Below are 57,671 nucleotides of genomic sequence, written 5' to 3'. Positions count from 1 at the left end.
AGATCGAGTTGGCGCCAGCCATGAAGGCCAGGGCCTGCATCTGTTCGTTCATCTGCTCGCGGCCAGCCGACAGGCGCACATGGGACTTGGGCATCAGCAGGCGGGCCACCGCCAGCATGCGGATGAAATCGAACGGGTCGACATCTTCTTCCTCGGCCAGCGGCGTGCCAGCGACCTTGACCAGCATGTTGATCGGCACCGACTCTGGGTGCTCCGGCAGGTTGGCCAACTGGATCAGCAGGCCGGCGCGGTCGTCCAGCGACTCGCCCATGCCGAGGATGCCGCCAGAGCAGATCTTCATCCCGGCATCGCGCACATAGGCCAGGGTCTGCAGGCGCTCGCTGTAGGTGCGGGTGGTGATGATGCTGCCGTAGAACTCCGGCGAGGTGTCGAGGTTGTGGTTGTAGTAGTCGAGGCCGGCCTGGGCCAGGGCCTGGGTCTGGTCCTGGTCGAGCTTGCCGAGGGTCATGCAGGTTTCCAGCCCCATGGCCTTCACCCCTTTGACCATCTCCAGCACGTAGGGCATGTCCTTGGCCGACGGGTGCTTCCACGCCGCGCCCATGCAAAAGCGGGTCGAGCCGATGGCTTTGGCGCGGGCGGCTTCTTCCAGCACCTTCTGCACTTCCATCAGCTTTTGTTTTTCCAGCCCGGTGTTGTAGTGGCCGGACTGCGGACAATATTTGCAATCTTCTGGGCAGGCGCCGGTCTTGATCGACAGCAGGGTCGAAACCTGAACACGGTTCGGGTCGAAGTGCGCGCGGTGCACGGTCTGCGCCTGGAACAGCAGGTCATTGAACGGTTGCTGAAACAGCGCCTTGACCTCGGCCAAGGTCCAGTCGTGACGTGTTGTTGCAGTTGTGCTGGCGCTCATCGGCGTTTCCTTGTTTAGGCTGTAACTGGCGCCGGGACAGGAAAGCCCGCCAGCGCATCACGGATAGCTCGCATAGTCATGGAAGGCCTATGAACTGTCAACCTTGGATAAAAGTACTGATTTACAAGTGTGCAAATATTAACCATAGCTGTTTACTGTGCGATGAAACTGCCGAACAGCCCTACCCTTTATGCGTCGCATGCGAGCAGGAGCTGCCGTGGTTAAGTGAATACTGCCTGCGCTGTGCGCTGCCGCTACCCATGGCCGAGCTCACCTGCGCCCAGTGCAGCCGCCGCGCACCGGCCTTCGATCAGGTCGTCGCGCTTTGGCATTACGGCTTCCCCGCGGATACGCTGATCAGCCGTTTCAAGCACAACCGTCAATGGCCGCTGGGGCGTTTAATGGCCGAAATGTTGAGCCACGGCCTGCAGCATCGCTACGCGGAAGGCTTGGCCAGGCCTGACCTGCTGTTACCCGTACCACTGGCCAGGCGTCGACAGCGCGAGCGCGGTTTCAACCAGGCCGGCATGTTGGCGCGCTGGCTGTCGATGAGCCTGGCAATCAACTTCAATGAGCGTTTGCTGCAGCGCACACGCGACACACCCGCGCAGCAAAGCCTGGATGCCAAGGCGCGTCGGCGCAATCTGCAGCGGGCCTTTGCCCTGATTGAAGCGGGCGCATTCAAGGGCCTGCATGTGGCCGTGGTCGATGACGTGCTGACCACCGGGGCCACCGCACAGGCCATTGCCACGCTGCTGCGAGAAGCAGGTGCGCGACGGGTCGATGTGTATTGCCTGGCACGCACGGCAAAACCGGGGCAAGCTTGACGGGTCAGTCTCAGATAGGCGCCATCATGTCCCTGCCCGCTCTCCTCACCCAGCACATCGCCCGCCGCCCGCAACGCATTGCCTTGCTCCAGCACATCGCCGAGCAAGGCTCGATCACCCGCGCCGCCAAGGCTGCCGGCATCAGCTACAAAGCCGCCTGGGACGCCATCGATGAGCTCAACAACCTGGCCAGCCAGCCGCTGGTCGAGCGCAGCACCGGCGGGCGTGGCGGCGGTGGCGCACGCCTGTCGGCCGAAGGCGAGCGGGTGCTGCGCCTTTATCAACGCCTGCAGGCGCTGCAGGCACAGATCCTGGAAGCTGCCGAAGACTCCAGCGACCTCGACCTGCTCGGGCGTTTGATGTTGCGCACCAGTGCCCGCAACCAGCTGCAAGGCCAGGTCAGCGCATTGCGCAGGGAGGGGCGCCATGACCGCGTCAGCCTGGCACTGGGCGGCGGGCTGGAGATAGAAGCCTTGATCACTCGTGGCAGTACCGAGCGTTTGGAGCTGAGCTTGGGCCGCATGGTAGTGGCGTTGCTCAAGGCCGGATGGGTTCAACTGCTGGGGGCTGATGATCAGCCGGAGCCAGGCAGTAACTGCCTGACGGCTTGTATCGAGGAAGTTCTGGCTGAGGAAGGGGGCAGCAGTGAATTGCGCATGGCACTGGGCAATGGCCAGACGCTGTGTGCACTCGCCGAAACAGCGTGGCTGGCCCAGCAGGGCCTGAAGGCGGGTGACGAGGCCAGGGTGCAGTTTCACCCGTCCTTCGTCCTGCTGGGGGTGCCGGTCTAGGTCAGGTTACGTTGGTGAAGATGCCAGTCACCGGCGACACGTTGCCGGCATAAGGAACCGAGGTCCCGGCGGCCAGCGCGATCGTTGACCAGATGCGTTGCATGTCGACAAACCTGAGTTTTGCATCCGAGTACAATTCCCGATCCCACTGGCTCTTGATACTGAAATAGCGGCCATTTCCGCTGCCATTGCGCAGAAGGCCACTGGCGCCACCCATGAGTACCATGGGCATGTTCATCATATGCTCTGGCGCGCCGTCGGCCATCTCACTGGTGAAAACCACCAAGGTATGATCGAGCAAGCGGTCCCCAGGTACATCAGGGTCGCTGTAACGGGCCAGTTCATCCATGAACAATCTCGCCTGCCGCGTGTACCACTGCCTGGAGCCTCTCCAAACTTCCTCGCCAGCATAACGGTGAGCGCAGTCATGGGGGTTGGTGCTGGCGCTGACATCAAGAATGTTCAGCGACTCGGCAGAACGCCCAACCTGCACCGTCGCAACACGGGTCACACCGCACCCCAAGGCAGCGGCCACCACCTTGTGATGGCCGGCCTGAACTTCATTGCGGAACTGCGCCGAACTGATCGGGTGATCTTCCAGCGACAAGGGTTCACAAACTGAGGGTATCGCCCCTTCCAGATCCTAGGCGACCTGCTCTAACGCATCCAGATGAGTCACCAGCTTTTCTCGCTGGGCGCCTGCCACGCTCCCTCTGAGTTCTGCGATATCGGCGCGGATCGGGTCGAAAACATGGGCATTGCGAGTTTGACGATCGCGCACCTCGCGGGAAGTTGCGCCAAATACCGACTCGTAAAGACGCACGGGGTTCTGCTGAGGCGCCCTGATCTTGTCCCCCTCCCAAGACACATACCAAGGATTGTCGTCGATGCCCGCATGCGGGCCAGCAAACAGGCTGCGATGGATTGGCTGAGTGCCAGGCATCGCATCTCCCAGAATCTTGTCTATGGAACTACTTTTCCCCTCTCTATCACGCAATACGTAGTTCCAGCCTGCATGACCGCCTTGACCAGAGGCTACGATGATCCCCTGCAAGTACAGTGACTGGTCTCGATAGTCTGCCAACTCCTGGCTGACTGCGTTGAGTTCGAAGTCTGCGGTGTCATCACTTCTGGAACGCGGAAACCACAGCCCATCGCTATAAACGCCTGCGTACGAATCGACCGCGAGGCCGTCCGGAATGATGAAAAACACTACCTTCAGATGAGGTTGTTCCTTGGTCCCATGCAACAGGTACTGCGCAAGCCCACAGCCACTGAGCGGCGCATAAGCTCCCGCCGCCGCCAGTTGCATGAGGAAACGCCGACGGCTTTTCAGGATGTCCATGTCAATTCTCCTCTTGGCGCTTGAGGAACACAGGTGAGGTAGCCAGCTCACGAATCATCTGGATCAACGAACCGTTGGTCTTGAGCGATTCGGCGGCAGACTTCAACGTGCCGACCGACCCTGCAGAAACCTTGTTGCCGAACATGAAGCGGAAATAGCTGTCGGCCATGCAGGTCTGCGCCGTGACGTTGGTTGGCAGCAGACGGGCGATATCACGCACGTTGTGGACGCTTGCCCAGTTCTCCAGGCCCGTGTTGCTGATGAACGGCCCTGAGGCGTCAATCTTCAACTGCTCCGGGAATTGCGCATGGTTGTAAGCCGGCTCGGTTTCGCGGTAGCGCCCGGAAGCATCGTAGTTTTCCATGCTGGAACCGGTGTCGTTCATGTACTTGTGGCACTGCCAGCAACGGCCCTCCGAGGCTTGCTCACCGTTGACCAGGTCCCAACGTTCGCGGGTTGTGATCGCCCTTGGCGGATACTGCGGCTCTTGCGGGTCGGCATCGACCGGCGCACCGAACTCTCGGCACAGCAACTGCTCGCGGATCATGATGCCGCGCTTGACCAGTGATGTTGCCTGGTAGTCAGAGGTGGCCGCCTGGGTAGCACCCAGGTGCAACAGCCCACCCCGTCGCTCATCGACCGTGACCTTACGCATATCGCCTCCGGTCACCCCGGCAATGCCGTACTGTTCTGCCAACCTTTGATTGAGGTAGGTATACCCAGGGTTGAACAGTGCATTGAATGCCCCGCCGCTCTTGAGCACCTCACCCACCAGACGTGCCTGCTCCTGCCGCATGCTCTGGATGACCTCAGGCTCCAGCCCAGGCTTTTCCTGGATGTCGCGGCTGGTCTTGATGTAGTAGCTGATGAAGCGGTTGAACTGTGCGATGCCCTGCTCACTCATCAGCATCTGCTGAGCCAGCGCACCCATCTGCTCGGGCGTCTCGAGCTGACCTTGTTCGGCCATGCGCATGAGTTCTTCACTCGGCGTAGTACCCAGCATTGCGTACGAAAGCGCTGTCGCTCGTTCGTTGGCGGTCAACTGATAGGTACCGGATGTCCGGCCATCTGTTACGCCCAATTCGGAGCGGTACAGGAAGTGAGGTGACAACAGCAATGCTGCGACCAGCGAGGCATCATCATGGTCAGCCTTCACAGCCTCATACCGGCTCAACTCAGCCGGGCTCAGTGGCCGTCGGAAGACGCGATGGCCGAGGCTTTCGACGCTCTGTTGAGCCAGCCATTGCGGGTCGACCTTGCCTGCCACATTCCACGCCACGTCATACAGCGTCTTCAAGTCTTCGGCGTTGATCATCCCCAGATCTGCCTCCCCGACGTACTTGAATTCTTTATCAAACTTGTCGGCCGGCAACGTATCGGCCTGCACTTGCACGGCAAACAGGTCGTGCACGCTGTTCACATACTCGTCACGGGTCAGCAAGCGCAGTTGCCGCTTGCCGAATGCTTGCCCCGGGTCCAGATAGCCGGCCCACAGTTCGTCATAGAAGTAGTCGGCAATCTGCCCCGAGCAAGACGCATCGCAATGCCCACTCACGCTCATGCCAAGAATCTGCTGAACAAGGGCTTCCTTGCCCGCCAGGCTCCAGTTGATGGCCTTGTTGGCATCCTGGAAGTACTGCACGGTATGGCACTTCGCACACGCGGTCGCCACGACCTGTTTGCCGAGTTCGGCGACGTGCTGGTAGCGCATCTCAACCTTTACTGCATCCCGGCTTTCTTCATCGATGTTCACGACCTGTTGGGTCGGCTCTGGCAGTTCGCCCTGGTAGTACGGGAAGTTGAATTTGTGCTCGCCGACTGGCAGCAGCACGTCCTGGGAACTGCCCCATGGCACCTTGATGACCTGCGCCTCGCCGTCGCTGATCAGGGTGACTTCCCACTGTGCCGGTGCCTCGCCACTGAATGCAGGCTTGGCCGGTGCAACCACGGTGGCCTTGACGGGTTGGAACGGTGGCCGTTCGATGTAGGCGAGTTGCATTACCTGCGCGTCCGGCGAGTCGCTCAGCGTCACCTGTTGCTGCCGCTGGTTGGGTATCAGCTCACCGACGTTGTCCAGCGTGACCGTATACGTGCCGGCAGCCAGGCCCTTGATGCTCAGTGGCGACTCACCCCAGGCGACATCGAAACGCCGGCTGCGCCCATCGCTGCCCGTGAGCGTGCCACTGATCATCAGTGGCCGTACCTCGGGGCTCGGCGCCGCAGTGGGTTGCAGTTTGAGCAGGCTCTTGCCCACCACTTGTCCCATGTCGAAGGTGATGCGATAGATCACCCCGGCCAAGTCGTCAGACACCAGCAGCGAGTTGTCGCTCAATGGCAACATGTCGGCTGGGCGACCCAGGCACGAGTCGTCCAGGCAATACACATTGAAGTGCTCTGTCGAGCCTCCCCAGCCCGTTACCAGCGGGATCTGGTTGATAACCTCACGTCCGTCCTTGACCGTGAGCATACGCAGTTCCATGCCTGGGCTGGCCTTGATCCCCGTGCCATGCACGGCCACCAGCAGGCGCTGAAGATCGGCGGCATCGTTGTAGAACCCATTCCAGAACTCGATGCCGAGCGGCGCGGTGTTACTGCCCAGTTCATAGGCAGGCGCCTGATAATCTTCAGGCTTGAGCAGGTGCAATGGCTTGTCCGAAACGATCGCACCATCGGCCAATGGCGGCACGATGGAGCCTGGCTCCTGGTATTCCTCCTGGGTAAACCCAGGCACATCGCGGCCGTAGAAATACGGTACGCCGAAATGCTGCCCTTCCTGGCTGATCAGGTTGACCTCGTCGGAGTTCAGGTAGCCTTGCCGGTTGTTATCGGTGAACCAGATCTTGCCGTCTGGGTGCCAGGTGAAGCCGACAGCGTTGCGCACGCCCTTGGCCAGCACCCGGGAGGTGCCGTTTTCCATGTCATAGCGAAGGACTGTGCCGTAACGCCCATCTGGCGGAATGATGCAGGTATTGCAGGGGATACCGACGGCCGTATAGAGGCCCTTGTCCGATGGATCAATCGGGTTGAAGTGCAAAGGGTGCTTCTGGTGCCAGATGCGCTGACCAGGCCGCCCCAGCGGGAAATCGGCTTCGTCGGCGGGGAAGTTCATCACCACTTCAGGCTTAGCATCACGGTAGTGCTCATCGACATTGCGCACCCGATACAACTTGCCGGAGGTCGAGAAATACAGGTCGCCATCGCGGTACACCACGCCATGCGGCTCTTCCAGCCCTGAGGCCAGCAGATACACCCCTGTTGGCTTACCGGCCTCGTCCAGCGGGATGGCATAGATGAACCCTGCCGTGCGCGCTTCATAGGTGTAGACGGGGATGGCACTGGAGCCGACGTAAAGCACCCGGTTGCCCATCGCCATCTGCCGCGGTTGATACAGGCCGCTGGCAAACAGCTCCACCTTCACACCTGGCAGCGTCACTAGCCTGCTCAGGTCCAGTGGCTGGCGAAACTTGACCTCGAAGCTGATCTTCTCTGGCGTGTCAGGTTTGAATTCGACCTGGGTAGGCGTGGTCAGCGGCAGGTAACCCTGCGCTTCGTTCATGATCAGGTCGTACTTGCAGGCAGGAAGGTCAGGCAAAGTCAGCACTTCATCAGAACGCCCGGAGAACGGAATCGTCTCTTCTTTGCAGCGCAGCACGCCACTGACCTCAAGGTTGCGCCGCCCTGCCGGCCCGACCCCTTGCGTCGATGCCGTGAACGGTACCTTGCCCGTCACTGTGCTGAATGACAGCTCCAGTGTGTTGGTCTGGGGCTGAGCATTACAAGCACCGAGGTCGTTCCACGCATCGCGCCAGAGCTCGCTACCGTTGAATGCTTCACCCGGGGAGTAAGGTGGCTGATTACACCACTGCCAGGCACCGACAGTGCCTTCTCTGTCGTTTTTGCATTGGAAGGCCCTGCCAACATTGGTCACCAAACTGTCCTGGCTGTAGGGGGTTTCTCCAGCAGCGGGCTTTTTATAGGCAGGCGCCTGGCACTGTTCAGGCGTTGCCTGTCGTGTTTTCGAGCGCTCCCCCGAAGGTACAAGGATCAAGTATCCCAACAGGCTTATCAGCAGTGCAGCAAGACTGAACGCAGCAAGACGGCGCATGAATCGTCTCCTTGTCGAAGCCACCCCGCGCACATGCGCAGGTGACAACCGCCCCGGTGCTCAGTGGCCAATATGACCAACCGAATCCGGGATCTCTGAACCGTTCGTGCGCGACTGCCAATATGCGAGAGCGATGAGCAGGACGGTAAACCAGCACCCTTTATGTGGGTACTGGCAGAAATGCTAGGTACTCGGTAAGTGGGCGGCGCTTGATTGCTTGCGCCTGCGAACCGATTGAGGGAGGCTGGACGCTCAGAGCGTCATTACAATGCGGGCGCTATGCCCCATTCCCCCTGCGGAGCTTTCATGTCCCACCCCTTCGACACCCTCACCCCCGACCTGGTCCTGGACGCCGTTGAAAGCATTGGCTTTCTCAGCGACGCCCGGATCCTGGCCCTGAACAGCTACGAGAACCGCGTCTATCAGGTGGGCATCGAAGACTCGCAGCCGCTGATCGCCAAGTTCTACCGCCCAGGCCGCTGGAGCGATGAGGCCATCCTCGAAGAGCACCGCTTCACCGCTGAGCTTGCCGATTGTGAAGTGCCGGTGGTCGCGCCTTTGCAACATGACGGCCGCACGGTGTTCGAGCACCAGGGTTTTCGCTTCACCCTGTTCCCCCGCCGCGGCGGCCATGCCCCGGAGCCCGGCAACCTCGACCAGCTGTATCGCCTCGGCCAGTTGCTCGGCCGCCTGCACGCCGTAGCCGCGACACGCCCGTTTGAACACCGCGAAGCATTAGCTGTGGATAACTTCGGCCACGCGTCACTGCAAACCCTGCTTGAGGGCAACTTCGTACCGCGGGAATTGCTACCTGCTTTCGAGTCCGTCGCCCGCGACCTGCTGAAGCGGGTCGAGGACATCTACGCGCGCACCCCGCACAAAGTGATGCGCCTGCACGGCGACCTGCACCCAGGCAACCTGATGCATCGCGACGAGGTCTATCACGTTGTCGACCTCGACGACTGCCGCATGGGCCCAGCGGTGCAAGACCTGTGGATGATGCTCGCCGGCAGCCGCGAGGAACGCCTCGGCCAACTGGCAGAGCTGATCGACGGCTACAACGAGTTCCACGACTTCGACCCTCGCGAGTTGCCCCTGATCGAGCCCTTGCGAGCCTTGCGCCAATTGCACCACAGCGCCTGGCTGGCCCGCCGCTGGGACGACCCGGCCTTCCCGCGCAGCTTCCCCTGGTTTGGCCAGCCGCGCTACTGGGGCGACCAGATTCTCGCACTGCGCGAGCAGATGGCGGCCCTCGATGAACAACCGCTGAAATTGTTCTAGATGTGTGCTGACCTCTGTCTACAATAGGCGTCGCTTTATTTAGCTACCTAAGCAAGGATTCTGCATGCACGCCGCAAACCCGCAACGCGGGTACATCCTGGGCCTCAGCGCCTACATCATCTGGGGCCTGTTCCCCCTTTACTTCAAGGCAATCCAGAGCGTCCCCGCCGTGGAGATCATCGTCCACCGGGTGCTCTGGTCAGCGTTGTTCGGTTCGCTGCTGCTCCTGGTATGGAAGCACCCAGGCTGGTGGCGTGAACTGCGCGACAACCCGCGCAGGCTGGCCATCCTCGCCCTGAGCGGCGCGCTGATCGCGGGCAACTGGCTGACGTATGTGTGGTCGGTGAACAACGGCCGCATGCTCGAAGCCAGCCTGGGCTATTACATCAACCCGCTGATCAACGTGTTGCTGGGCATGCTCATCCTCGGCGAGCGCCTGCGCCGCCTGCAATGGCTGGCGGTGGCCATGGCGGCCGTGGGGGTGGCCCAGCAGGTGTGGCAAGTGGGCAGCCTGCCCTGGGTGTCGCTGGTGCTGGCGCTGAGCTTCGGCTTCTATGGGTTGATCCGCAAACAGGCGCCGGTGGCAGCGCTGCCAGGCCTGGTGGTGGAAACCTGGATGTTGGTGCCGCTGGCCCTAGGCTGGATGTTGCTGCACCCCGCTGCCCTGAGCGCGCAGGGCGCGTTCTACACCAGCAGCGAAGCGTTGTGGTTGATGGCGGCAGGGCCAGTGACCCTGGTGCCGCTGGTGTGCTTCAACGCCGCCGCACGCCACCTGCCGTATACCACCTTGGGCTTCCTGCAGTACCTGGCGCCGACGCTGGTATTGCTGCAGGCAGTGTTGCTGTTTGACGAGCATTTGTCGTCGAGCACGCTGGTGGCGTTCATGTTCATCTGGGCGGGTTTGGCGATCTATAGCGTCGATGCCTGGTTGAATTTGCGCAAACGCGCCTGATCAATAAATGATCAAAACTCTGCAAGGTACGCCAGCCGTGGCTTGCAGAGACATCTCCAGAGGTTATCCACACCCTCGTCCCCGTGCTTTGTGCACAAGCTGCTGATATTTGGGTGTTTTTTGATCAAAACCTTGCAAGGCGCATGTTACCTGGGCTGGAGAGGTACGCCCCCAGGTTATCCACAGGGCCGTACCTGTGAAATGGGGGATAACCCTGGGGTCCGCTTCGCGGCCCATTCGCAGCACAAGGCTGCTCCTACAGGTACCACGCAACCTCTGTAGGAGCAGCCTTGTGCTGCGAATGGGCCGCAAAGCGGACCCGGCAATCCCAAATCAATCCTCCGCCCGCAACTCCAACTCCACCATCAAATCATCCGCCAAACTCTCCAACCGCTGCCGCAGCTCATCCAGCGACAACGTCAACGGCAGCGCCAACAACGCATTGGCATGAAACAGCGGCTCGCTGCTCATCGGTGCAGGCCGCACTTCGGTGGTAAAGCGCTCCAGGTTCACCCCAAGCTCGGCCAGCAGCCGGGTGATATCACGCACGATCCCCGGCCGGTCATTGCCCACCAGCTCCATGGCGATCGGCTTCCAGGTGCACGAGGGCTCGATGCCGCTCTCGGCAATCAACACGCGAATGTCATACCGCGCCAAGCCCTGCAACGACGCCACCAGCTCTGTGTAATTTTCTGCCGGCACCGCCACCCGCAAGATGCCGGCAAACTGCCCGGCCATGCGTGACATGCGGCTTTCCAGCCAGTTGCCGCTGTGGTCGGCGATGCATTGGGCAATGCGTTCGACCTGCCCGGCCTTGTCAGGGGCAATCACAGTGAGTACAAGATGATCCACAAGCCCTTCCTCTGCGTCGAACCGCGCTGGGCGGCGATAAACCGGGGGATCGATTGAGTATAGGCAAGGCGCGGCAACCTGCCGCAGGGCAATCGACATAACGAATCGTGTACTGTTTCAAGATTTATCTGGAACAATCCACCTGTTTTTTGCGAACATACCCACTCCCAGCGTGACCATACGCGACCAACGGGTCGCACAACGACGCTTTTAGTCTGATTTTGCCCCGCCTACTGCTTCATGTAGTATCCCGTGGCGCGGACTACAAAACGTCGTTTGGATGTCTGCCAAGGCGCCTGTGAAAATACGCACACTGCCCGCCAGCCCGTCTGGCAGGCCGCACCCAGCCGCCCTAGGGTTCATTCACCCAGGGCACGCACTGGTGCCGTGTTTAGAGAAGCGCTACAGGCTTAATACAGAAGAGCGAAATAGCTGAGCAGAGTGAGGCAAGCAATGACTGGATACGTTCAAGTCGGTGGCCTTCAGGTCGCCAAGGTCCTGTACGACTTCGTGAACAACGAAGCCATCCCAGGGACCGGCATCGTCGCCGAGCAGTTCTGGGCAGGTGCAGAGAAGATCATCAATGACCTCGCTCCAAAGAACAAAGCCCTGCTCGCCAAGCGCGACGAGCTGCAAGCCAAGATCGACGCCTGGCACCAGGCACGCAAAGGCCAGGCCCATGACGCCGTAGCCTACAAAAGCTTCCTCCAGGAAATCGGCTATCTGCTGCCACAAGCCGACGATTTCCAGGCCACCACACAAAACGTGGACGAAGAAATCGCCCGCATGGCCGGCCCGCAGCTGGTCGTGCCGGTGATGAACGCCCGTTTCGCCCTGAACGCCGCCAACGCCCGCTGGGGCTCGCTCTACGACGCCCTGTATGGCACCGATGCCATCAGCGATGAAGGCGGCGCCGAGAAAGGCCAGGGTTACAACAAAGCGCGTGGCGACAAGGTCATCGCCTTCGCCCGCGCCTTCCTCGACGAAGCCGCGCCACTGGCTGCGGGCTCGCATGTCGACTCCACCGCCTACAGCATCCAGGGCGGCAAGCTGGTGGTCGCCCTCAAGGGTGGCAGCAACAGCGGCCTGCGTGACGACGCACAACTGATCGGCTTCGTCGGTGACGCCGCCGCACCGACCGCCGTGCTGCTCAAGCACAACGGCCTGCACTTCGAAATCCAGGTCGATGCCAGCACCCCGGTCGGCAGCACCGATGCCGCCGGCGTCAAAGACATCCTGATGGAATCGGCACTGACCACCATCATGGACTGCGAAGACTCGGTTGCGGCTGTAGACGCCGATGACAAGGTCATCGTCTACCGCAACTGGCTGGGCCTGATGAAAGGCGACCTGGCTGAAAGCGTGAACAAGGGTGGCAAGACCTTCACCCGTACCATGAACCCAGACCGCGAGTACGCCGCGCCTAACGGTGGCAGCGTCACCCTGCACGGTCGTTCGCTGTTGTTCGTACGCAACGTGGGTCACCTGATGACCAACCCGGCGGTCCTCGATGCCCAGGGCAACGAAATCCCGGAAGGTATTCAGGACGGGCTGTTCACCAACCTGATCGCCCTGCACAACCTCAACGGCAACACCAGCCGCAAGAACACCCGCACCGGCAGCGTGTACATCGTCAAGCCGAAGATGCACGGCCCTGAAGAAGTGGCCTTTGCCGCCGAAATCTTCAGCCAGGTCGAAGACCTGCTGGGCATGCCGCGCAACACCGTCAAGGTCGGCATCATGGACGAGGAGCGCCGCACCACGGTCAACCTCAAGTCCTGCATCAAGGCAGCCGCCGAGCGCGTAGCGTTCATCAACACCGGCTTCCTCGACCGCACCGGTGACGAAATCCACACCTCCATGGAGGCCGGCGCTGTCGTGCGCAAAGGCGCCATGAAGAACGAGAAGTGGATCGGCGCTTACGAGAACAACAACGTCGACGTCGGCCTGGCCACCGGCCTGCAAGGCCGTGCGCAGATCGGCAAAGGCATGTGGGCCATGCCCGACCTGATGGCCGCCATGCTCGAGCAGAAGATCGCTCACCCGCTGGCCGGCGCCAACACCGCCTGGGTACCTTCGCCGACTGCCGCGACCCTGCATGCCCTGCACTACCACAAGGTCGATGTGCAGGCACGTCAGCGCGAGCTAGCTACGCGCACCCCGGCGTCGGTCGACGACATCCTGGCTATCCCGCTGGCTGCCGACACCAACTGGTCGGACGAAGAGATCCGCAACGAGCTGGACAACAACGCCCAAGGCATCCTCGGTTACGTGGTGCGCTGGATCGATCAGGGCGTGGGTTGCTCGAAAGTGCCGGACATCAACAACGTCGGCCTGATGGAAGACCGCGCCACCCTGCGCATCTCGGCCCAGTTGCTGGCCAACTGGCTGCGCCATGGCGTGGTCAGCGAGGCGCAGGTGCTGGAAAGCCTCAAGCGCATGGCGGTGGTGGTTGACCAGCAGAACGCCAGCGACGCCCTGTACCGCCCGATGGCGCCGAACTTCGACGATAACGTCGCGTTCCAGGCCGCTGTAGAGCTGGTGATCGAAGGTGGCAAGCAGCCGAATGGTTATACCGAGCCGGTACTGCACCGCCGTCGTCGCGAGTTCAAGGCGCGTAACGGGCTGTAAATCGCAAGGGGCCGCTCCTACAGGGGGACGCATTCCCTTGTAGGAGCGGCCTTGCGTCGCGATTGGGCTGCAAAGCAGCCCCTCTCGGCATCACTCAATTTTCAACTCTTTCTTCACCAGCCCCAGCAGTTTCCCCAGATCCACCGGCTTCAACAGAAAGTCCACCACCCCCAGGTGCATCACATCCACCGCCTCTTTCACATCGGTGTCGCCCGACACCACGATGATCGACAACGCCGCCCGCTCCGTCTCGCGGACCTGCCGGATCAGCTCCAGGCCATCCTTGGGTTCCATGCGCAGGTCGGTGATCATCAAGGCGATCCTTGGCTCGTAATACAGCTTGAACATGGCCTCCTGGGCACCGTCAGCCGTCATGCAGTCGATGCCTCTGCTTTTCAGGTACAGGCACAAGGCCTCGCTATTCACCGGATTATCATCCACCACCAGCACCACCGGTCGGGGCGCAACAGGCGCACTCACCACGGCCAGTGCCTCGCGTTCGGCGTCACTCAGGAGGTCGTCATGCTCAACCATGGTCATCTCGTCAAAAAGTCGTGCTCACGGTAAGACCGCATCTTGCGATATTGATCACACGCCGCTCATAGACTTACGTCCAATGGGCACCACAGCGCAGCCAGCCGACCATGGGGACCGAGAACAACAAGGCCGGCACCTATATATAGATATATATAGTTCGGCGTAGCGATACGGTCAGCTTCATGAGTAAAAAGGACGCCTACAGCCAGGCGGGCAGGACGGCTGTGCTACAGAACATACAAGGCACGTTGCAGTTTCTGCAGCGCTTCCCCCCGTTCAACCAGATGGAGCACGGCCACCTGGCGTACCTGGTCGAGCAGTGCCAGCTGCGCTTCTATGCCAGCGGCGAAAGCATCGTCAAACCCGCCGATGGCCCGGTCGAGCACTTCTACATCGTCAAGCAGGGGCGCGTCGTCGGCGAGCGCCAGCACCTGGTCAAACCCGGGGTGGAAACCACCTTCGAGATCACCAGCGGCGAGTGCTTCCCCCTGGCCGCGCTGCTGGGCGAGCGTGCCACCCGCACCGAGCACCTGGCCGGTGAGGACACCTTCTGCCTGCAACTGAACAAGGCCGCGTTCATCCGCGTGTTCTCCTTGTCGGCAGCCTTTCGCGACTTCGCCCTGCGCGGGGTCAGCAGCCTGCTCGACCAGGTCAACCAGCAAGTGCGCCAACGCGCCGTGGAAACCCTCGGCACCCAGTACTCGTTGAATACTCCCCTGGGCGAACTGGCCATGCGTCACCCGGTGGTCTGCAGCCCCGACATGCCGCTGCGCGACGCCGTGCGGTTGATGCACGAGCAGCAGGTCGGCAGCATTGTCGTGGTCGACCCCGCACGCTACCCGATCGGCATCTTCACCCTGCGCGACCTGCGCCAGGTGGTGGCGGCCGCCGATGCCGACCTGGGTGCGCCGATCGAGCGGCACATGACCGCCAAACCGTTCTACCTCAGCCCGCAGGCCAGCGCCTTCGACGCCGCCATGGCCATGACCGAGCGGCACATCGCCCATGTTTGCCTGGTGGACAACCAACGCCTGTGCGGGGTGGTCTCCGAACGTGACCTGTTCTCCCTGCAACGAGTCGATCTGGTGCACCTGGCGCGTACCATTCGTCATGCACCGCGCCTGGAAACCCTGGTTTCCCTGCGCGGTGAAATCAGCCAACTGGTCGAGCGCATGCTCGCCCACGGCGCCTCGTCGACGCAGATCACCCAGATCATCACGCTGCTGAACGACCACACCGTCTGCCGGGTCATCGAACTGGCCCTGGCCGAGCGCGGCGACCCAGGCGTGCCCTTCAGCTGGCTATGTTTCGGCAGCGAAGGGCGGCGCGAGCAGACCCTGCACACCGACCAGGACAACGGCATCCTGTTCGACGCCCGCGACAGCGCCGAAGCCGACGCGGTCCGAGCCCGCCTGCTGCCACTGGCGCAGTACATCAACCAATGCCTGGCCCAGTGCGGTTTTACCCTGTGCAAAGGCAATGTCATGGCCGGCAACCCCGAGCTGTGCCTGTCACGGAGCGAATGGTCACAGCGCTTTGCCGGCTTTGTCCGCGAGGCCAGCCCGGAAAACCTGCTGGCTTCGAGCATCTATTTCGACCTGCGCGTGGTCTGGGGTGACGAGCAAGGCTGTGAGCAACTGCGCCAAAGCCTGCTGGCGCAGGTGGCCGACAACCGCCTCTTCCAGCGCATGATGGCCGACAACGCCCTGCGCCAGCGCCCACCCGTGGGCCGCCTGCGTGAATTCGTGCTGACCCGCCAAGGCAATGACAAAGCGGCCACCCTCGACCTCAAGGTGCAGGGCCTGACGCCCTTCGTCGATGGCGCGCGGTTGCTGGCCCTGGCCAATGGCATCGATGCCTGCAACACCCTCGAGCGCCTGCGCCAACTGGTGACGAAAGGCGTCATCGAGCGACTCGACGGCGCAGCGTATGAAGAGGCTTACCACTTCATCCAGCAAACCCGCATGCAGCAGCACCAGCGCCAGACCCGCGATAACCTGCCCTACTCCAACCGCGTCGACCCAGACAGCCTCAACCACCTGGACCGGCGCATCCTGCGGGAGTCGCTGCGCCAGGCGCAGCGCCTGCAAAGCAGCCTGGCCTTGCGGTACCAGCTATGAGCCTGTTCGCCTGGCTACGCCCCAGCCTGCCCGACCTGGACGGCGCCTCGCGCCAGCGCCTGGCGCAGTTGCCCAAGCCCGCGGCGCTGGGGGTGTGCACATTGCGTGAACAGCGCTGGGTGGTGCTGGACCTGGAAACCAGCGGCCTCAACCCCAACCGTGACCAGGTGTTGTCGATTGGCGCCGTGGCCATTGAAGACGGCGCTATCGACTTTGCCCAGCAGTTTGAACGCACCCTGTACCGCCCGACCCAGAAGACCAACGCCAGCGTGTTGATCCACGGGCTGGGGCCCAGTGCCCTGGCGGCCGGCTGCGACCCGGTCGAGGCCTTGCTCGACCTGCTCGACTTCATTGGCGATAGCCCGGTATTGGCGTTCCATGCGCCCTTCGACCAGCGCATGCTCGCGCGCGCGCTGAAAGAAAGCCTGGGCTATCGCCTCCAGTTGCCGTTTCTCGATGTTGCCGAACTGGCGCCGATGCTCAACCCCGACACGGTGCTGCGCGAAGCCGGGCTGGATGACTGGGTTGCGCGTTTTGGCCTGCAGGTGGAAGAGCGCCACCATGCCAGTGCCGATGCCCAGGTGACTGCTGAGCTGGCCTTGATCCTGTTCAGCCAGGCCCGCCGCCAGCAGTTGGACAGCCCGTTGCAGCTGGAGCAGCGGTTGCGGGGGTGGCGTCGGCGTAAGGTGCATGGTCACGGTTTGTAGGGCTTGAGGGTTGTTGCGCCTGTGAGATCGAGCGCCGCCCGCGCGGCGCTTCGCAGCACAAGGCTGCTCCTACATCTGTTTCGGGCCAATTATTCCTGGGGCATTCGCGCGCGGCCCCTTACCGCCCACCTCAATATCGAGTCGGACCAACTAGGCGGTCGCGCGCAAATATCACAGGCCTCACTGGCCCGAAACAGATGTAGGAGCAGCCTTGTGCTGCGAAGCGCCGCGCGGGCGGCGCTCGATCTCACAGGCGCCAAATCACCCAATCATTACACCCGGCGGCGCCCCCACCATAGTGGCAATCCGATAAGCGTCCATTGCGCCCCGCCCCCTGCCTCTGCAACAATCGCGAATAATTATCGTTAGTTAATGCATTCGTTCCGGGGGGACGCTGCTTGTCTTCTGCACACAGCCCACACGCCGAGCTGGTCGGTGCGCTTTACCGCGACCATCGCAGCTGGCTGCTCGCCTGGCTGCAACGCAGCATGGCCTGCCGTCAGCGTGCCGAAGACCTGAGCCAGGACACCTTCGTGCGCCTGCTCGGCCGTGATCGGCTGGAAACGCCCCGCGAGCCGCGCGCCTTTCTGGCCGCCGTGGCCAAGGGGCTGATGTTCGACCATTTCCGCCGCACCGCGCTGGAGCAGGCCTACCTGGCCGAGCTCGCCCTGCTGCCCGAAGCCGAACACCCCTCCCCGGAAACCCAACACCTGATTCTCGAAGACCTCAAAGCCATCGACCGCCTGCTGGGCAAGCTGTCGAGCAAAGCGCGGGCGGCCTTCCTGTACAACCGCCTGGACGGCATGGGCCATGCCGAAATCGCCGAGCGCCTTGGCGTTTCGGTCTCGCGGGTACGCCAGTACATCGCCCAAGGCCTGCGCCAGTGCTATGTGGCCCTGTACGGGGAGCCGACGTGAACGGCTCACCGGTATCGTCCCGCGTCCTGGAAGCGGCCATCGCCTGGAAGCTGAGCCTGGATGAAGGCAGTGGCACGCCTGATGAGCGCAACGCGTTCATGCGCTGGCACGCCGCCAGCGAAGAGCATGCCCGCGCCTGGCGCCAGTTGGGCAGCCTCGACCAGCGCGTGAGCGCCGCTGCCGGGCCTGCGCGCCAGGCACTGCTGCAGTCGCGGGCCGGGCTGCGGCGGCGCATCGGCAAGGTTGGCAGCGGCCTGGCCGGGATGTTGCTGCTGGGTTCGCTGCTGGCCTGGGTCGGCGCCCCCTCGCTGTCACCGAACTACTGGCTCGCCGACCAACGCACAGCCACCGGCGAGCTGCGCACCCTGCGCCTGGAAGACGGCACCCTGCTGAGCCTGAACACCCATACCGCGGTGGATATCGACTACCAAGGCGAGCAACGGGTGATCGTGCTGCACCAGGGCGAGATCTCGGTCGAGACGGGCCACCAAGACCCACGCCCGTTGCTGGTACGCACCGACGACGGTCGCCTGCGCCCGCTTGGCACACGCTTCCTGGTGCGCCGTGAGGCACAGGGCACACGCCTGGAAGTGCTGCAGGCCTCGGTCGCGGCCATGCCGCTGAACAGTGGCGACGAGCAGGTGTTGCGCGAAGGCCAGCAGGTACTCATGGATGCCAACGGGCTTGGCCAGGTCGGCACAGTCGCCGTCGGCGCCGATGCCTGGACCCGCGGCATGCTGGTGGTGGACAACGTGCGCCTGGCTGACTTGCTGGCCGCGCTTGGGCATTACCGCAGCGGCCATCTCGGGGTGGCTGACGAAGTCGCCGACCTGCGTGTCACCGGCAGCTTCCCGCTGACCGACACCGACCTGGCCCTGGCCTCGCTGGTGCCGGCACTGCCGGTGCAGATCGAGCGGCATACGCCGTGGTGGGTGACCGTCAAGGCCAAATAGTGATCTGTTGTTCTGGCGCGAATTCACTGTAGGAGCAGCCTTGTGCTGCGAAGAGGCCAGCGACAACACAGTGGATCTTCGCTGCTTTCACCGGCCTCTTCGCAGCACAAGGCTGCTCCTACAGTGGATGGTGTTTGAACGGGCATTGCCGGTTCTTGAAGTTTTTCACTTTTTTTTCGACAGCCCCTGTCACTTTTGAAATCTCGCTCGGCAAGGAAGCAGTTAGCACTTATCCGTCTAGGAGCCGCTGCATGTCCCGTACTGTCGATCGTATCCTGCGCCCCAGCCTGATGGCCCTGGCCATTGGCCTGGCCGCGCCGTTGGCCAGCCCTGCCCTGTTCGCCGCCGAGCAATCCGCCCAGCGCGCCTACGACCTGCCTAGCGCGCCCTTGGCCAGCACCCTCAACCAGATCGCCAGCCAATCGGGCATCGCCCTGGCCATCGACCCGGCCCTGGTCAGCGGCCGCACCTCGGCCCCGGTCAACGGCCAGTACGACGGCATCGGCGCCTTGCAGGCCGCCCTGCGCGGCACTGGCTTGCAGCTGCAGCAGAGCAGCGTTGGCAGCTACAGCCTGGTAGCCGTCCCGGACGGCACCCTGGCACTGCCGGAAACCACCGTGAACGCCGACAGCGTCAGCGAAAGCGCCTGGGGCCCGGTAGAGGGCTACCTCGCCCAGCGCACCGCCGCCGGCACCAAGACCGATACCGCGCTGGTCGAAGTCCCCCGCTCCATCTCTGTTGCCACGCGCCAGCAAATGGCCGACCGCGGCGTGCACAGCCTGGATGATGCCGTGCGCTACATGCCCGGCATCGTGTCTGCCAGCTTCGGCAGCGACACACGCTATGACTGGATGCGCGTGCGTGGCTTCGAGCCGACCCAATTCCTCGATGGCCTGCCGCTGCCCCGTGGCGTGTACGCCAACCCAAAAGCCGAAACCTGGAACCTCGACCGCCTCGCACTGCTGCGCGGCCCGGCGTCCTCGATCTACGGGCAAACCCCACCGGGCGGCCTGCTGGACATGGTCAGCCGTCGCCCACAAGCTGAAAGCGCCCACGAAATCGAACTGCAGTATGGCAGCGACAACCACCGCCAGATCAACTTCGCCAGCACCGGCAAAATCGATGACCAGGGCCAGTTTCTGTACAGCGTCAGTGGCGTGATCCGCGATGGCGGCACCCAGATCGACCATATCGACGACAAGCGCTACAACATCGCCCCGAGCCTGACCTGGAACATCGACGACGACACCTCGCTGACCTTGCTGACCCAGTTCACCCGCGACGATACCGGCGCCACCAGCCAGTTTAGGCCGATCCAGGGCACCAAGATCGACATGCCGTTCGGCAAGATCTCCCACCACAAAAACCTGGGGGATCCGGACTACGAGTTCTACGACCGCACCTACTACGCGCTGGGCTATGCCTTCGAGCATCGCATCAACGATGTCTGGCAGTTCCGCCAGAACCTGCGCTACACCAAGTCGGACCTGGCGTTCCAGACCATTACCCCCGGCAGCTATTACGCGCCCGGTGGCCCGGTGCAAGACGATGGTACCGTCAGCCGCATGTCCACCAACGTCGACGAAGACATCAGCCAATTCGCCGTGGACAACAACTTCCAGGCTGACTTCGCCAGCGGGGACATTACCCACACCCTGCTGATCGGCCTGGACCACCAGCGCGTCAACACCAACTACCTGTCGATCTACGGCTTCAACGTACCGAACAGCAACGTCAACAACCCGGTTTACGGGCTGCCGATCACCCGCCCGGATCGCTCCACGGCGTTCTATGACTACAACCAGAAAACCCGTCAGACGGGCCTGTATGTTCAGGACCAGATGGCACTGAACAACTGGCGCCTGACCCTGGGTGGCCGGGAAGACTGGGTGCATACCGGCACCAAGTACCTCAACCAGGGCGATGCCACCAACACCCAACGTGACAAGCAGTTCAGCGGCAACGCGGCGATCAGCTATGTGTTCGACTCGGGCTTTGTGCCGTACCTGTCGTATGCGGAGTCGTTCCAGCCGGTCAGCAATGCCGCCGTGTCTGCCACGGAGTCGTTCAAACCGACCGAAGGCAAGCAATGGGAGCTGGGTATCAAATACCAACCGCCAGGTTCCAACACGTTGCTGTCGGCCGCCGTGTATGACCTGACCCAGAAAAACGTCTCGGTCACCAACACCATCGGCAACGTGAGCGTCACCAGCCAGACTGGCGAAGTGAAAGTGCGCGGCCTGGAGCTGGAAGCGGTATCCGACGTCAGCGAAAACCTCAAGCTGACTGCTGCCTACACCTTGGCCAAGTCCGAAGTGCAAAAAGGCGACTACAAAGGCAACCGCCTGCAACTGATGCCCAACCAGCAAGCCTCGCTGTGGGCCGACTACACCTGGCACAGCGGCGTGCTTGACGGTTTTGGCATCGGCGGTGGCGCGCGCTACACCGGCAACACCTATGGCGACCAGGCCAACACCTACCTGGGCAAGGCCAATGCCTACACCGTGTTCGATGCCTCGGTGCACTACGACCTCGGCCGCCTGAACAACAGCCTCAAAGGCGCGTCGGTGGCGGTCAACGCGACCAACGTGTTCAACAAGGACTACCTCTCCACCTGTGACAGTTACTACTGCTACTACGGAGATGAGCGCAGCGTCGTCGCCAGCGCCACCTACAAGTGGTGATGACCTGACGCCCCACGCGCGCCGACCAAGCCGTCCTTCAGGGGGCGGCTTTGGTCTTTCTGGACGTCGAGAAACAAAATGAAATGAAAAGCTCAACCATCCGCCGCTGGTCCTTCATCCACACCTGGAGCAGCCTGGTCTGCACCCTGTTCCTGCTGTTGCTAGCCCTCACCGGCCTGCCGCTGATCTTCCACCACGAGCTGGAACACCTGCTCGGTGACGCTCCCGAACTGCGCGAGATGCCCGCCGGCACCCCGCACCTCGACCTGCAACAGCTGGTGCTCAAGGCCGAACAACACCGCCCCGGCGAGGTGATGCAGTACTTTGGCTATGACGAGGACGAACGCAACGGCGTGGTGGCAATCACAGCCGCGACCGCCGGCACCGAACCCAATGCGTCGCACACCTTCATGCTCGACGCCCGCACCGGCGAAGCCGTCGCCATGCCGGCTGCGAACGGCGGGTTCATGATGGTCATGCTGCGCCTGCACGTGGACCTGTTCGCCGGCCTGCCTGGCAAGTTGCTGCTGGCGTTCATGGGCGTGCTGTTCGTCGTGGCGATCGTCTCTGGCACCGTGCTCTACGCGCCGTTCATGCGCCGCCTGGATTTCGCCACGGTGCGCCACGACAAGTCCCGCCGCTTGCGTTGGCTCGACCTGCACAACCTGATCGGCGTGGTGACCCTGGCCTGGGCGCTGACGGTTGGCGTCACCGGTGTGATCAGTGCACTGTCCGACCTGGTCATCGCCGCCTGGCGCAACGACAGCCTGGCCGCCATGGTCGCCCCCTACCGTGATGCCCCGCCGCTCACCGAACGCGCTCCGGCCAGCCGCCTGTTGGCCATCGCTGAGCACGCGGCGCCCGGCATGCGCCCGGATTTCATCGCCTTCCCCGGCACGCGCTTTTCCAGCGAGCACCACTACGCCGTGTTCATGAAAGGCGCCACGCACCTGACCTCGCACCTGCTCACCCCGGTGCTGATCGATGCGCAGACCCTGCAGGTGACCGCCGTCGGCGAGCGGCCCTGGTACATGGACGCCATGGGCCTGTCGCAGCCGCTGCACTTCGGTGACTACGGCGGGCGCCCCATGCAGATCCTCTGGGCGGTGCTCGACGTGCTGACCCTCATCGTGCTCGGCAGCGGCCTGTACCTGTGGTGGGGCAAGCAGCGCAAACCACGGGAGGCCAAGGCATGAGCCACGCGTCGCGATCTACTACGAAGATTTTCGCCTGGCCGGCACTCATCGCCCTGCTCGGTGCCCTAGGCCTGTTCGCTGCGCTGCTGGGCGACGGCGCGTGGGATGGCTTGTCCTGGGTGGGCCTGGGCCTGCCGGCGTACTTGGCACTGCGCGGTTTCTGGCGGCGCTGAGGTAACGGGTTAACGCAGCCACCCGGCCAACGCGGTGCAGCATGGTCCTCTTTCACCAGGAGATAGGCCATGACACCGCTGCTGCGCCTCCAGTCGCTGGATAGCCAACTCGACGCACTATTGCCCCCCTTGCCGGGTGTGGAACACAGCCTCGACCAAGCCCTGAACACCCTGTTCACCAACCCAGCGATCACCGCCCGGACCTTGTACTTCGAGCGCTTCCGCCTGCTGGACCTGGTCGGCTTTCACCTGTTCGACGGCGGCACGTTCAAGCCACCGGCCGGTGCGCAAGCCCGACACGACGACCGCCCGCTCAACCTGCCAAGCGACTTCAACGCCCACATCGACCGCTGCTGCGCGACGCTTCGCCAAGGCTTGCATGCGCGCCTGGCCAGCTATTGGCTGGCGCGTGAAAAAAATGGACTGAGCCGGCAAGCACGCCTGGCCACCCTGCGCCGCGATCAACTGCTCACCGAGATGCGCTTGCGCAGCCACGACCAGACCTTGTCTGTGGAGCACGCCCGGTTGCTGACTACTTGCCTTGAATACCCACAACCCTGGCAACGCCAGCACCTGCCCGCCGCCAGCCGCCCGCAGCTGTACCGCCCGTTGCTGTCGGGCTCGGCGCCCAACTGGCGCAGCCACTTGCCAGGCGTGCTGATCCTCACCGAGAACGGCCCGGAGGGCCGCTTGCTCGACGCGCAGGAACCGGTCGGACGGGTGCTTTTGTGCAGCATCGTGCATGGCATCGAAGCGTTCGACAGCCTGGCCGCCTTGCACGTGGAATTATGCGAACGCCTCGAAGACCCGGTGCAGAGCGAACCGCTGACCCGACTGCTAGTGGTGAGCGCAGACCGCCAACGTGCCCACCGGGCTGAACGCCTGCGCTACGACTGGTTCAGCGAGGACCTCGCCGAGGCGCAGGCCCTGGCCATTCGCGAGGCCCATGGCAAACGCCTGACCGCCGCCTGGCAAGCCGCCTGGGCACAGGGGCTGCAACGCAATATCGAACACCTCGACGCCCAACTGGGCAACGCACTGAACCTGCACCGCGAGCTCGGCAGCCAAGGTCCAGTAGCCACCCGCTATGGCCTGTTGCTGGAAAAGCACATGCCCGACTGGTTGCGCTCGACCTCGCAGCAAGGCGTTGCCCACATCATGCAAGCCATGCAAGAGCAGGTGGCGGCCATCAAGGCCGCCGCCGCGCCAGGCATACTCACGTTGGAGCAGTTCAACCAACGCCACACCCTGCTGGCCTGGGTGCGCCAGCGGCTGCGCGAGTTTCTGCAGCAAGACCCCGGCATCGACACCGCACCCGAGCAGATCTCGATCAGCGTGACCCTGGCGCGCCAGGTCGGCCCCATCAGCAATCCACTCGACACCAGCGCCTACATCCCCGTGGCCAGCCGCCCACAAGCCGGCGGCACCATAGCGTTGGTCAATCAACGCTACCGGTTGGATGAGCTGGCACTGCTCAATATCGCCTGGTTCGACGTCGATTACTGGCTGACCGCCCGCGTGCACCTCGACGCCGACCAGCCGCTGCCAGCCCTGACGCCACTGCGGGTCAAGCAAATCGTACGGCGCCTGAATGCTGGTAGCGGCTACCAAGCCTACCTGCGCACCCAACTGCTCGATTCGCCCCATGGCCGCTGGCGCCAGCAGGCCTACGCGCACCTGAGCCGTACGCGCATGCACGCCGAAGCGGTCAAGGCGCGTTATGCCGGGCATTTTCAGCCGAGCACGCTCGAACAGGGTTATGGCTGGGCCGACTGCGTTATTCACTCACCCGACAGCCACAACCGGCCGCACCGCAACGAACAACAGGTGATCGCCCGGCAGATGCTGATCCAGGGGCAAACCCTGCAAGGTGTCGTGCTACTTGTCTCGCCAGAGCACTCTTACCGCATCGTGGTCTACAGCCCCGACGCGCCGGACCGCCGCCCCTGGCGTGAATACAACAACGCCCGGGCGCTGATCCGCGCCGTGCGCAGCGATGCGCAGCTGCGCCACTATGTGTTGCAACGCTTGCCGCTGGGCAACCGAAAAAGCCTGGAGGCACTGCTGGTACAGGGCCGCCTGGGCTCGCACATCAGTTTGCAGACCATCACCGGCAACCTGTACGACGCCCTCTACCGCGCCGAGGTCAACACCCTGATGGCCCAAGCCAATGCCGTGACCCGCAGCAACCAAGAGCTGCTGGGGGAGTTTTCGGTCAATGTGCTCAGGCTGGTGCTGGATATCCTCACCCTGGTGTTGCCGCAGGCGGGCTCGACCGCACTGGCATTCGGGCGCATGGGCATTTCCATCTGGGACGGTTTCGAAGCGCTCGACCGAGCCGACCACAACGGTGCGCTCCATCATGCGGTCGCAGCACTCGGCCACGCCACGGCGGGGCTCAACGACATGGCAGGCTCCGGGCTGATGCGCCGGGTCATGCGCGGCCTGCCCAAGCCGCCACCGGTGCCGCTGCCCCGGCATTACGAAGCGACCCCTGACGTTGCCAGGCTGCGCTACCGCATCGATGCGCTGCACGACGAGGCCGTGTACGAACAGCAGTCGGCGAGCCCCGGCCTGTCGCAGTACTACGTGAGGGATAACCTGGGCCGCTACTTCAATGTCACCTTCGACGGCACACGCTGGCGCGCCACCGACCCGAACCAGCCGAACACCTACCTGAAGCTGCCGATCAAGCGCTGCCTGGATGGCCGGTGGGTGGTCGACTCGCCAGTGCTCTGGTACGACGGGTTGCCGAGTATCCAGCAACTGTTGGAAGACTGCCGCCTGTCCACCCCGTTACACGGTACCGTCACCGAAGACGATGCCCAGCTGTTTCAAGACAACACCACGCTGTACCTGCAACTGGGCAGCCACCAGTTACCCGTGCGCCGCCATCTGCTCGCCGCTCACTACCACTTGGTATTGCCTGAGACGCTGCGCGGCGCGGTGCCCGCGTGGGCAGTGCTGCGCTGGCAGGATGCGCAATGGCGCATCCGCGTGCGCCAGACCGGCCGCAGCAGCAACTGGCTGGCGCTGCCGGCTGCTTATTCGGACAACCGCGGCAGCAACCGGTCCAGCCGCTGATGCAAGGCACTGTCACGCGGCCAGTTGCGCAGCAGCCGCGCCCGGTCACGGGCATAGGCCGGGGCGAAGCTGAGCTGGGTGGCGTGCTGGCACATGGCATCGAGGTCGATCAGCGACCACTGGCCGTTATCCCAGAACAGGTTATGGCCCTTGAAGTCGCCATGGCTGATGCGCTCGCGGATCAGTTGCTGCATGACCTTCACCAGCGCATCGACCTGCTCTTCAGGTGCCTCGCCGTTTTCCACATAGGGCGCGAAGCACGCGGTCAGGTCCGGGCCATCGACATAGTCGGTGACCAGGTAGGCACGGCTGCGCAGGCCCATGACACGCTCCTCTAGCACTGCCAGAGGGCGTGGCGTGGCGATGTCGAGAAATTCCAGGCGATGGCCTTCGATCCACGAGTGCCAGGCCCGGCTCGGGCGCCAGAAGCGCTTGAACCAGTGCGCAGTGTTCTTGATGTTGTAGCGTTTGAGCACCAGTTGGCGGCCATCGACCTCGATGCGGGCCACACTGGCGGCGCCACCGGTCTTGTACAGGTGGCCTTTGTCGATCAGTTCATCAGCGTGTTCCAGCACCGGCAGCATGGCCTGCACCTCAGCGCGGCGAATCGCCCGCAGGCCCGAAAGGCTACGCTCGACGCTGAACAGCGAGCACTCGCGGCCGGCCTTTTCCAGGTAGTCCTTCTGGCGCCAGTTGCGCACCTTGTCCACCTGCTTCTGCAGCGCTTCGAGTGGCAGCGCGTGCTCGGCATTGGCCAACAGGTAATGCACCAACAGCTCTTCGATGAACGGCTCCAGGCGCTTGGGCAATTGGGCGAAGAACACGCCGAGGTTTTCCAGCACCCGCGGGCGCGACAACTGCTGGCCCGGGGTCTCGGCCTTGATGCCCGCGCCGTCGATCAGGTACAGCTTGCCGCCATGGCGCAGCAGGTTGTCCAGGTGCAGGTCTTCCTGCCACAAGCCCTTGGCGTGCATCTGCGCCACCGCCGTCAGCGCCTCACCCAACACCGCGTGTTGCTCGTCTGCCAGTACCGGCAGGTGCTCCACGGCGGCCCAGGCATCGGCCAGGCTTTCGGCACCATCCAGAAACGCGAACAGCAGCCAGCCGCCGTCGCCTTCCTTCAAACCATCGGCCAGCAGTTTGGGCGTGGTCAGGCCCTGCTCGGCCAGCCACTTGACGCCTTGCAGCTCGCGCTGGAAGTGCCGGGCAGCATTGCTGCCCACCAACAGCTTGGCCAGCACCGGCGTGCCACGCCAAACACCAGCACCCACATAGCGCTGGCCGGGCAGCACGCGCAGCAGGCTCAGCAGTTGCAGCTCGGCGCTGCCGGCGGCATCGGCCAGGCTCACGTTAAGGGGCAATGCCGGGGCGCGCCCGGCCTCTTTCAGTTCAGACAAACGCATCAGCGGGCCTCTTTTTCACGACGGCGTTGCGTCAGGCGTTGCAGCCAGGTGCCGACCAGTGTGCTGTCCGCCGGCTGCACCAGGTAGGCTGCCAGCAGGTGACGCACATCCGCCTCGCTCCAGGCCCGGGCACGGCGCAACAGGGGCTCCAGGTCCTTGAGCCGGTCACGCATGCCGAACAGCAGGGGCCGGGTTTTTTCCAGGTCGATCAGTTGGGCATCCCAGCCTTCGCGGCGTTGGCGCAGGAAGATGTGCTTGGGGTAGAAGCAGCCGTGCACCTGGCCAGCACTGTGCAGCGTGCGCGCCAACTGGCCGCAGGCCTCGAGGATGCCGTTGCGTTCGGCATCGCCCAACTGCGGCCACTGAGCCAGCAGGCTGTCCAGGTCGGCCCACTCGTCCAAGGCACGGGTCATGAGGATCGCCCGGTGCTCGCCGGCCTGCTTGCGCTCGCCATAGAACACCGCTTGCAAGGCCGGAATGTGCAGCTTCTGGTAGCGGCTGATGTTGCGGAATTCGCGGGCGAAGGTTGGCTCGCCGAATGGCCGGTGCAAGGTACGGGTGAGGTAGTCGCTCTGGCGCTTGAGGTAGTAGCCCTTGCCTTCGAGTTCCAGGCGGAACACGCTGCTCCAGCCCCCACGCCCGGTGTTGGGCTCGTCCACGGCATCGAGCTGCAGCGCCCACAGCGCGTCGAAATCGTTCAAGCCGTGGCGTTTGAGCAGCGCGAGGTCCGCGCTGGCCAGGTAATCGGTCATTCCCTTCCCTCGAAAAAGCTCAGCACTTGGCGAATCCGCTGCTTGTCGCGGGCGTTGAGCCTGTCGCGACCACGGTATTGCAGGTAGAAACGCAGGCGCTGGGTCGCCGACAGGTGGTATTTGGCGACCTTGTCCAGGCACGCCAGGTCTTTGATCATCCGGTGCCGCCACATGAAGCCGCGCCAGAAGTCGCCGGTCGGGCAGTCGATGAAGAACAACGTGCCCTGGTCGTCGACCAGCAGGTTGCGCCACTTCAAGTCGTTGTGGGCAAAACGGTGCTCGTGCATGACCCGGGTGTGGCGCGCCAGCTGGCGGCTGACGTGGTCGACCCAGGCGGGGTCTGCCAGGCGCGGGTCTTTGCGTTCGGCCAAGGCCGACAGGTCTTCGGTGCGCGGCAGCTCGCGGGTGATCATCGCCCCGCGGCCAAACGCCAGGCCCTTGCGCTCCAGGCCCCAGGCGACCACTTCGGCGGTGGGAATGCCCCACTTGGCGAACTGCTTGAGGTTTTGCCATTCGGCCTTGATGCGCGGCCGGCCGAGGTAGCGGCGCATGTGCTTGCCCGCCCCGGTGTAACGCTTGACGTAGTAATTGACGCCCTCGCGCTCGATGCGCACCACTTCGCTGAGCGGGTCGCGGGTCAGGCGTTCGCCCTGCAGGGCGAAGACTGCGTCAAGGCTGCCGAAATCCGCCGCCAGGTGTTCGTAGCCTGGCGCCAGTGTCCAACCCGCCATCAGAGTGCATCCCCATAGCGTTGTTTGCGGTCATAGAGTTTCTGCGCCTTGCGTTCGAGCCAGGCGAGCAGCGCGGCCTCGTCGGCAAGCACTTGGCGCAGCGGGCGCTGGAAGTAGCCACGCAAAAAGCGCAGCTTGTCGCGCCGGGTCAGGCCGATGTCCAGCGCCGAGAAGTACAGCGCGGCCAGGTCTTTGTCACGCCAGCGGCGGCTGATTGTCGCCCGGGTCTGGGCACGGTGCAGGTCGATGACCGACAGTTTGAAGTCTTCTGGCGTCACCGGGCGATCGGTGTGCAGCAGGAAGTGGCAGATGTAGCAGTCGCGGTGGTTGACCCCGGCGCGGTGCATGCCGCCAGTCATCTTCGCCACTTCGGCGATCAGCGCACGCTTGAGGCGTGGCGCGGGCGGCTGCTTGACCCAGTCGATACTGAAGTCTTCCAGGCTGATGGTCGGCGCCAGTTCTTCGGTCACGATGAACGAATGCTGAGTGGCCGGGTTGCTGCCGCGCTCGCCATAGGCGACGGCGGTCATGGTCGGCACGCCGACCTCGTGCAGGCGCTGGATGGCTCGCCATTCCTGGCCGGCACCGAGCACCGGCAGCTTGGCGCTGAACAGGTTCTTGAAGATCTCACCCCAGCCGATGCCGCGGTGAATCTTGACGAAAAACCCCTCGCCCTCAACGACGGTGCGCAGCGTGCGGCGCCCTTCCAGCTCGCGGTACACCTCGCCTTGCAGCGCTTCCACGGCCTCGAAGGCATCACGCCCGGCCCACAAGCGCTTGAAGGGTTCGGCCAGTATCAGCTTCATGCGGTCTCCTGCCCCAGGATCACATCAGCAGCATGCTGCGGCATGCTGTACAGGTCGGCCGTATCGGCAAAGGCCAGGCCGTTGCGCGACCAGTCGGCACGGGCCTGCGGGTCTTCGAGCATGCGTTGCAGATAGCCATTGAGCTGTTCCTGTTCGAACGGCTCGTCCAGCACTAAGCCGCTGTCGGCTTCGGCGATGTAATGGGCATAGCCACACACCTTGGAGACCAGCACCGGCAGGCCTGCCACCAGTGCTTCGAGCAGCACGGTGCCGGTGTTTTCGTTGTAGGCCGGGTGGATCAGCAGGTCAGCGCCCAGCAGGAAGCGTGGGATATCGCTACGCCCCTTGAGGAACTGCACCTGGTCGCCCAGGCCGAGGGTGGCGCTCTGCAACTGGAAGACCTTGGGGTCGTCCTGGCCGATGACCATCAACCGGGTGCGCTTGCGCAAGGCCGACGGCAGCGCGGCCAAGGCCTTGAGGCTGCGGTCGACGCCCTTGGTCTTGAAGCCCGAACCGATCTGCACCAGCAGCAGGTCATCGTCGCCCAGGTTGAATTCCTGGCGGAACTCGGCGCGGATCTCGGCGGCGTTGGCCGGCGCCCGACGGTCTTGGGAAATGCCCGGCGGCAGCAGGTGGAAGCGTTCAGCCGGGGTGCCGTAGTGTTTGACGAACAGCGGCTGCTGCACCTCCGAGATCATCAGCACTTCGGTTTTCGAGTCTTTGGCGAACACCGCGCGCTCGTACTCGGCAAAGTGCCGGTAGCGGCCCCAGCGCTTATAGAGGCCGCCACGCAGGGTCTGGGCCTTGTCCTCGAAGCAGCCGTCGGCGGCGTAGTACACGTCCAGCCCCGGCATCTTGTTGAAGCCAATCAGGCGGTCGACCGGGCGCTTGGCCAGGTCGGCTTCCATCCAGGCGCTGAGCTTCTCGTTGCGGCGGTGGTTGAACAGCGCCTTGACCGGCGCCACCAGCACTTCGAAGCCAGGCGGAATGTCACCTTCCCAGATCAGCGTGTACACACGGATCTGGTGGCCCCGCTTCTGGCATTCCAGGGCAATGCGCATGAAATCGCGCTGCAGCCCGCCGAAGGGGAAATATTTGTAAAGCACGAAAGCCAGTTGCATCAACGAACATCCTCAGCCAGCAGCAGCGCGCTCAAGCGGCTCGCCACATGCTCGGGATTCAGGCGAGTGAAGCACAGCGGCCACTCGCGTTTGAGATCGAACCGGCGCAGGTCATCGGCGCTCGGCTTGTAGGTGCACTTCTTCTGCAGGCACGGCGCACAGGGGAAATCGCTGGCCTGGTGAACCTGGGCGCGGCCATAGGCGCCGGTCAGGCCCGGGTTGGTCGGGCCGAACAGTGAAATGGTCGGCACATCCAGCGCCGCAGCCAAATGGCCCAGGCCGGTGTCCACCGCCACGCAGGCCTTGGCCGCCGCCAGCACGCGGGCAACGCCGACAAGGTTCAACTTGGGCAGTACCTGGCAGTTATTCAAGCCCTGGGCGATACGTTCGGCACGTGCCTTCTCGGCCGGGTTGCCCCACGGCAGGCGCACTTGCAGCTTGCGCCGGCCCATGCGCTCGGCCAGCTCACGCCAGTAAGCCTCGGGCCAATGCTTGGTGGCCCAGGTGGTGCCGTGCAGGAACACCACGTAGGGCGCGGCGGGCGGCAATTGCAGGCGATCGAGGTCCAGGCCGTAGTTGCCGATGCCTTCCGGCAAGTCGTAGGCCAGGGCCAGGGCGAACAGCTGGCGCACACGCTCGACCGCGTGCTGGCCCGTGGCGACCGACAGGCGCCGGTCATAAAAACGGCTGGCCAGGCCTTCGCGCGCCGAGTAGCGGTCCAACCCGGCCACCGGTGCCTTGATGTAGCGGGTCAGCCAGGCCGACTTGACCAGGCCCTGGGCATCGATCACCAGGTCGTACTTGCGCGCGCGAACGCGCTGCTTGAACGCCTTCCACTCGCCGCTCTTGAGGGTCTGCCAGATGTTCTTGCGCCAGCGACGGATCGCCACCGGGATCACCTGGTCGACCGCCGGGTGCCAGCTGGGGATCTCGGCAAAGCCTTCTTCCACCACCCAGTCGAAACGAATGCCCGGTATCGCGTGGGCGGCATCGGTGATCGCCGGCAGGGTGTGGATCACATCCCCCAGCGACGATGTCTTGATGATCAGTACCCGCACTTAGTCGACCTCGGCCACGGTATCGATCAGGTTCGGACCGCCCAGGCTGTGCAAGGCGGCGATGACTTGCTGCGGGTCGAGCAGGCGCAGGCAGTTGTAGTGGCCGAAGCGGCAGGTGCGGTCGAAGCATGGGCTGCATTCGATGCCGGTGCGCACCACTTCCACCTGCTCGGCCAGCGGCGGCGTGAAGCCCGGCGAGGTCGAGCCATACACGGCGACCAGCGGGCGATTCAGCGCGGCAGCCACGTGCATCAGCCCGGAGTCGTTGGACACCACGGAATCGGCGCAAGACATCAGGTCGATGGCCTCGGCCAGCGAGGTTTCGCCGGCCAAGTTGTAGGATTCTTCACGCAAGCCCGGGATCAGCCGGTCGCGGATCTGCTCACCGACGGGGTGATCGCTTTTCGAACCGAACAACCACACCTGCCAGCCCTGGCGGATCATCGCCTCGGCCACGGCGGCGTAGTGCTCGGCCGGCCAGCGTTTGGCCTCGCCAAACTCGGCACCGGGGCACAGCGCCAGCACCGGGCGGTCGAGTGCCAGGCCGAACTTGGCCAGGGCGGCGTCGCGGCTCTGCGGTTCGATCTGCAGGCTGGGGCGTGGGTAAGGCTGTGGCAGCTCTACGCCCGGCGCGTAGGCCAGGGCCATGAAGCGCTCGATCATCAACGGGTAGCGTGCCTTGTCCAGCTTGCGCACGTCGTTGAGCAGGCCGAAGCGCATCTCGCCGCGCCAGCCGGTGCGTTTGGGAATACCGGCAAAGAACGGCACCAACGCCGATTTCATCGAGTTGGGCAGCAGGATTGCCTGGTCGTACTGGCCGGCCAGGGACTTGCCGATGCGACGTCGGGTGGCCAGTTCCAGCACACCGTGGCCGAGCGGGAAGCTCAACGCTTGGCGCACCTCGGGCATGCGTTCGAGGATCGGCCGGCTCCACTCGGGCGCCAACACGTCGATCACGCAGTCGGGGTGCTGCTGTTTCAGGCACTGGAACAAGGTCTGCGCCATTACCATGTCGCCGACCCAGCTGGGGCCAATGATCAGTATTCTCATGCTTAGTCCAGAAACGCTCGGGGAGGCTACAGGCTGCGGTACAGCCTGGCCTCCCCTCTTTATATTCAGGCTATGTGGCGGACAGTGTAACACCGGTGGTGGGGCATGGACCTTTGGGGCTGCTTTGCAGCCCTTCGCGGCACAAGGCCGCTCCTACAGGGGCCTCAGCGGTATCAAGTCAAACCCAGCTCGCCCCAGATCCGCCGCACCTCGCGGCGTTCATCGGCAAACTGCGCCGCATCGATCACCCCGGCCTGCTTCTGCAGGGCCTGGCGGTGCGAGGCAGAACGGAACGCCTTGTACACTTCACGCAACAGCACCGCGTCACTGGCCGGCATCAAACCTGCCTGCTCCAGCTCTTCCAGAATGCGGATGTTATCGGTCCATCGGAGTATGGCCGTGTGGTCGTGGGACCAGGCCAAAGCCGCGTATTGCACCATAAATTCGATATCGACGATACCGCCGGCATCCTGCTTGATATCGAAGGGTACACCGGCCTCGAAGGCATTGGCTGCGGTGCCGGCAGCCGTGGCCTTGGTGCCGAGATTGCCGCGCATCTTGGCGCGCATCTCACTGACTTCGGTGCGCAACGTTTCAAGGTCACGGGGTTGGCCCAGGACGTTGGCGCGTACGCCTTCGAACGCCGCGCCCACCTGTTTGCAGCCGACCAGCACACGCGCACGCACCAAGGCCTGGTGCTCCCAGGTCCAGGCCTCGTTCTGTTGATAGCGCTCGAAGGCACCGAGCGAGCTGACCAACAGCCCCGAAGCGCCGGACGGGCGCAGGCGCATGTCCACGTCATACAGCTGGCCAGAGTTGGTCTGGGTGGTCAGCAAGTGGATGATGCGCTGGCCCAGGCGGGTAAAGAACTGCGCGCTGTCGATCGGCTTGGCGCCATCGGTTTCGGCCTGGGGGTCGCCATCGTGAATGAACACCAGGTCCAGGTCCGAGCCATGGCCCAGTTCAAGCCCACCGACCTTGCCATAACCAATGATGATGAAGCCCGGGTCGCACAGGCTGCCGTCGCTGCGCTTGGGCTGGCCGTGGCGGGCTACGGTCTGGCGCCAGGCCAGGGCCAGCACCTGGTCGAGGATGGCTTCGGCCAGCCAGGTCAGGTAATCGCTGACTTTCATCAACGGCAGGTTGCCACTGATTTCCGAGGCCGCCACACGCAGGCTGTGGGCCAGCTTGAAGTGGCGCAGCGCCTCCATCTGCTGTTCCAGGTCGTCTTCGGGGATGCGCGTCAAACGCTCGCGCAGTTCGCTGGCCAGCTCCGGCGCCAATGGCGGGCTGAACAGCCGGCCTTCGTTGAGCAACTCATCGAGCAGCAACGGGTAGCGGGCAATCTGCTCGGCGATCCAGGGGCTGGCCGCGCACAGGGTCAACAGGCGGCGCAAGGCACCCGGGTTTTCGGTGAGCAGCACCAAGTAGGCCGACCGCCGCGCAACCGCTTCGACCAGCGGCAGCACGCGTTCAAGCACCAGGTCAGGGTCTTGGTGCTCCACGGCCTGGGCCAAGAGCCTTGGAATAAAGGCGTCCAATCGTTCGCGCCCAATGCGCTGCATCGAGCGCAATTGCGGGCTGCCCCGCAACCCGGCGAGGCGACGCAAGGCATCGGCGGGTTGTTTGAACCCGGCTTCCTCAAGCTGACGACAGGCGGCGTCTTCATCCTGCGCCTGCTCCCACAGCGGCGACCATTCGCCACCGACCACCAGTTCGCCCTCGCCGTCCTCATCATCGGGGTCGGCGATCACTTGGCGGAAGTGCCAATCGACCCGGCCGCGCCAGTACATCAATTGGTCATGGAAGCCCTGCCAGTCGGCGAAGCCGAGGATGTAGGCGACCCGCGCCTGGTCGGTTTCGTTGTCCGGCAGCATCTGCGTCTGGCGGTCGGCGATGGCCTGGATAGCGTGCTCGGTATAACGCAGGAATTCGTAGCCTTCGCGCAACTCGGCCACCACCGCGGGTGGTAGGTAACCTTGCCCCTCGAGGGTCGCCAGCACCTTGAGCAAGGGCCGTTGCTGCAGGCTCAGGTCTCGCCCGCCATGGATCAGCTGGAAGGCCTGGGCGATGAACTCCACCTCGCGGATGCCGCCAGCACCCAGCTTGATGTTCTCGGACATGCCCTTGCGCCGCACCTCCTGCTGAATCAGCTGCTTCATGGTGCGCAGGGCTTCGATGGCCGAGAAGTCCAGGTAACGGCGGTAGACGAACGGGCGCAGCATCTCTTGCAACTGAGCGCCTGCCGCCTGATCACCGGCCACCACCCGCGCCTTGATCATGGCGTAGCGTTCCCAGTCGCGGCCCTGGTCCTGGTAGTACTGCTCCAGGGCATTGAAGCTCAGCACCAGCGAACCGGCCGAACCGTAAGGGCGCAAGCGCATGTCGACGCGGAACACGAAACCGTCGACGGTGACCGGGTCCAGGGCCTTGATCAGGCGCTGGCCCAGGCGGGTGAAGAACTCCTGGTTGTCCAGCGAGCGCTTCACCCCTTCGGTCTCGCCGCCCTCGGGGAAGGCGAAGATCAGGTCGATGTCCGACGACAGGTTCAGCTCCACCGCCCCCAGCTTGCCCATGCCCAGCACCACCATGTGCTGCGCCAGGCCGCTGCGGTGGCCGATGGGCGTGCCGAACTGCTGGCAATGGCGCGGGTACAGCCATTGATACGCTTCGTCGATGGCGGCATCGGCAAGGTCGGACAGGTCACGGCAGGTTTCGCCCAGCTCGGCCTGGCGCGTAATGTCGCGCCAGATGATGCGCAACTGCTGGCGATTGCGCTCGCGCCGCAGGTTACGCGCCAGCTCGTCTTCGCTTTGCGCTGCCTGGGCCACCGCCCCGATCTGCCCGCGCAACTCGCCGGGCGCATAGCGGCGGTCCAGTTCACCACTGGCCATCAGGGCGAGCAGCATGGCCGGTTCGCGCTGGGCCAGGCCAAGGACGAAGTCGCTGGCGGCAGCAACCTGGTCGAACTGTTGCAGATGGGCCGGGCTGCAACCGTTCAGGTCGAGTTCGGGGTGGCCAGCCACAGCTTCGCTGAGGAACTGCTGATTACGAGCGACCAGCGGTTGCAGGGTGGCGGGCAGATCGAGCGGCAAAGGCAGGCGCATGGACTATCCTTGATCGGCGTGAAAGAGAGGGGTAAAGGCGGCCAAATGGAAGGCGGACCACGGTTGGACTGTCATACAAAAGTTGGAAATAGCTGAAAAAAAGCAATCACTGGCAAAAAACATCAAGAATCACCCGTTCGCGACACATCGCCAACCAACATGAACGTTTTTCCCCACAAGCCGGGGTGCGACCAAAAGCCGCATTTGTGTAGTTTTACTACTACCCCGACTGTCTAAAAGCATGAAATGCGAATGCATTTGTAGTAAAACTACACGGCGCCGGATCACACTCCGGTAATCCAAGAATTCACGACGTCTGCCCATAAGGCCAGTCGCAAACTCAGGCAATCGATTCTGGTTGCCTTTCCGCCCTGGAGCAAGCCATGCAAGACCTCGATCCAATCGAAACCCAGGAATGGCTGGATGCCCTGGAGTCGGTCCTCGACAAAGAAGGCGAAGACCGCGCTCATTACCTGATGACCCGTATGGGCGAGCTGGCCACCCGCAGTGGCTCCCAGCTGCCGTATGCGATCACCACGCCATACCGCAACACCATCCCTGTCACCCACGAAGCACGCATGCCTGGCGACCTGTTCATGGAACGCCGCATTCGCTCGTTGGTGCGTTGGAACGCGCTGGCCATGGTGATGCGCACCAACCTGAAGGACTCGGACCTGGGCGGCCACATCTCCAGCTTCGCCTCCAGTGCCACCCTGTACGACATCGGCTTCAACTACTTCTTCCAGGCCCCGACCGAAGAACACGGCGGCGACCTGGTGTTCTTCCAGGGCCACGCTTCGCCAGGCGTTTACGCCCGTGCCTTCATGGAAGGCCGCATCAGCGAAGACCAGATGAACAACTTCCGTCAGGAAGTGGACGGCAACGGCCTGTCTTCGTACCCGCACCCATGGCTGATGCCTGACTTCTGGCAGTTCCCGACCGTTTCGATGGGTCTGGGCCCGATCCAGGCGATCTACCAGGCGCGCTTCATGAAGTACCTGGAAGCCCGTGGCTTCATCCCGGCCGGCAAGCAGAAGGTCTGGTGCTTCATGGGCGACGGCGAGTGCGACGAGCCGGAATCCCTGGGCGCAATCGCCCTGGCTGGCCGCGAGAAGCTGGACAACCTGATCTTCGTCATCAACTGCAACCTGCAGCGCCTCGACGGCCCGGTTCGCGGCAACGGCAAGATCATCCAGGAACTCGAAGGCGTGTTCCGTGGCGGTGGCTGGAACGTCAACAAAGTCGTCTGGGGCCGCTTCTGGGACCCACTGCTGGCCAAGGACACCAACGGTGCCCTGCAGCGCCGCATGGACGAAGTCATCGACGGCGAGTACCAGAACTACAAAGCCAAAGACGGCGCGTACGTGCGTGAGAACTTCTTCAACACCCCAGAGCTCAAGGCCATGGTCGAAGACCTGTCCGACGAAGAGATCTGGAAGCTCAACCGTGGCGGCCACGACCCGTACAAGGTCTACGCGGCTTATCACCAGGCGGTGAACCACAAAGAGCAGCCGACTGTCATCCTGGCCAAGACCATCAAGGGTTACGGCACCGGTGCAGGCGAAGCCAAGAACACCGCGCACAACACCAAGAAGGTCGACGTCGACAGCCTGCGTCACTTCCGTGACCGCTTCGACATCCCGGTCAAGGATGCCGACCTTGAGAACCTGCCGTTCTTCAAGCCGGAAGAAGGTTCTGCCGAAGCCAAGTACCTGGCCGAGCGCCGCGCTGCCCTGGGTGGCTTCGTGCCGCAACGTCGCGCCAAGAGCTTCAGCGTGCCGACCCCATCCCTGGAAACGCTGAAAGCGATCCTGGACGGCTCGGGCGACCGCGAAATCTCCACCACCATGGCCTTCGTGCGCATCCTGGCGCAGCTGGTCAAGGACAAGGAAATCGGCCAGCGCATCGTCCCGATCATCCCGGACGAAGCCCGTACCTTCGGTATGGAAGGCATGTTCCGCCAGTTGGGCATCTACTCGTCCGTCGGCCAGCTCTACGAGCCAGTCGATAAAGACCAGGTGATGTTCTACCGCGAAGACAAGAAGGGCCAGATTCTCGAGGAAGGCATCAACGAAGCCGGCGCCATGTCGTCGTTCATCGCTGCCGGTACCTCGTACAGCTGCCACAACCAGCCGATGCTGCCGTTCTACATCTTCTACTCGATGTTCGGCTTCCAGCGTATCGGCGACCTGGCCTGGGCCGCTGGCGACAGCCGCACCCGTGGCTTCCTGATCGGCGGTACCGCCGGCCGTACCACCCTCAACGGTGAAGGCCTGCAGCACGAAGACGGTCACAGCCACATGATGGCGGGCACCATCCCGAACTGCCGCACCTATGATCCGACCTACGGCTACGAGCTGGCGGTGATCATCCAGGACGGCATGAAGAAGATGACCGAAGAGCAACAGGACATCTTCTACTACATCACCGTGATGAACGAATCCTACCAGCAGCCAGCCATGCCGGCCGGTGTTGAGGAAGGCATCATCAAGGGTATGTACCTGCTGGAAGAAGACACCCGCGAAGCCGCGCACCACGTTCAGCTGATGGGCTCCGGCACCATCCTGCGCGAAGTCCGCGAAGCAGCGAAGATCCTGCGTGAAGAGTTCAACGTCGGTGCCGACGTGTGGAGCGTCACCAGCTTCAACGAACTGCGTCGCGACGGCCTGGCCGTGGAACGCGCCAACCGCCTCAAGCCTGGCCAGAAGCCTCAGCTGACTTACGTCGAAGAGTGCCTGAACGGTCGCAAAGGCCCGGTCATCGCCTCCACCGACTACATGAAGCTGTTCGCCGAACAGATTCGCCAGTGGGTGCCGAGCAAAGAGTTCAAAGTCCTGGGTACCGACGGTTACGGTCGCAGCGACAGCCGCAAGAAGCTGCGTCACTTCTTCGAAGTTGACCGCCACTTCGTGGTGCTGGCTGCCCTGGAAGCCTTGGCTGACCGTGGCGAGATCGAACCGAAAGTGGTGGCTGACGCTATCGTCAAGTTCGGCATCGATCCGGACAAGCGCAACCCACTGGACTGCTGAGGAGTATTTTTAAGTGAGCGAACTCATTCGCGTACCTGACATCGGCAGCGGTGAAGGTGAAATCATCGAGCTGTTCGTCAAGGTCGGTGACCGTATCGAGGCTGACCAGAGCCTGCTGACCCTGGAGTCCGACAAGGCCTCCATGGAGATCCCGGCCCCTAAGGCCGGCGTGATCAAAGAGCTGAAGGTCAAGCTGGGCGATCGCCTGAAAGAAGGCGACGAGCTGCTGGTGCTGGAAGCCGAGGGCGCTGCGGCGTCCGAGGCGCCAGCCGCCGCACCTGCCCCTGCCGCTGCGCCGGCCGCCGCTGAAAAGCCGGCCGCCGAAGCCGCGCCTGCGCCTGCTGCAGCCCCGGCTGCCGCCAGCGTGCAAGACATCCACGTGCCGGACATCGGCTCGTCGGGCAAGGCCAAGATCATCGAAGTACTGGTCAAGGTCGGCGATACCGTCGAAGCCGACCAGTCGCTGATCACCCTGGAGTCCGACAAGGCCTCCATGGAGATCCCATCGCCTGCTGCTGGCGTGGTCGAAGAAGTGCTGTGCAAGCTGGAAGATGAAGTTGGCACTGGCGACCTGATCTTCAAGCTGAAGGTTGCTGGCGCAGCGCCGGCTGCCGCACCGGCTCCGGCCGCCGCTGCACCGGCCAAGGCTGAGGCTGCGCCTGCTGCCGCACCTGCCGCTGCCGCCCCGGCTGCTGCCCCTGCTCCGGTCGCTACCGCGCCGGCTGCTGGCAACAACGCCAAGGTTCACGCTGGCCCAGCCGTTCGTCAGCTGGCCCGTGAATTCGGTGTCGAGTTGGGCGCTGTCGCGGCCACCGGCCCGCATGGCCGCATCCTGAAAGAAGACGTGCAGGTTTACGTCAAAGCGATGATGCAGAAGGCCAAGGAAGCCCCGGCAGCCGCCGGCGCAACCGGCGGCGCTGGCATCCCGCCAATCCCTGCCGTGGACTTCAGCAAGTTCGGTGAAGTGGAAGAAGTGGCCCTGACCCGCCTGATGCAGGTCGGTGCCGCCAACCTGCACCGCAGCTGGCTGAACGTGCCGCACGTGACCCAGTTCGACTCCGCCGACATCACCGAGCTGGAAGCCTTCCGCGTGGCGCAGAAGGCTGTGGCCGAGAAGGCTGGCGTCAAGCTGACCGTGCTGCCATTGCTGCTCAAGGCCAGCGCATTCCTGCTCAAGGAAATGCCAGACTTCAACAGCTCGCTGGCGCCAAGCGGCAAGGCGATCATCCGCAAGAAGTACGTGAACATCGGCTTTGCCGTGGACACCCCGGATGGCCTGCTGGTCCCTGTGATCAAGAACGTCGACCAGAAGAGCCTGCTGCAACTGGCTGCCGAAGCCGCTGCACTGGCCGAGAAAGCGCGCACCAAAAAGCTGTCGGCCGACGACATGCAAGGCGCCTGCTTCACCATCTCCAGCCTCGGCCACATTGGCGGCACCGGCTTCACGCCGATCGTCAACGCGCCTGAGGTGGCGATCCTGGGCGTTTCGAAGGCAACCATGCAGCCAGTCTGGGATGGCAAAGCCTTCCAGCCGAAGCTGATGCTGCCGCTGTCGCTGTCCTACGATCACCGTGTGATCAACGGCGCTGCCGCCGCGCGCTTCACCAAGCGCCTGGGCGACGTGCTGGCGGATATCCGCACCCTGCTGCTGTAAGGCGGCACGCTGCCCCTCGCAAGAGGGGCAGTACCCTTTTCGAGCTGCCACGCTCGTACCTCAACCCCGTCATTTGGCGGGGCTTTTTTTTGCCTGCGGCTCACACCTCACCGGTTTTTTTGTAGGAGCAGCCTTGTGCTGCGAAAGGGCCGGTACCACCGCCAACATTTCCAGCGCCTGGCAGGGCCTCTTCGCAGCACAAGGCTGCTCCTACAAGGGGTGCGCCTATAGTTTGTGGTACCTCTGCCGATAACCCGTACACAGCATCACACATGGCCGCTTGCCAGCCCTCGGGACATGATGCAACCTTGCCAGATACGCCGCCGACCAGGCCGTGTTTCCCTCTTCAAGCGAGTCTTCGATGAAAAGCCAACCCGATGCCGCCAGCCGTGTGGCGGCCGAGGTCGTCACGCAGCTACCCGTGCCCTCGCGGCTCGGCATGCTGCGTTTCGAAAGGCTCAACGAAGCCACCTGGGCCATGCTCTACCTCGACCCCACCTGCGAACGCCAGTTCGGCCTGCAGGCAGGCGAGCTGTGCGCCTTGGTCGATTCGCCCTATGCCAGCCTGATGGAACCCGAAGCCCGCTACAGGCTGCACGACGAGATCCAGTCGCAGCTTGCCCGGCGTGGCTACTACCGCGTGCGCTACACCTTGCATGCACCTGGCGCGTCACTGCGCCTGCTGGAGGCCGGGGAAGCCTACAGGCAACACAACCGGCAACTGCTGCGCGGCTACCTGAGCGTACTCGACGACCCGCCCGAAGACGCCGCCGACCCTGACGCCAGTGACCTGGAATCGCGCAACAACCGCCTGCAATTGGCCCTGCAGCTCAACCAGCGCGCCCAGCAAGAACAGCTTGAACACCTGGAGCGTGTGCGCGGCCAGCAAGACCTGATCCTGCGCCTGGCCCGCCAGCGTTACAGCGCAGAGAACTCGCTGCTCGAAGCCGCCGAGCTGATCACCCAGAGCGCCTGCGAAATCTACAAGGTCGACAGCGCCAGCATCTGGCACCTGGAAGGCCAGCGCCTGGAGCCGATCAGTGCCTGGTACCGCCACGAGCAGGAGCATCGCCTGCCAGAAGCCATCGATGCCAGCCACTTTCCCGACTACCTCGACGCCCTCCACGCCAGCCGCGCCATCGACGCCCACAACGCCAACCACGACCCGCGCACCCGCGCCCTGACGCAGAGCCTGTGCCCCGACAACAAAGCCATGCTCGATGCCAGCGTGCGCGTCGATGGCCAGGTAATCGGGGTGTTGTGCCTGGAGCAAAGTGGCCAGCCGCGTGCCTGGCAGTCCGATGAAATCGCCTTTGCCGGTGAGCTGGCCGACCAGTTCGCCCAGGTCATCACCAACCACAACCGACGCACTGCGGCCAGCGCCCTGCACCTGTTCCAGCGCGCCGTGGAACAAAGCGCCAGTGCCTTTTTGCTGGTCAACCGCGACGGTGTGGTGGAATACGTCAATCCAAGCTTCACGGCGATCACCCAGTACAGCACCGATGAAGTGCAGGGCCGCCAACTGGCCGAGCTGCCAGCCCTGGAAAACCTCAGCGAGCTGCTGTTCGATTCGCCATCGAGCCTGGCCATGGGCAACAGCTGGCAAGGCGAATTCAAGAGCCGGCGCAAAAACCTCGAGCCCTACTGGGGCCAACTGTCGATATCCAAGGTGTATGGCGACAACCGTGAGCTGACCCACTACATCGGCATCTACGAAGACGTCACCCAGACCAAGCTGGCCCAACAGCGCATCGAGCGCCTGGCCTACACCGACAACCTGACCAACCTGGGCAACCGCCCGGCGTTCATCCGCAGCCTCGACGAGCGCTTTGCCCGTAACAGCGAGAGCTCGATGTGCTTGCTGCTGGTAGACATCGACAACTTCAAGCGCATCAACGACAGCCTCGGCCACCAGACCGGCGACAAGCTGTTGGTCAGCCTGGCCCGCCGACTGCGCAACAGCCTAAGCGCCGGTGGCATCCTGGCGCGTTTCGCCAGCAACGAGTTCGCTGTGCTGCTCGACGACACCCGCCTGGAAGACGGCCAGGACGTCGCCCAGCAGTTGCTGCACACCCTCGACAAGCCGATGTTCGTCGACAACCAGCTGATCAACGTCACCGCCTCGGTGGGCCTTGCCTGCGCGCCGCTGCACGGCATCGACCCGGCGAGCCTGATGAAAAACGCAGGCCTGGCGCTGCACAAGGCCAAGGCCAACGGCAAGCACCAGGTGCAGGTGTTTACCGAAGTGCTCAATGCCGAGGCCAGTTACAAGCTGTTCGTCGAGAACAACCTGCGCCGCGCCCTGACCCAGAACGAACTGGAAGTGTTCTACCAGCCCAAGCTGTGCCTGCGCAGCGGCCGCCTGCTAGGGTTGGAAGCACTGCTGCGCTGGAACCACCCCGAGCGCGGCATGATCCGCCCGGACCAGTTCATCAGCGTGGCCGAGGAAACCGGCCTGATCATCCCAATCGGCAAGTGGGTGGTGCGCCAGTCGTGCCGCATGAGCCAGCAACTGCGCGAGGCCGGCCTGGGCAACTTGCACGTGGCCATCAACCTGTCGCCCAAGCAATTCTCCGACCCGGACCTGGTAGCCTCGATCAGTTCGATCCTCAAGGAAGAAGCGCTGCCCTCGCACCTGCTGGAGTTGGAACTGACCGAAGGCCTGCTGCTGGAAGCGACCGAAGACACCCACCGCCAGCTCGACGAGCTCAAGGCCCTGGGCCTGACCCTGGCGATGGACGATTTCGGCACGGGCTATTCGTCGTTGAGCTACTTGAAGAAGTTTCCGATCGACATCATCAAGATCGACCGCAGCTTCATCAACGAAATCCCGGATAACCAGGACGACATGGAAATCACCTCGGCGGTGGTGGCCATGGCCCACAACCTCAAGCTCAAGGTGGTTGCCGAAGGGATCGAGACCCCGGCGCAGCTGGCGTTTCTGCGCAGGCACCGGTGCGACGTGGGCCAGGGGTACCTGTTCGATCGGCCGATTCCGGGGCGTGAACTGGCCGAGCGACTGAAGCGCTATCCGCGCGGTCCAATGGCCTGACAGCAGCGTTAACCTCGGGCACTATAGAGCCCATAAGGGCCTCTTCGCGGGCAAGCCCGCTCCCACAGGGTCATCACAACCTTTGATACCTGTGCGGTACCTGTGGGAGCGGGCTTGCCCGCGAATGCCCCAGCACCTATCTACCTGACATACAGAGGAACGGCCATGGTCCTGCGTTCGGAAATCCTGGTGAACAAAAACGTCATGCCAACCGCGGAGCAGGCCCTGCCTGGCCGCGAAACGCCAATGTCGCTGCCCGAGTTCCACTATGTGTTCGAAGGCACCCCGCTGCTCGGCCCCTTCTTCGAAGGTGCCATCGACTTCGCCATCTTCGGCCTGGGCTGCTTCTGGGGCGCCGAGCGCCGCTTCTGGCAGCGTGAAGGCGTGGTCAGCACGGTGGTCGGCTATGCCGGCGGCTTCACCCCCAACCCCACGTACGAAGAAGTCTGTTCCGGCCTGACCGGCCACACCGAAGTGGTGCTAGTGGTGTTCGACAAGGACAAAGTCAGCTACCGCGAGCTGCTGGCCATGTTCTGGGAACTGCACAACCCAACCCAGGGCATGCGCCAGGGCAACGACGTCGGCACCCAGTACCGCTCGGCCATCTACTGCACCTCGCCGCAGCAGCTCGAAGAAGCCAAGGCCAGCCGCGACGCCTTCCAGGCCGAGCTGAACAAGGCCGGTTTCGGTGAGATCACCACCGAGATCGACCAGGCCCCGACCGTGTACTTCGCCGAAGCCTACCACCAGCAGTACCTGGCCAAGAACCCGGACGGCTACTGCGGTATTGGCGGTACCGGTGTGTGCCTGCCACCCAGCCTGCAGGGCAACTGAACCATGGCCACGATGACCCTGTTCCACTCGCCGCTGTCGCCCTTCGTGCGCAAGGTCATGGTGGTGCTGCACGAGACCGGCCAGCTTGACCGCGTCACCCTGCAGCCGGTGAACATCAGCCCCGTGAGTGGTGATGACCAGCTCAACCAGGGCAACCCGATCGGCAAGATCCCGGCCCTGCGCCTGGACGACGGCACGGTGCTGCACGACAGCCGGGTGATTTGCGAGTACCTCGACCTGCAGCACGTCGGCCTGCCATTGCTGCCGCGTGAAGGCTCGGCGCGCTGGCGGCGCATGACCTTGGCGTCGCAGGCTGATGCGATCATGGATGCGGCGGTGTCGAGCCGCTATGAGAGCTTCCTGCGGCCTGAGGACAAGCGTTGGGATGGCTGGCTCGAGGCGCAGGGTGACAAGATCCGCCGCAGCCTGGCCAACCTGGAACAGGAACATCTGGCGGAGCTGATCTCGGGCTTTGATCTGGCTGCCATTGGTGTTGCCTGTGCGCTGGGTTATCTGGATTTGCGTCAGCCTGAATTTGGTTGGCGTGAGCGCCAGCCAGGGCTGGCGAAGTGGTATGCCGAGGTGGTCCAGCGGCCGTCGATGGTTGCTACCTCTCCAGCGGCCTGACGGGCCTCTTCGCAGCACAAGGCTGCTCCTACACGGTAACGCGCGCCCTGTAGGAGCAGCCTTGTGCTGCGAATGCCTTACCTCGGTATCACAGGAAACAACTCCCCAATCCTGCGCGCCAACCACCGCCCAAGCTCTCTGTCCTCCCTCATGCCGCCCTCCCCACCCGCGCCCAGTCCAGCCGCCGGGTCAGCACCATGAACACGCCCAACAAACCAAAGCACAGCAACGACCCCATCAACAGCGCGTAGTCCTCGGCGCTGAGCAGCCCATAAAGCATCCCGTACAACGCCGCTAACCCCGCCGCAAACCCAACCCCACGCCCCAGGCTGCGCAGCACGTGGCTCAGGTAGAAGCCAATCAGCAACACACAGGCCAAAGCCGACAGCCCATACGCCGGGCCAAAGCCGATGTGTTCGGACATCGACAGCAACAGCAGGTAGAAAAACGCCAACGCCACACCCACCAGGATGTACTGCACCGGGTGCACGCTGAGGTTCTTCAGCACCTCGAACAGGAAGAAGCCGGCAAAGGTCAGGGCAATGAACAGCAATGCGTATTTGATCGCCCGCTCGCTCTTCAGGTACTGATCAACCGGGTCGACAAAGCTGACGCCAAAGGTGCGCTCGCTGAAGTCCTCACAGTGCCCGGCCGTGGCGCACTGGCGCAGGGCATCTTCAAGGTTGGTGGCGAAGAACGACGTCTGCCAATGGGCAGTGAAGCCTTGGGCATCGATGTCGCGACGGCTGGGCAGGTAACTGCCGATGAAGCTTGGGTGCGGCCAGTTGGCGTGCATATCGACACTGCTGGTACGGCCAACCGGCAACACCTGCAACTGGCCAGTGCCTTGCAGCGCCAGGTCGAAGCCGTAGCTGAACTCCCGCGCTTGCAGGCCATCCAGCCCTGGCACGCTGGCATGCACGCCACCGCGCATCCAGTCGAGCCCGGTCCCCGCTTCGAAGGGCAACTTGCGCTCGTCGAGCGTCAGCTCCAGGCCATTCTCGATGCCACGAATGTCGCTGATGCCCACCACCAGAAAGGGCTTGTCGAACCGGTAGTCTTCGAAATCCTTGTCGATGCCCCAGCGTTCGGGGAGCTTGAAGCGACCACTGATGCGGCCTTTGGCGTGAAACAGCCGCGCCTGGTAGATGCCGCGAGAACGCAGCTCGGTGTCGACACCCAGATCGGCCTCGAAGGTTTCCGGCAGGAAGTACAGGTGGCCGGCGATGCTGCTGGTCTCCTGGGTACGCTCGCCGTCCTTGTCGATCCAGCGGCGCTGGTACTTGCGGTAAGGCACCACCAGCAGCGGGCCACTGAGTTGCTGGTCGAAGCTGGCGCTCTGGGCGATGTCACGCACCACACTGTCACGCAAGGTCTGGCGCTCGTCGATGAGGCCGTTGATCATCAGCAGGGGGATCAGCAATAGCACCATCAGCAGGGCAATCATGCCGAGCTTGAATCCAAGGGTCTTGTTCATAGGGCCTCCTTTGGCAGTGGGCGCAGTGTCTGCGCCTTGCGTGGAGACCTTGGGGAGACTGTGTGGAGATTCGGTGTTTTCAGCTGATACGCCGCACCGGCAGCCACAACCTTACCCGCACACCGCCATCGACGTTATCGACTGCAAGCGAACCGCCATGCAGCTGCATCACCTCGGCTACAAAATTCAGCCCCAGCCCAGTGCTCTTGCGCCCACTCCCCGGCCGCGGCAGCGAGTAAAACCGCTCACTCACCCGCCCAATGGCATACGCCGGTATCGCCTGCCCCTGGTTGAACAGGCTCAACGCCACCCGCCCACCGTCGCGCTCAAGCTCGAACAACAACGCCCCACCGGCCGGGGTAAAGTCCAGCGCATTGTCGAGCAGGTTGGCCAACGCCTGGCGCATCAGAAACGGATCGCACAACAACCGCAAACCGGCCGGCACCCGCTGCCGCACCTGCAGGCCTGCCGCTTCGATGCGTGCCGCATGGGCCAACAGCAATTCGTCGACCAGTGCCGCCAACGCCACCTGCTGTTCATCCTCCAGCGCTTGCATCTGCTCCACGCGGGCGAGGTTGAGCAGGCGTTCGATCATCTGCTGCAGGCGCTCGCTTTCGCGCTCGATGTTGCCGGCAAAGCGCGCCCGCTGTTCGGCCGGCATATCGCCCTGCAGCAGCTCGGAGGCTCCGCGGATGGCCGCCAGTGGGCTTTTCAGTTCGTGGGTCAAGGTGTGCACATAGCGCTCGACGTAGGCCTTGCCTTCCAGCTGCGTGCGCATGCGCTCCACTGCATTGGCCAAGTGCGCCAGCTCACCGCCCTTGTAATGCGGCAGCGCCGCCCGCTCACCTTCGCTGACCGCCTGGGCGTAACGAGCCAGCCTGCGCAGCGAGCGCGCCAGCCACCACGACAGCGCTGCGCCAATCAACAAGCCCAGGCCGATCAAGCCCAGGCCCAACGTGAGCAAACGCTGCTCGGAGCGGTCGATGTAGGGTTGCAGCGAGCTGTTGGGCTTGGCCACGGTAACCACGCCGATGATCTGGCCGTCTTCGATGATCGGCGCGGCCACATGCATCACCGAAGTGCTTTCGTCATCGGCGACACTGCGCGTGGAGCGGGCGCCGTACTCGCCGCGCAGGGTGAGGTAAACGTCATTCCACTTCGAGTAATCCTTGCCCAGGTCCTCACCGCTGGAGTCGAGCAGCACGATGCCTTTGGCGTCGGTCACGTAGATGCGGTGGCTGACCTGGTTCTTCGCCAAGCCCCAGATCTGCGCGCCCGGGCTGCGCGAACCGTAAGCCTTGAGTACTTCGGGCAAGCGGCTTTGCCCGAGGGTGCCGGCCTTGACGGCATCGTGCAGGATCTCCGCCAGCAGGTTGGCGGTGTCGACCAAGGTTTCTTCGGACGATTGGCGCACCACCGGGCGGATCTGTTCGCGCACCGTGTTTAGCAGGAAGTACCCCGCCAGCCCGACGAACAGGAAGTACACCAGGAAGATCCGGATGCCCAGGCGCATCAGGCGTGATCCGGGCTGTAACTGTAGCCGAGGCCGCGGTGGGTCTGTATCGGTTCTGCCTCGCTGGCGACCAGGCGCAGCTTGGCGCGCAGGCTCTTGATGTGGCTATCGATGGTGCGCTCGTAGCCCACGTCAGACGCCACGCCCAGGGCATCGAGCAGTTGCTCGCGGCTGAACACCCGCTGGGGGTGTTCCAGCAGGCACTGCAGCAAACGAAACTCGTGGCGGGTCAGGCTCAGCGGCTGGTTACGGTAGCTGATCTGCATGCGCAGGGTGTCGAGCTGGAACAGCGTTGCCGCCGCGACGGGCTCAACACGTGGTGCCATGCGTTTAAGGATGGCCCGCACCCGTGCCGCCACCTCGCGGGGGCTGAAGGGTTTGACCACGTAGTCGTCGGCGCCGATCTCCAGGCCCACCACCCGGTCGATTTCGCCATCGCGGGCGCTGAGGAACATCACCGGCACCTCGCTGAAGCGGCGCAGTTGGCGGCATGTTTCGAAACCACTGATATCGGGCAGGCCGATGTCGAGGATGATCAGGTCGGCCGGGCGCTGGCGCTGCTGGTCGAGGGCGGCGCTGCCCAGGGTCACCCACTCGGTGCTGTGGCCGTCGGCCTGCAGGGCGTAGACCAGAGTGTCGGCGATGGCGGCTTCGTCTTCGACGATGAGGATATGGGGCATGGTGTCCGGCCTGGCTGGGGGCGTAGCTGGACATTGTAGGAGCAGCCTTGTGCTGCGAAAAGGCCGGTATCGTCAGCACATTTGCTGCGTCTGGCATGGACTCTTCGCAGCACAAGGCTGCTCCTACACGGAGGAACGGGTGAAATTTTGGTCAGCAGTCCGGCTTGCCGGCGGTGAACTTCTTGGCCGGGTTGACCGCTGCCTTGAACTCACGCAACGCCTTGGAGCCAATCAACAGCGGGTAGTTGAAACTGCTGCGGTCCACCAGGTTCACTTCAACCGTGCGCTTCACATCACCCAGGCACAGCTCCAGGTCGACCACCGGGCGCTTGGAGATTTCCGGCGCATCGCCCTCTTCCTCTTCGTCGGCACGGCCCTTGATCTTGCTGATGCGCGAGACCTTGTGCTCGTAGACCTTGCCGTCGGACTCTTTGGTCGCCAGGCGGAAGCGTACCCACTCATCGCCATCGCGGGTGAACAGCTCGATGTCCTTGGCCGACAGCGATGCGGTGAAGGCACCGGTGTCCATCTTGGCCTTCAAGGTCTCGCCAATCTCCGGCAGGGCGATGTTTTCGTAACGGCCATAAATCGTCGGCTCGGCGGCCATGACCGGCAAGGCGAACAGTGACAACAGGGCAAGCAGTGATTTCACGGGTTACGCTTCCTTGAGTGCAGACAGTGCTTAGACTGCATGAGTTGAATAGGTTCGTCTGTACACGGTAATCAACACAATGTGAAACATTTGTCCTCGCCGCTGGGCATTGGGCATTTGGCGTAGGCCGCATCGCTGCTTATCATTGCCGGCTGTTTTTATCTCACTACAAGAGTTCCTTTATGCGTCGCCTGCTGACCGGCATTCTCACAACCCTCCTGCTGCTGCTCAACACCGTGGTGTTGATCTGCCCGCTGCTGGTCTTTGCCCTGCTCAAGCTGGTGCTGCCGGGCCGTGGCCGTGACTATGCCTCTGCGGCGGTGATGTGGGTCGCCGAAACCTGGTCAGAGATCGACAAGGCGATTTTCGCCCTGTGCATCCCCACCCAGTGGGATATCCGCGGCGTTGACCGCCTGCGCAAGGACACCTCGTACCTGGCCGTGAGCAATCACCAGACCTGGGTCGACATCCCCGCGCTGATCGAAAGCCTCAACCGCCGCACGCCGTTCTTCAAGTTCTTCCTCAAGAAGGAGCTGATTTGGGTGCCACTGCTGGGCCTGGCCTGGTGGGGGCTGGATTACCCGTTCATGAAGCGCTACAGCAAGGCGTTTCTGGACAAGCACCCCGAGCTCAAGGGCAAGGACCTGGAAATCACCAAGGCCGCCTGCGAGCTGTTCAAGCGTCAGCCGGTGACGGTGGTCAATTATCTTGAAGGCACCCGCTTCACCGAGGCCAAGCACCGCGAACAGCAATCGCCCTATCGCTATCTGCTCAAGCCAAAGGCAGGCGGCGTGGCATTCGTGCTGGCAGCGCTGGGCGAGCAACTGGACGCACTGCTGGACGTGACCATCGTCTATCCCGGCAACCAGGCGCCGGGGTTCTGGGCCTTGCTCAATGGCAGCATCAGCCGGGTGATTATCGACATTCAGGTGCGTGAACTGGAGCCGGCTCTGTGGGATGGGGATTACGAGAATGATCCTGAGTTCCGGCAGACCGTACAGGCCTGGGTGAACCAGCTGTGGCTCGAAAAGGACCAGCGGATTGAGTTGTTGCGGGCAGAAATGAACTGAGATTTCCATGGCCTGTATCGGCCTCTTCGCGGGTGAACCCGCTCCCACAGGGATTGAACAGGCCTTGAGCTTTGCGCAGTACCTGTAGGAGCGGGTTCACCCGCGAAGAGGCCAACACAGGCGCAGCAAAGCCTCAATTAAAACCAGGACTAATAATTAGAATAAGTAATACTTTTTTGTCATCGCCCACCTAAGTGGATAAAAATCGACCAAAGCACAACTACAAAAATGCCTGGATCGATCGATGGCCAACCAATCTAGCTCCGCCCCGCCCCAGCTTCGCCGTGTCCTGGGCCTGCCCGCCCTGGTCTTCTTCGGCCTGGTGTACATGGTCCCGCTGACCATCTTCACCACCTACGGCATCGTCACCGAACTCACCGGTGGCCGCACCGCTGGCGCCTACCTGGTTACGCTGGTGGCCATGCTGTTCACCGCCGCGTCCTACAGTTTCATGGTCAAACGCTTCCCGGTTGCGGGCTCGGCGTACTCCTACACCAACATGGCCTTCGGCCAGAACGTTGGTTTCCTGGCCGGTTGGTCGCTGCTGCTCGATTACTTGTTCCTGCCGATGATCAACTACCTGCTGATCGGCCTGTTCCTCAACATCGCCTTCCCGGCTGTGCCCGCCTGGGCCTTCGTGCTCGCCTCCATCGCCCTGGTGACCGTGCTCAACGTGGTCGGCATCAACTCGGTGGCTAAAACCAGCAACCTGATCGTCGGTGCGCAGATCGTGTTTATCGGGGTATTCGTGGCCTTGTCCTGCCAGACCCTGGCCGGCCAACCGCTAGACCTGCTCTCGCCGCTGATGGGTGACGGCACACAACCTGGCTTCGGCCCGCTGATGGCGGGCGCCGCAGTACTGTGCCTGTCGTTCCTCGGCTTCGATGCCGTCTCCACCCTGGCCGAAGAATGCCGCGATGCCCGCCGCGACGTGCCACGGGCGATCATCCTCACCACGCTCTTCGCAGGCGTACTGTTCACCGCGCTGGCCTACGTCAGCCAGCTGGTGCTGCCGGGCAGCACCTTTGCAAACGCCGATGCGGCGGCCAATGAAGTAATGTTCAAGGCAGGCGGGCAATTCCTCGCCAACTTCTTTACCGCCGCCTTCGTCGCCGGCAGCCTGGGTTCGGCACTGGCCTCGCAGGCAGCGGTGTCGCGCATCCTGTTCACCATGGGGCGCGACAATGTGCTGCCGCAGCGCACGTTCGGTTACCTGTCGCCGCGTTTTGGCACGCCGGTGTTCGCCATTTTGCTGGTGTCGGCGTTTTCGCTGTTGGCGCTGGTGATCGACCTGTCCACCCTCGCCTCGCTGATCAGCTTTGGCGCACTGGTAGCGTTCTCGGCGGTGAACCTGGCGGTGGTGAAGACGCACCTGATGGATGACGGGGCCCAGCGTAACCTCAAGGGGCTGCTGTGCTATGGCCTGGTGCCGTTGGTGGGGTTGGCGCTGACGTTATGGCTGTGGACCAGCCTCTCGGCGCTGACCTTGGTGATTGGCCTGTGCTGGTTTGCCTTCGGACTGGCGTACCTGGCGTTACTGACGGCCGGCTTCCGCCGCCCTGTGCAACTTGTAACTTTCTCAGAAGCGAGCTGATTAACCATGGCCATGGACGGCCCTACCTAGAATTTCGTTACTAAATTACCTAGTTTTTTTGCTAGTAGTACGAAAAATGGCACTGCCTCATGCTAAGGATTCGCCAACATGAGACGGCAGCCATGAGAACCGCTAAACCGCACAACATATTTCCATCACCTGCAGGTAGTTATTCAAGCTATACACCCTATGGCTATCGAGCAGCCGTTAACGCTGGCTCGCGGATCGCTTATGCAGGCGAATGGCTAGAGCTACTGCTTGACGGATACTTTCTGGGAAATGGTTATCGGGTCTACAGCACTGTGCTCATGAGATTTATATCACCAGACAGCTTTAGCCCATTTGACAAAGGAGGCCTCGGCTCATATTGCTACTGCGGCGACGACCCGATCAACAACGTTGACCCTAGCGGGCATATGTTTAGCCGAGGAAAAGAAACTCAAATGAATTACACACCTGTTGCTGCCAACGCCAAAACCCCGACGTTGAGCACGCACAGAAAACCCACGACCAAACCTATTCCAAAAGACATGACAAGAACACTTGTAGAAAAACGAGAACTAAAAATTGCAAACTTGGGGAAAATAAGACATGAAATACAAGAAGCCATGAGCGTCGGAAATATTGAACTAGCCGGAGAATTAGATAAAGCTTATGACGTGCAGTCCGAAGCTATAAAAGCGAGCGACGACGCTCTTAACAAGCTCTACACACCCGAACAAACTCCGAGCAAGACGCTTGGCCCTCAAATCCAACAGCCAGCTAACATCACTAAAAATGTGAGACAAGGCGAGAGTTGAAAACTCATCAGTTATACATCAGAGGCAGCTTAGACCTACTGCCTCTTTATCTACTAATCTATTCGACGTCAATCAAACAGACGGCGGGGTTACGGTCGGCGTAGTCCACAAACTCCCCAGATTCTGCAGCAACGACCCGGCAATCCCCTGCTGCCCCAGGTACTGCAGAATCAACGGCGCAAACTGCCCGATCATCCCGGTATCCATGCCCAGCGCCTTGAACGCGCTGTCCAGGTCACTGCGGTTCTCCACGTTGTTGCCCAGCGCATTGTTCAACGCCGACTGGCTTTCGCTGTTCTTGCCCAGCAGCTCACCCAGCCCGCTCAACCCGCCCAACGCATTGGCACCGGACAGCAAGTCCAGCCCAGGCACAGCTTTGGTCAGCTGACCGTAGTCGTCGGAACTCAGGTTATTGCGCGCCAAACCCAGCATCGCCCCCGCCCCGCCCACGGCCTGTTCCGGGGTGATCTTGAGTTCACTACCCAAGGTATTGAGCAAATTGGCCTGCGCCTCGGGCGCCTGGACCTGGCCCTGTTGTTTTTGGTTCTGCATGGCCGACACGGCATTGGCGGCATCGCTGAGGTTGAAGGCGAACACCGGGCTTGCGGCCAGGGTCATCAGGGTTGCCAGGGTTGCCAGGGTTGCCAGGGTGAATGCTTTCATCGGGAGGGACCTCGTGGGCCGGGATGGCCTGGGAAACGAGGCATTCGACTGGAGGATTGGTGGTTTGTTCCAGGCCGCGTATCGGGGTATGTCGCGTACCCTCTGTGTGCGGGCTTGCCCGCGAAGGGCCGCGCAGCGGCCCCGCTAACTGACAGGCCCAACCCTCACTGTCAATCCGCACCCTCTCATTCCGGGACCGTACACCTAGCTCCCAGCCTGGTGGTGATCGCTCGACCCAAGCACCTATCATTTTTGCTAGTTGTTAAACCAATAACGCATAGCTACATTTATCAAAGCATTACATTTCTCACAAATTATTATGGATGTACCATGAAACGCGAAGGCACTGTCCATTACTTCTACCAAAGCGGCAAGCTCTCCAGCGTACAGCAAGGTGGCCAAATATTCAGGAGCATACAAACTCCTGACATTCCACTTGCACAACGAAATACCGATACACTATTGGGTACTGGACTGTTGGCAGTAGAAAATGGCGGTTCGGTGCTCAGGTTGCATGCCCCCCCAAAAACAGAAGTCCATGCATTCACTGCTTACGGTTACGATCCAACTCTCCCCTCGTCAAGCACTGTCTTAGGTTTTAATGCAGAACGGCTCGACACAGGGTCTGAAAGCTATGTACTGGGCAATGGCTATCGGGTGTTTAGTCCCATACTGATGCGATTTTTATCTCCTGATTCGCTAAGCCCCTTCGATGACGGAGGCATTAACGCATATACCTATTGCGCCGGAGACCCCATTAATCACTTAGACCCCTCAGGTCATGCCCCCCCAGGAAAAAAATACGATTCGGCAGGCACTACCACCCGCAAACCTTTGCCGTCAGAAAGCCCTATGACGCTTAAGCTAAAAGAATTAAAACAAGAACGCGCCAAGCTGAATCCGCAGGAAACTCTCCTGAGAGAAAATCAAAACAAGGTTTTGAATTATTTATACCACAAGCCAGGCAAGCTTAAAAAATTGGATGAGCATTTACAAAACGCCCGATTTAAAAATGAAATAGCAGCGCGCGGTCACTCGAACTCTGACGCTGCGTTCAAGCAAATCGTCGACGCACAAAAAGCTGAAAGCGCTGTAAAAAACTTTTACAACGTAAATCCAGGAGTTCAGAACATGTACGAACTCAATAATGCCAACATAAAACTTGATCAAAAAATTTCATCTCTAGATAGAAAAATAAATAGCTTGGAGTATGAAATTTCTGTCATCAGAGATGAGTAACACATAGATTTGGCGATGCTAATGCCGAGCTGGGGATGATGCGCTGAGTCATGGGTTGGCAGGGCTGGCCGCTTCGCGGGCAAACCCCACAGGTTATGAGGCAGTTCTGGGGAAGCTGTAAAACTGTTATTTCTGCCAGTATCGAAATTCTTGCAGCTGTTCAAAATGGGCTTCAGGCACTCCTTATACATCCAGAGCAGCAGAGACCTGAATCATGAGCAAAGCATCGAACCGTTCGCTTTTCTTCTACCAGGGCGACAAGCTGATCACCGTCAAACGAGGCGAACAACTCCACGCCATCTTCCGCAATGCGGATATGCCCCTGGCCGAGGTGCAGACGGGCGAAATGTCTGGCGGGGGGGTACTCGCAACCGATGACAAGGGGTCCGTGTTCAGCGTTCAAGTTGCAGATGGCCTGGAAGGCCATAATTTCTCAGCCTACGGCCACGATCCGACCTTGCCCTCGATGCGAACAACGACTGGCTTTAATGGCGAAGCTTACGAGCCAGATTCGGCCAGTTACCTGCTGGGCCTTGGATTGCGCAGCTACTCTCCTCGTCTTAGACGTTTTTGTGCTGCAGACAACTGGAGCCCATTCGGAAAAGGTGGCTTGAATGCTTATTGCTACTGTGGGGGTGACCCCATCAACTTTGTCGACCCAAGTGGACATATGAGGCGACATATGGAGCAGGTTGTTATAGGAAATGGCCAAAGATACAAAGTCAACGAGAATATGGCCGTTGCTATTGGTCCAAAACCCACAGCGCAACCGAGGCCCACACCACCACCCGCTTCCCAACATAATCATGTGCAAGGCCATTACTATAGCTTGCCCCACATTGCTTCTCGGCCACCTGCTGAACCGCAACTTGCCGTCCTGACCACGACCAGGCGAAATTCATCTCCTGCAACACTCAACACGCCTATAGCATCGCCAGTGCTATCAGTCGATAGCACCCCTTCAGTCTCACGCAGCCCCAGCGCTGACTCGCTGCCCCAACTTCCGTACCACGTCAGGAGCTGGGGTGCGGCACAGAACAGTCCGTTCAGTTCAATGGCTAGCCAAATTAGGCAACCCACTGACGAGTTTCCAAGTGCGCCGTCACATCGCCATGAATGAATAGCATGTGTGTGTCTAGAAAAAAGCCCCTCATTCGAGGGGCTTTTATCTCAACTTAAATTACGCCGCGCCCCACATCTTGTGCGGGTCGATCACAAACTTCTTCGGCACACCCGCATCAAACTCGCCATACCCTTCCGGCGCCTGGTCGAGGTTGATCACCTGCACACCAACCACCTCAGCAATGTTGATACGGTCCCACATGATCGCCTGCATCAGCTGGCGGTTGTACTTCATGGTCGGGGTCTGGCCGGTGTGGAAGCTGTGCGATTTTGCCCACCCCAGGCCAAAGCGGATGCTCAGGGCGCCGATCTTGGCAGCGGCATCGGAGGCGCCCGGGTCTTCAGTCACGTACAGGCCCGGGATACCGATGCTGCCGGCAACGCGGGTAACCTGCATCAGCGAGTTCAGCACGGTGGCCGGGGCTTCATGCTTGGCACCCTCGTGGCCATGGCCGCGGGCCTCGAAACCAACGGCATCGACGGCGCAGTCCACTTCCGGCTCACCGAGAATGTCGATGATCTGCTCGTGCAGCGGGGTGTCCTTGGACAGGTCGACCACTTCGAAGCCCTGCGACTTGGCGTGCGCCAAGCGGGCCTGGTTGAGGTCACCGACGATTACGCAGGCAGCGCCCAGCAGGCGTGCCGAGGCAGCAGCGGCCAGGCCAACCGGGCCGGCGCCCGCGACGTAAACGGTGCTGCCTGGGCCTACGCCCGCCGTCACGGCGCCGTGGTAGCCGGTGGGCAGAATGTCGGACAGGCAGGTCAGGTCACGGATTTTTTCCATGGCCTTGTCGCGATCCGGCAGTTTCAGCAGGTTGAAGTCAGCGTACGGCACCAGCACGTACTCGGCCTGGCCACCGGTCCAGTCGCCCATGTCGACGTAGCCGTAGGCACCGCCGGCGCGGGCCGGGTTTACAGTGAGGCAGACGCCGGTGTGCATTTCTTTGCAGGAGCGGCAGCGGCCGCAGGCGACGTTGAACGGTACCGACACCAGGTCGCCTTTTTTCAGGCGTTCGACATCACGCCCCAACTCGACGATTTCACCGGTGATTTCGTGGCCCAGAACCAGGCCGACCTGGGCAGTGGTACGGCCGCGGACCATGTGCTGGTCGGAGCCGCAGATGTTGGTGGAGACCACCTTGAGAATCACGCCGTGTTCAATCTTCTTGCCGCGCGGGTCCTGCATTTTCGGGTAGTCGATCTTCTGCACCTCGACCTTGCCGGCGCCGAGATACACCACTCCACGATTGCCAGACATGCTCTTACCTCGCTTGATTTTTATTTATGCAGCGTTGGTTGAAGCGCCGCCATCCATGGGCGGCATGTGTTACTGGGATGAGGGGAATTGTGGGCCTGATGGGGCGAGTTGCGCTGACTGAAAACGACAGGGGGATGCCTTTTTACGGCAGGGGATAATGTGTTGGGCCATTCGCGGGTAAACCCGCTCCCACAGGTACAGCGCCGCATTCGAAAGCGGCGGTGCACCTGTAGGAGCAACTGTCTTTGAGGATTTTTTTGAAGTTGGCCCCCGCTAGGCATAGCTTCGCCAGCGATACCACGTAGCGGTGTCGCTGGCGAAGCCCGCGTTTAGTAGATCAATCCTCGATTGCT

At 62.3% G+C, this 57,671-nt stretch carries 43 protein-coding genes (1 of these 43 running past the window's edge); 23 read left to right on the top strand and 20 right to left on the bottom strand.

Annotated elements, in window-relative coordinates; all coding sequences use genetic code 11:
- Nucleotides 1-871, bottom strand: partial view of a biotin synthase BioB gene (bioB, locus tag OO306_RS08340; RefSeq protein ID WP_027594348.1) — the 5' portion only. The gene continues 188 nt to the left of window position 1, outside the view; the window shows 871 of its 1,059 coding nt (coding positions 1-871); its start codon is at nt 869-871; its stop codon lies beyond the left edge, outside the window.
- 89 nt (nt 872-960) lie between these two features.
- Here bioB and OO306_RS08335 point away from each other — a divergent pair, with 89 nt between their 5' ends.
- Together OO306_RS08335 and OO306_RS08330 are read left to right on the top strand one after the other, a co-directional pair.
- A complete protein-coding gene (locus OO306_RS08335) occupies nt 961-1,698 on the top strand; it encodes a ComF family protein (protein WP_265968381.1) in 738 nt (245 codons plus the stop codon).
- A 26-nt stretch (nt 1,699-1,724) separates the two neighbouring features.
- Complete coding sequence (locus tag OO306_RS08330; RefSeq protein WP_265968330.1) at nt 1,725-2,489, top strand: TOBE domain-containing protein; 765 nt, start codon at nt 1,725-1,727, stop codon at nt 2,487-2,489.
- A gap of 1 nt (nt 2,490) precedes the next feature.
- Here OO306_RS08330 and OO306_RS08325 read toward each other — a convergent pair whose 3' ends face one another.
- From OO306_RS08325 to OO306_RS08315, 3 genes are read right to left on the bottom strand one after another with little or no spacing between them, the layout of a single operon-like run.
- The gene (locus OO306_RS08325; protein WP_265968328.1) at nt 2,491-3,096 is read right to left on the bottom strand and encodes a hypothetical protein; all 606 of its coding nucleotides are present in this window, start codon (nt 3,094-3,096) and stop codon (nt 2,491-2,493) included.
- A gap of 36 nt (nt 3,097-3,132) precedes the next feature.
- Nucleotides 3,133-3,834 (bottom strand): DUF1552 domain-containing protein, encoded by a 702-nt coding sequence (locus OO306_RS08320; RefSeq protein WP_265968327.1) that lies wholly within the window; start codon nt 3,832-3,834, stop codon nt 3,133-3,135.
- A 1-nt stretch (nt 3,835) separates the two neighbouring features.
- Nucleotides 3,836-7,762, bottom strand: coding sequence for a DUF1588 domain-containing protein (locus OO306_RS08315; protein ID WP_265968326.1), 3,927 nt, complete (start codon nt 7,760-7,762; stop codon nt 3,836-3,838).
- A gap of 483 nt (nt 7,763-8,245) precedes the next feature.
- On the opposite strand from OO306_RS08315, the gene OO306_RS08310 reads away from it, so the two are divergent.
- Together OO306_RS08310 and rarD are read left to right on the top strand one after the other, a co-directional pair.
- Nucleotides 8,246-9,220: a serine/threonine protein kinase gene (locus tag OO306_RS08310; RefSeq protein WP_265968325.1), complete on the top strand. Its 975-nt coding sequence runs from the start codon at nt 8,246-8,248 to the stop codon at nt 9,218-9,220.
- A gap of 64 nt (nt 9,221-9,284) precedes the next feature.
- A complete protein-coding gene (gene rarD, locus OO306_RS08305; protein WP_085274054.1) occupies nt 9,285-10,172 on the top strand; it encodes an EamA family transporter RarD in 888 nt (295 codons plus the stop codon).
- 333 nt (nt 10,173-10,505) lie between these two features.
- On the opposite strand, the gene OO306_RS08300 is transcribed toward rarD, so the two are convergent.
- Complete coding sequence (locus OO306_RS08300) at nt 10,506-11,024, bottom strand: glycine cleavage system protein R (protein ID WP_027594342.1); 519 nt, start codon at nt 11,022-11,024, stop codon at nt 10,506-10,508.
- 453 nt (nt 11,025-11,477) lie between these two features.
- On the opposite strand from OO306_RS08300, the gene OO306_RS08295 reads away from it, so the two are divergent.
- The gene (locus tag OO306_RS08295) at nt 11,478-13,655 is read left to right on the top strand and encodes a malate synthase G (RefSeq protein WP_027594341.1); all 2,178 of its coding nucleotides are present in this window, start codon (nt 11,478-11,480) and stop codon (nt 13,653-13,655) included.
- Between the two features lie 90 nt (nt 13,656-13,745).
- Here the strand turns inward: OO306_RS08295 and OO306_RS08290 are convergent, their stop codons facing one another.
- A complete protein-coding gene (locus OO306_RS08290; RefSeq protein WP_225876676.1) occupies nt 13,746-14,195 on the bottom strand; it encodes a response regulator in 450 nt (149 codons plus the stop codon).
- A gap of 179 nt (nt 14,196-14,374) precedes the next feature.
- Between OO306_RS08290 and OO306_RS08285 the strand changes: the two genes are divergently transcribed.
- The 8 genes from OO306_RS08285 to OO306_RS08250 all read left to right on the top strand — a co-directional run bounded on the left by OO306_RS08285 (nt 14,375) and on the right by OO306_RS08250 (nt 26,026).
- Complete coding sequence (locus OO306_RS08285; protein ID WP_265968323.1) at nt 14,375-16,312, top strand: DUF294 nucleotidyltransferase-like domain-containing protein; 1,938 nt, start codon at nt 14,375-14,377, stop codon at nt 16,310-16,312.
- The gene (locus OO306_RS08280) at nt 16,309-17,019 is read left to right on the top strand and encodes a PolC-type DNA polymerase III (protein ID WP_265968322.1); all 711 of its coding nucleotides are present in this window, start codon (nt 16,309-16,311) and stop codon (nt 17,017-17,019) included. The genes OO306_RS08285 and OO306_RS08280 overlap by 4 nt, the downstream gene beginning before the upstream one ends.
- Before the next feature lie 398 nt (nt 17,020-17,417).
- Nucleotides 17,418-17,936: an RNA polymerase sigma factor gene (locus tag OO306_RS08275; protein WP_099428143.1), complete on the top strand. Its 519-nt coding sequence runs from the start codon at nt 17,418-17,420 to the stop codon at nt 17,934-17,936.
- Nucleotides 17,933-18,889 (top strand): FecR domain-containing protein, encoded by a 957-nt coding sequence (locus OO306_RS08270; protein ID WP_258703539.1) that lies wholly within the window; start codon nt 17,933-17,935, stop codon nt 18,887-18,889. Before OO306_RS08275 ends, OO306_RS08270 begins: the two co-directional genes overlap by 4 nt.
- A gap of 251 nt (nt 18,890-19,140) precedes the next feature.
- Complete coding sequence (locus OO306_RS08265) at nt 19,141-21,573, top strand: TonB-dependent siderophore receptor (RefSeq protein WP_265968321.1); 2,433 nt, start codon at nt 19,141-19,143, stop codon at nt 21,571-21,573.
- 83 nt (nt 21,574-21,656) lie between these two features.
- Nucleotides 21,657-22,769, top strand: a complete 1,113-nt coding sequence (locus OO306_RS08260; RefSeq protein ID WP_265968320.1) for a PepSY domain-containing protein — start codon at nt 21,657-21,659, stop codon at nt 22,767-22,769.
- On the top strand, nt 22,766-22,942 hold the full coding sequence (locus tag OO306_RS08255) for a hypothetical protein (RefSeq protein WP_172960334.1): 177 nt from the start codon (nt 22,766-22,768) through the stop codon (nt 22,940-22,942). Before OO306_RS08260 ends, OO306_RS08255 begins: the two co-directional genes overlap by 4 nt.
- A 69-nt stretch (nt 22,943-23,011) precedes the next feature.
- Nucleotides 23,012-26,026 carry a DUF6543 domain-containing protein gene (locus OO306_RS08250; RefSeq protein WP_265968319.1) on the top strand — a complete coding sequence of 1,005 codons (3,015 nt, stop codon included), beginning with the start codon at nt 23,012-23,014 and terminating at the stop codon, nt 26,024-26,026.
- Here OO306_RS08250 and OO306_RS08245 read toward each other — a convergent pair.
- From OO306_RS08245 to glnE, 8 genes are all read right to left on the bottom strand, one after another.
- The gene (locus OO306_RS08245) at nt 25,987-27,429 is read right to left on the bottom strand and encodes a lipopolysaccharide kinase InaA family protein (protein WP_265968318.1); all 1,443 of its coding nucleotides are present in this window, start codon (nt 27,427-27,429) and stop codon (nt 25,987-25,989) included. The genes OO306_RS08250 and OO306_RS08245 overlap by 40 nt on opposite strands.
- Nucleotides 27,429-28,181: a lipopolysaccharide kinase InaA family protein gene (locus OO306_RS08240; protein WP_085274048.1), complete on the bottom strand. Its 753-nt coding sequence runs from the start codon at nt 28,179-28,181 to the stop codon at nt 27,429-27,431. Before OO306_RS08240 ends, OO306_RS08245 begins: the two co-directional genes overlap by 1 nt.
- Nucleotides 28,178-28,912 (bottom strand): lipopolysaccharide kinase InaA family protein, encoded by a 735-nt coding sequence (locus OO306_RS08235; protein WP_027594330.1) that lies wholly within the window; start codon nt 28,910-28,912, stop codon nt 28,178-28,180. The genes OO306_RS08240 and OO306_RS08235 overlap by 4 nt, the downstream gene beginning before the upstream one ends.
- Nucleotides 28,912-29,718 (bottom strand): lipopolysaccharide core heptose(I) kinase RfaP, encoded by an 807-nt coding sequence (gene rfaP, locus OO306_RS08230; protein ID WP_085274046.1) that lies wholly within the window; start codon nt 29,716-29,718, stop codon nt 28,912-28,914. Before rfaP ends, OO306_RS08235 begins: the two co-directional genes overlap by 1 nt.
- On the bottom strand, nt 29,715-30,839 hold the full coding sequence (locus tag OO306_RS08225; protein WP_099428137.1) for a glycosyltransferase family 4 protein: 1,125 nt from the start codon (nt 30,837-30,839) through the stop codon (nt 29,715-29,717). Before OO306_RS08225 ends, rfaP begins: the two co-directional genes overlap by 4 nt.
- Nucleotides 30,839-31,897 carry a lipopolysaccharide heptosyltransferase I gene (gene waaC, locus OO306_RS08220; RefSeq protein ID WP_265968317.1) on the bottom strand — a complete coding sequence of 353 codons (1,059 nt, stop codon included), beginning with the start codon at nt 31,895-31,897 and terminating at the stop codon, nt 30,839-30,841. The genes OO306_RS08225 and waaC overlap by 1 nt, the downstream gene beginning before the upstream one ends.
- Entirely contained in the window at nt 31,898-32,947 is a 1,050-nt protein-coding gene (waaF, locus tag OO306_RS08215; protein ID WP_099428136.1) for a lipopolysaccharide heptosyltransferase II, read from the bottom strand. It lies immediately after the preceding gene.
- Between the two features lie 173 nt (nt 32,948-33,120).
- Nucleotides 33,121-36,054: a bifunctional [glutamate--ammonia ligase]-adenylyl-L-tyrosine phosphorylase/[glutamate--ammonia-ligase] adenylyltransferase gene (gene glnE / locus OO306_RS08210; protein WP_265968316.1), complete on the bottom strand. Its 2,934-nt coding sequence runs from the start codon at nt 36,052-36,054 to the stop codon at nt 33,121-33,123.
- Between the two features lie 383 nt (nt 36,055-36,437).
- Between glnE and aceE the strand changes: the two genes are divergently transcribed.
- The 5 genes from aceE (at nt 36,438) to OO306_RS08185 (ending at nt 45,250) form a co-directional block, all read left to right on the top strand.
- Nucleotides 36,438-39,083, top strand: a complete 2,646-nt coding sequence (gene aceE / locus OO306_RS08205) for a pyruvate dehydrogenase (acetyl-transferring), homodimeric type (protein ID WP_027594324.1) — start codon at nt 36,438-36,440, stop codon at nt 39,081-39,083.
- A gap of 13 nt (nt 39,084-39,096) precedes the next feature.
- Complete coding sequence (aceF, locus tag OO306_RS08200; protein ID WP_085274043.1) at nt 39,097-40,737, top strand: dihydrolipoyllysine-residue acetyltransferase; 1,641 nt, start codon at nt 39,097-39,099, stop codon at nt 40,735-40,737.
- Nucleotides 40,738-41,098: 361 nt separating this feature from the next.
- On the top strand, nt 41,099-43,789 hold the full coding sequence (locus OO306_RS08195; protein WP_027594322.1) for a bifunctional diguanylate cyclase/phosphodiesterase: 2,691 nt from the start codon (nt 41,099-41,101) through the stop codon (nt 43,787-43,789).
- A 165-nt stretch (nt 43,790-43,954) separates the two neighbouring features.
- Nucleotides 43,955-44,623 carry a peptide-methionine (S)-S-oxide reductase MsrA gene (gene msrA, locus OO306_RS08190; protein WP_085274042.1) on the top strand — a complete coding sequence of 223 codons (669 nt, stop codon included), beginning with the start codon at nt 43,955-43,957 and terminating at the stop codon, nt 44,621-44,623.
- 3 nt (nt 44,624-44,626) lie between these two features.
- The gene (locus OO306_RS08185) at nt 44,627-45,250 is read left to right on the top strand and encodes a glutathione S-transferase N-terminal domain-containing protein (RefSeq protein WP_265968313.1); all 624 of its coding nucleotides are present in this window, start codon (nt 44,627-44,629) and stop codon (nt 45,248-45,250) included.
- Nucleotides 45,251-45,398: 148 nt separating this feature from the next.
- On the opposite strand, the gene creD is transcribed toward OO306_RS08185, so the two are convergent.
- The 4 genes from creD to OO306_RS08165 all read right to left on the bottom strand — a co-directional run bounded on the left by creD (nt 45,399) and on the right by OO306_RS08165 (nt 49,572).
- Entirely contained in the window at nt 45,399-46,727 is a 1,329-nt protein-coding gene (creD, locus tag OO306_RS08180; RefSeq protein ID WP_265968311.1) for a cell envelope integrity protein CreD, read from the bottom strand.
- Nucleotides 46,728-46,806: 79 nt separating this feature from the next.
- Entirely contained in the window at nt 46,807-48,240 is a 1,434-nt protein-coding gene (creC, locus tag OO306_RS08175; protein ID WP_265968310.1) for a two-component system sensor histidine kinase CreC, read from the bottom strand.
- Nucleotides 48,240-48,920, bottom strand: coding sequence for a two-component system response regulator CreB (gene creB / locus OO306_RS08170; protein ID WP_265968309.1), 681 nt, complete (start codon nt 48,918-48,920; stop codon nt 48,240-48,242). Before creB ends, creC begins: the two co-directional genes overlap by 1 nt.
- A gap of 151 nt (nt 48,921-49,071) precedes the next feature.
- A complete protein-coding gene (locus OO306_RS08165; protein ID WP_099428126.1) occupies nt 49,072-49,572 on the bottom strand; it encodes an ATP-dependent zinc protease in 501 nt (166 codons plus the stop codon).
- Between the two features lie 182 nt (nt 49,573-49,754).
- On the opposite strand from OO306_RS08165, the gene OO306_RS08160 reads away from it, so the two are divergent.
- The 3 genes from OO306_RS08160 to OO306_RS08150 all read left to right on the top strand — a co-directional run bounded on the left by OO306_RS08160 (nt 49,755) and on the right by OO306_RS08150 (nt 53,036).
- The gene (locus OO306_RS08160) at nt 49,755-50,642 is read left to right on the top strand and encodes an acyltransferase (protein ID WP_265968307.1); all 888 of its coding nucleotides are present in this window, start codon (nt 49,755-49,757) and stop codon (nt 50,640-50,642) included.
- 244 nt (nt 50,643-50,886) lie between these two features.
- On the top strand, nt 50,887-52,236 hold the full coding sequence (locus tag OO306_RS08155) for an APC family permease (protein ID WP_265968306.1): 1,350 nt from the start codon (nt 50,887-50,889) through the stop codon (nt 52,234-52,236).
- Nucleotides 52,237-52,358: 122 nt separating this feature from the next.
- A complete protein-coding gene (locus OO306_RS08150; protein WP_265968305.1) occupies nt 52,359-53,036 on the top strand; it encodes an RHS repeat-associated core domain-containing protein in 678 nt (225 codons plus the stop codon).
- Nucleotides 53,037-53,108: 72 nt separating this feature from the next.
- Here OO306_RS08150 and OO306_RS08145 read toward each other — a convergent pair whose 3' ends face one another.
- On the bottom strand, nt 53,109-53,699 hold the full coding sequence (locus tag OO306_RS08145; RefSeq protein ID WP_265968304.1) for a DUF2780 domain-containing protein: 591 nt from the start codon (nt 53,697-53,699) through the stop codon (nt 53,109-53,111).
- A gap of 330 nt (nt 53,700-54,029) precedes the next feature.
- On the opposite strand from OO306_RS08145, the gene OO306_RS08140 reads away from it, so the two are divergent.
- Together OO306_RS08140 and OO306_RS08135 are read left to right on the top strand one after the other, a co-directional pair.
- The gene (locus OO306_RS08140) at nt 54,030-54,938 is read left to right on the top strand and encodes an RHS repeat-associated core domain-containing protein (protein ID WP_265968303.1); all 909 of its coding nucleotides are present in this window, start codon (nt 54,030-54,032) and stop codon (nt 54,936-54,938) included.
- A 214-nt stretch (nt 54,939-55,152) separates the two neighbouring features.
- Nucleotides 55,153-56,058, top strand: coding sequence for an RHS repeat-associated core domain-containing protein (locus tag OO306_RS08135; RefSeq protein WP_265968302.1), 906 nt, complete (start codon nt 55,153-55,155; stop codon nt 56,056-56,058).
- A gap of 60 nt (nt 56,059-56,118) precedes the next feature.
- Here OO306_RS08135 and fdhA read toward each other — a convergent pair whose 3' ends face one another.
- Nucleotides 56,119-57,318: a formaldehyde dehydrogenase, glutathione-independent gene (fdhA, locus tag OO306_RS08130; protein ID WP_027594311.1), complete on the bottom strand. Its 1,200-nt coding sequence runs from the start codon at nt 57,316-57,318 to the stop codon at nt 56,119-56,121.
- Nucleotides 57,319-57,671: the final 353 nt, after the last annotated feature.

It is taken from the genome of Pseudomonas sp. DCB_AW (genome assembly GCF_026240895.1).
GTDB lineage: Bacteria > Pseudomonadota > Gammaproteobacteria > Pseudomonadales > Pseudomonadaceae > Aquipseudomonas > Aquipseudomonas kermanshahensis.
The sequence above is the reverse complement of the archived record's forward strand: the minus strand, read 5'-3'. Positions and strand labels throughout refer to the sequence as shown.

Excerpts from the sequence above, each read along its gene's own strand:
- OO306_RS08245 (WP_265968318.1), bottom strand. The coding sequence starts at position 27,429 with ATGCGTTTGTCTGAACTGAAAGAGGCCGGGCGCGCCCCGGCATTGCCC.
- OO306_RS08160 (WP_265968307.1), top strand. The coding sequence starts at position 49,755 with ATGCGTCGCCTGCTGACCGGCATTCTCACAACCCTCCTGCTGCTGCTC.
- creD (WP_265968311.1), bottom strand. The coding sequence starts at position 46,727 with ATGAACAAGACCCTTGGATTCAAGCTCGGCATGATTGCCCTGCTGATG.
- OO306_RS08310 (WP_265968325.1), top strand. The coding sequence starts at position 8,246 with ATGTCCCACCCCTTCGACACCCTCACCCCCGACCTGGTCCTGGACGCC.
- rarD (WP_085274054.1), top strand. The coding sequence starts at position 9,285 with ATGCACGCCGCAAACCCGCAACGCGGGTACATCCTGGGCCTCAGCGCC.
- OO306_RS08140 (WP_265968303.1), top strand. The coding sequence starts at position 54,030 with ATGAAACGCGAAGGCACTGTCCATTACTTCTACCAAAGCGGCAAGCTC.
- OO306_RS08240 (WP_085274048.1), bottom strand. The coding sequence starts at position 28,181 with ATGACCGATTACCTGGCCAGCGCGGACCTCGCGCTGCTCAAACGCCAC.
- OO306_RS08135 (WP_265968302.1), top strand. The coding sequence starts at position 55,153 with ATGAGCAAAGCATCGAACCGTTCGCTTTTCTTCTACCAGGGCGACAAG.
- rfaP (WP_085274046.1), bottom strand. The coding sequence starts at position 29,718 with ATGAAGCTGATACTGGCCGAACCCTTCAAGCGCTTGTGGGCCGGGCGT.
- aceE (WP_027594324.1), top strand. The coding sequence starts at position 36,438 with ATGCAAGACCTCGATCCAATCGAAACCCAGGAATGGCTGGATGCCCTG.
- OO306_RS08250 (WP_265968319.1), top strand. The coding sequence starts at position 23,012 with ATGACACCGCTGCTGCGCCTCCAGTCGCTGGATAGCCAACTCGACGCA.
- OO306_RS08225 (WP_099428137.1), bottom strand. The coding sequence starts at position 30,839 with ATGCAACTGGCTTTCGTGCTTTACAAATATTTCCCCTTCGGCGGGCTG.
- creB (WP_265968309.1), bottom strand. The coding sequence starts at position 48,920 with ATGCCCCATATCCTCATCGTCGAAGACGAAGCCGCCATCGCCGACACT.
- OO306_RS08335 (WP_265968381.1), top strand. The coding sequence starts at position 961 with ATGAACTGTCAACCTTGGATAAAAGTACTGATTTACAAGTGTGCAAAT.
- waaF (WP_099428136.1), bottom strand. The coding sequence starts at position 32,947 with ATGAGAATACTGATCATTGGCCCCAGCTGGGTCGGCGACATGGTAATG.
- OO306_RS08290 (WP_225876676.1), bottom strand. The coding sequence starts at position 14,195 with ATGACCATGGTTGAGCATGACGACCTCCTGAGTGACGCCGAACGCGAG.
- OO306_RS08320 (WP_265968327.1), bottom strand. The coding sequence starts at position 3,834 with ATGGACATCCTGAAAAGCCGTCGGCGTTTCCTCATGCAACTGGCGGCG.
- fdhA (WP_027594311.1), bottom strand. The coding sequence starts at position 57,318 with ATGTCTGGCAATCGTGGAGTGGTGTATCTCGGCGCCGGCAAGGTCGAG.
- OO306_RS08260 (WP_265968320.1), top strand. The coding sequence starts at position 21,657 with ATGAAAAGCTCAACCATCCGCCGCTGGTCCTTCATCCACACCTGGAGC.
- OO306_RS08145 (WP_265968304.1), bottom strand. The coding sequence starts at position 53,699 with ATGAAAGCATTCACCCTGGCAACCCTGGCAACCCTGGCAACCCTGATG.
- OO306_RS08155 (WP_265968306.1), top strand. The coding sequence starts at position 50,887 with ATGGCCAACCAATCTAGCTCCGCCCCGCCCCAGCTTCGCCGTGTCCTG.
- OO306_RS08280 (WP_265968322.1), top strand. The coding sequence starts at position 16,309 with ATGAGCCTGTTCGCCTGGCTACGCCCCAGCCTGCCCGACCTGGACGGC.
- OO306_RS08235 (WP_027594330.1), bottom strand. The coding sequence starts at position 28,912 with ATGGCGGGTTGGACACTGGCGCCAGGCTACGAACACCTGGCGGCGGAT.
- OO306_RS08330 (WP_265968330.1), top strand. The coding sequence starts at position 1,725 with ATGTCCCTGCCCGCTCTCCTCACCCAGCACATCGCCCGCCGCCCGCAA.
- OO306_RS08195 (WP_027594322.1), top strand. The coding sequence starts at position 41,099 with ATGAAAAGCCAACCCGATGCCGCCAGCCGTGTGGCGGCCGAGGTCGTC.
- glnE (WP_265968316.1), bottom strand. The coding sequence starts at position 36,054 with ATGCGCCTGCCTTTGCCGCTCGATCTGCCCGCCACCCTGCAACCGCTG.
- OO306_RS08185 (WP_265968313.1), top strand. The coding sequence starts at position 44,627 with ATGGCCACGATGACCCTGTTCCACTCGCCGCTGTCGCCCTTCGTGCGC.
- msrA (WP_085274042.1), top strand. The coding sequence starts at position 43,955 with ATGGTCCTGCGTTCGGAAATCCTGGTGAACAAAAACGTCATGCCAACC.
- OO306_RS08295 (WP_027594341.1), top strand. The coding sequence starts at position 11,478 with ATGACTGGATACGTTCAAGTCGGTGGCCTTCAGGTCGCCAAGGTCCTG.
- OO306_RS08285 (WP_265968323.1), top strand. The coding sequence starts at position 14,375 with ATGAGTAAAAAGGACGCCTACAGCCAGGCGGGCAGGACGGCTGTGCTA.
- OO306_RS08265 (WP_265968321.1), top strand. The coding sequence starts at position 19,141 with ATGTCCCGTACTGTCGATCGTATCCTGCGCCCCAGCCTGATGGCCCTG.
- creC (WP_265968310.1), bottom strand. The coding sequence starts at position 48,240 with ATGCGCCTGGGCATCCGGATCTTCCTGGTGTACTTCCTGTTCGTCGGG.
- OO306_RS08255 (WP_172960334.1), top strand. The coding sequence starts at position 22,766 with ATGAGCCACGCGTCGCGATCTACTACGAAGATTTTCGCCTGGCCGGCA.
- OO306_RS08150 (WP_265968305.1), top strand. The coding sequence starts at position 52,359 with ATGAGAACCGCTAAACCGCACAACATATTTCCATCACCTGCAGGTAGT.